Origin of the sequence: Burkholderia sp. Bp8991, from assembly GCF_003853795.1 — a bacterium.
Classification (GTDB): Bacteria; Pseudomonadota; Gammaproteobacteria; order Burkholderiales; family Burkholderiaceae; genus Burkholderia.
Genome location: NZ_QTQJ01000001.1, coordinates 1 through 57,389, shown reverse-complemented (window position 1 = coordinate 57,389; position 57,389 = coordinate 1). Strand labels below are relative to the sequence as shown.

The window sequence follows — 57,389 nt, the reverse complement described above, 5'->3', positions numbered from 1 at the left end:
ATCTCGGACACCGTCGCCGACACGCAGGCCGGTGCCGCCTACATGCGACGGTTGGAAGTCGCGCTGATCGTCGTGCTCGGCGGCGACGGCACGCATCGCGCGGTCGCCGCGCATTGCGGCGCGACGCCGCTCGTCGCGCTGTCCACCGGCACCAACAATGCGTTTCCCGAACATCGCGAAGCGACCGTCGCGGGCGTCGCGGCAGGACTTGCCGCGACCGGCGCCGTGCCGGCGGAGGTCGCGTTCATGCGCAACAAGCGGCTCGTCGTGCGCTGCGCGGCGGGCGCGAACGCGGGGCGCGAGGAGATCGCGCTCGTCGACGTATGCGCGGCCCGCCAGCGCTTCATCGGTGCGCGCGCGATCTCGGGGCCCGACGACATCGACACGCTCTACCTGACGTTTGCGGAGCCGGACGGCATCGGCCTGTCCGCGCTCGGCGGCGCGTGGGCCCCGCTCGAGCGCAGCGCGCCGCACGGGCTCGCGATGCGCTTCGCCGCCGACGGCAAGACCGCCGGCACGCCGCTCGTCGCGCCGATCGCGCCCGGCCGCGTCGATCGTGTCGTGATGCGCAGCTGCGAGCGGCTCGAGCCGAATGCGTGGCAGACGATCCCGTTCGAGCACGGCACGCTCGCGTTCGACGGCGAGCGCGAGATCGAGGTCGCGCGCGGCGAGCGCTACGAGATCGCGCTCGACTGGCGCGGGCCGTTGACGGTCGATGTCGGCCGCACGCTGCGTTACGCGTCGTCGCGGCAGCTGTTGCGCGATGCCGGCGCGTGGCGCTTCTGATCGCGGCTTCGCGACGACATCTCGATCGGATTCCGAACCTTCTACAAGGAGACTTCGCCATGACAGCCCGTTTCGACGAACCGGTCGCCATCGCGCGCATGCGGGCCGCGCGCGTCGACGGGCGCGTCACGTTTCACTGACGGCCGCAGGGCCGCCATGCAATCCGTCGCCGCAGCATTGTCGCGGCGGCATTCGCAGTCAGACCTATCCAGGAGACACACATGACCGTTTCGACACAGCTCAGCAGGGACACGCTGCTGGACGCCTACCGGCTGATGCGCACGATCCGCGAATTCGAGGAGCGCCTGCACGTCGAGTTCGCGACCGGCGAAATCCCCGGCTTCGTTCACCTGTACGCGGGCGAGGAGGCTTCCGCGGTCGGCACGATGCTGCATCTCGGACTTGCGGACTACGTCGCCACCACGCACCGCGGGCACGGCCACTGCATCGCGAAAGGCGTTGACGTGCACGGGATGATGGCCGAGATCTACGGCAAGAAAACGGGCGTCTGCCACGGCAAGGGCGGCTCGATGCACATCGCCGACCTGGCGATGGGGATGCTCGGCGCGAACGGGATCGTCGGCGCGGGCGGCCCGCTCGTGTGCGGCGCGGCGCTCGCGGCCAAGCACAAGAAGACCGGCGGCGTCGGCGTGTGCTTCTTCGGCGACGGCGCGTCGAACCAGGGCGTGATCTTCGAATCGATGAACCTCGCGTCGGTGTGGCGCCTGCCGGCGATCTTCGTGGCCGAGAACAACGGCTATGCGGAAGCGACGTCGTCGAGCTGGTCGGTCGCGACGGACAACATCGCGGACCGCGCGAACGGCTTCGGGATGCCGGGCGTGATCGTCGACGGCTTCGACTTCTTCGCGGTGCACGAGGCGCTCGGCGAGGCCGTCGCGCGCGCGCGCAACGGCGGCGGCCCGACGCTCGTCGAGGTGAAGTTCACGCGCTACTTCGGCCATTTCGAAGGCGATGCGCAGACCTACCGCGCGCCGGGCGAAGTGCAGAAGCTGCGCGACGAGAAGGACTGCCTGAAGCATTTCGAAGCGCGCGTCGTGCGTGCCGAGGTGCTGACGACCGACGATCTGCGCGCGGTCGATGCGCAGGTGAAGGCGCTGATCGACGATGCGGTCGCGCAGGCGAAGGCCGCGCCGCTGCCCGACGCGGCCGACCTGCTGACCGACGTGTACGTGTCGTACCCGTGAGCGCGCTCTGACACAGCTGCCGGCGGCCGGCGCAGCCGGCACGGCGAACCGAATATCCCAGGAGACAGACATGGCAAGGAAGATCACTTATTCGCAGGCGATCAACGAGGCGCTCGCGCAGGAAATGGCGCGCGACGACAGCGTGATCGTGATGGGCGAGGACAACGCGGGCGGCGCGGGTGCGCCGGGCGAGGACGACGCATGGGGCGGCGTGCTCGGCGTGACGAAGGGGCTGTTTCACAAGTTTCCGGGCCGCGTGCTCGATACGCCGCTGTCGGAAGGCGGCTACATCGGCGCGGCGGTCGGCGCGGCCGCATGCGGGATGCGGCCCGTCGCGGAGCTGATGTTCATCGATTTCATGGGCGTGTGCTTCGACCAGATCTTCAACCAGGCCGCGAAATTCCGCTATATGTTCGGCGGCAAGGCCGTGACGCCGGTCGTGATCCGCGCGATGTACGGCGCGGGCCTGCGCGCGGCCGCGCAGCATTCGCAGATGCTCACGTCGCTGTTTACGCACATTCCGGGGCTGAAGGTCGTGTGCCCGTCGACGCCTTACGACGCGAAGGGGCTGCTGATCCAGTCGATCCGCGACAACGATCCCGTGATCTTCCTCGAACACAAGCTGCTCTACACGCGCGAAGGCGATGTACCTGAGGAATCCTATGCGATTCCGTTCGGCGAGGCGAACGTCGTGCGCGAAGGCGACGACGCGACGATCGTCACGTACGGCCGGATGGTGCATCTCGCGACCGACGCGGCCGCGAAGCTCGCGAAGGACGGCATTCACGTCGACGTGATCGACCTGCGTACGACGTCGCCGCTCGACGAGGAAACGATCCTTGAAAGCGCGGCGCGCACCGGGCGCGTGGTGGTGGTCGATGAAGCGAACCCGCGCTGCTCGATCGCGACCGACATCGCCGCGCTCGTCGCACAGCGCGCGTTCCGGACGCTCAAGGCGCCGATCGAGCTCGTCACCGCGCCGCATACGCCCGCGCCGTTCGCCGGCGTGCTGGAAGACCTTTACATCCCGTCCGCCGACGCGATCGCGCAGGCGGTACTCAAGACCAGGAGCTGACACGATGTCGATTCACATGATCACGATGCCCAAGTGGGGGCTGTCGATGGAGCAGGGGCAGGTCAACGGCTGGCTGAAGGCGATCGGCGAGCGCGTGACGAAGGGCGACGAAGTGCTCGACGTCGAGACCGACAAGATCTCGTCGGGCGTCGAGTGCGCGTTCGACGGCACGCTGCGCCGGCAGGTCGCGCAGGAGGGCGAGACGCTGCCCGTCGGCGCGCTGCTCGGCGTGGTGGCCGCGGCCGAGGCGAGCGATGCCGACATCGACGCGGCGATCGCCGAATTCCAGCGCGATTTCGTGCCGGCCGCGGCCGCCGACGATGCGGCCGGCCCGCAGCCCGAGAAGGCGCAGATCGGCGGACGCACGGTCCGGTTCCTGAAGCTCGGCGACGGCTCGGGCACGCCCGCCGTGCTGATCCACGGCTTCGGCGGCGACCTCAACAACTGGCTGTTCAACCACGCGGAGCTCGCCGCGCACCGGCCCGTCTGGGCGCTCGATCTGCCGGGGCATGGCGAGTCGGGCAAGGCAGTCGACACCGGCAGCCTCGACGAACTGGCCGATGCGGTGCTCGCGCTGCTCGATGCGCAGCACATCGAGCGCGCGCACCTGATCGGCCATTCGATGGGCGGCGCGGTGGCGATGACGTTGGCCGACAGCGCGCCGGAGCGCGTCGCATCGCTGACGCTGATCGCGAGTGCTGGGCTCGGCGCCGACATCAACCGCGATTACATCGACGGCTTCGTCGCCGGCAACAGCCGCAACACGCTGAAGCCGCACCTCGGCGCGCTGTTCGCGGACCACGCGCTCGTCACGCGGCAACTGGTCGAGGATCTCGTCAAGTACAAGCGGCTCGAAGGCGTGCAGGCCGCGCTGGAGAAGATCGCGAGCGCCGCGTTCGACGGTGCGGCCCAGCGGCGCGTGTTCCGCGACCGCGTCGGGTCGCTCGCGCCGCGCACGCTCGTGATCTGGGGCGAGCGCGACCAGGTGATTCCGGCGCGGCACGCGCAGGGCTTGCCGGACGGCGTGCGTGCCGAGGTGATCGCCGGCAGCGGCCACATGGTGCAGATGGAGGCGGCTGCCGACGTGAACCGCCTGATCGTCGCGTTCCTCGGAGACTGACGATGACCGCCGCGCTCGAACGACCCAGCCTCACCGCGCTCGGCCAGCCGGGCGCGCGCAGCCGCGACAAGCTCGCGCGCATTCCGGTGCGCGTCGAGCCCGCGGGCGGCGCGGCGCTGCCGAAGCCGCCGTGGCTGCGGGCGCGGCCGATGATGAGCGGGGCGGTCGCCGACATGGCGGCCGTGCTGCGCGAGCATCGGCTGCATTCCGTCTGCGAGGAGGCGATGTGCCCGAACATCGGCGAATGCTTCGCGCAGCGCACCGCGACCTTCATGATCATGGGCGGGCTGTGCACGCGGCGCTGCCCGTTCTGTGACGTCGCGCACGGCCGTCCCGAGCCGCTCGATGCCGACGAGCCCGCGCGGCTCGCGGCCGCGGTCGCGGCGCTCGGGCTGCGCTACGTCGTGATCACGTCGGTCGATCGCGACGACCTGCGCGACGGCGGCGCCGCGCATTTCGCCGCCTGCATCGCGGCGGTGCGCGCGAGCGTGCCGGGCATCGGCGTCGAGGTGCTGACGCCCGATTTCCGCGGCCGCGTCGCGCGTGCGCTCGATGCGTTGTCGTCGGCGTGGCCGGACGTGTTCAATCACAACATCGAGACGGTGCCGTCGCTGTATCGGGCGGCGCGGCCGGGCGCCGACTATCGCGGCTCGCTCGAACTGCTCGCGCACGCGAAGGCCGCGCGGCCGACGCTCGTGACGAAATCGGGCTTGATGCTCGGGCTCGGCGAGTGCGACGACGAGGTGCGGGACACGCTGCGCGACCTGCGCGCGCATGAGGTCGACGTGCTGACGCTCGGCCAGTATCTCGCGCCGTCCGCGCACCATCTGCCGGTGCGACGCTACGTGAGCCCCGAGGCGTTCGCCGCGTGGCGCGACGAGGGGCTGGCGCTCGGTTTCAGGGAAGTCGTTGCCGGACCGCTCGTGCGGTCCTCGTACCACGCGGCCGACGTGCTGGAGGACGCGTAGGCCGCACGCCGTGCGTCATGCGCCGTATGCGCCGACGGCCGGTTGCGCGCGGCTGACGTGGCGCAGGTAGAGCGCGAGGCCCGCGCCCGCCAGCATCAGGCTGATCGTGTTCGCGAACCAGAAGCCGCGCGCGCCGGTCAGCCAGGCGGGGGCGAGGCCGCCGACGTCGAAGCCGAGCACGTAGCCGCCGCCAAGTCCGACGCCCCACAGCGCGACCGCATAGATCACGGTCGGCACGACCGCGACCTTGTACGCGCGCAGCACGAAGGCGGACGTGATCTGCAGCGCGTCGAAGAAGTGGTAGCAGGTGACGATCGCGACCAGCGGCAGCGCGGCGGCGGCCACGGCCGGATTCGGCGTGTAGCCGCTGACGATCAGCGGACGCAGCGTGAACACGAGCACGCCGTACGCGGCCGCGATCCCGCACGCGAGCATCACGCTGTGCCGGCCGAGCAGCCGCGCCTCGTCCGGGCGGCCGGCACCGAGCGCGCGGGCCACCAGCGTCGACGCCGCGACCCCGATCGACAGCGGCGTCATGTACAGCACCGCGCCGATGTTGCCGGCGATCTGGTGGCCGGCGAGCGTCGTCGTGCCGAACTGCGCGATGAAGAGCGCCATGCACGTGTACGACGTGACCTCGATCAGGTACGACAGGCCCATCGGCACGCCGAGCTTCAGGATCGCCTTCTGGCGCGCCCAGACGGGCCAGCAAAAGCGCGAGAAGATCGAAAGCGGCGAGAACACGTCGAGCTTCGCGAGCAGCATGAAGCCGATCAGCGCGAGCGCCCAGTTGATCAGCGTACTGGCGAGCCCGCAACCGGGGCCGCCGAGGGCCGGCACGCCGAGCCCGCCGAAGATGAACCACACGTTGAGCGGAAACTTGAGCAGCAGCGCGCCGACCTGCAGGATCATCGCGAGGCGCGGCTTGCCGGCCGCGTTGGTCAGCGCGTTGTAGATCCGGAACACGAGGCTCGCCGGCAGGCCGTACGACAGGATTCGCAGGTAATCGACCGTGCGGTCGTGCAACGCGGGCGGCGCGTGGGCGATGTGCAGCAGCGGTTCGGGAAAATGCAGCAGCAGGAAGCCGGGCACCGCGAGCATCAGCGCGAGCCACAGCGCCTGGCGGACTTCCTCGCCGATCTCGGCGTAGCGCCGCGCGCCGTACAGCTGCCCGGTGATCGGCTGCAGCGCGGACAGGATGCCCGTCAACCCGATGTAGACCGACACGTAGATCGACGAACCGAGCCCGAGCGCGGCGAGGTCGATGGCAGAGTAGCGGCCGACCATCGCCGTGTCGATCACGCCGAACGCGATGATCGCGAGCTGGCCGACGAGCACCGGCCACGCGAGGCCGACGATCCGGCGGATGTCGGCGAACATCGTCAATCGACCGCCCGGTGGCGTGGGCCACGGCGCTTGACGGGCGCCGCCGGCCGCTCGATGCGCTCGTACAGGCGGAAGCGCTCGTCGCGGTCGGCCACGCGGCGGCCTTCCCATACGAGACGCCACACGTATTGCGACATCGCGCTCGGCTCGCCGAAGTCGGCGCGGTCCTGGCGCAGGATCACGTCGCAGTCGCCCGAGAATTCGAAGTGCATGTCGCCGAAATACGCGAAGGTCGCGATCTGCGCATCGCCGAGCCGCACGGGCGAGATGCACTCATAGTCTTTCGGCAGGTGCGACGCGATCTGTTGCGCGACGTCGCTGTAGGTCCGGCCGTAGTTGACGATCGGCAGCCACAGCGTCATCAGCAGCACCCACATCAGCGTGGTGCCCGCACCCGACAGCACGACGCTGCGCCACAGCACCTTCGGCTGGCGCGAGACGCGCCAGCGCGCGAGCAGGCACCAGCACACGGTGACGATCACCGCGCAGACGAACGACAGGATCTTGAAGTGCGGTTCGTAGCCCGGCACGAGGCGCGCGAGGTTGCGCGCGAGCGGATGCGGGAAGCCGGTGAGCGACGCGAGCCACACGAGCCACACGAAGGTGCCGAGGATCGTGAAGCTCAGCACCGCGAACCAGTCGAACGCGTTGATCGCGCCGCGCTTGAGGGTCGGCAGCGCGAAGGTGGCGAGCACCGCGAGCGGCGGCAGCAACAGCATGTACATGCGGTTCGACTGCTGGCTCTGCAGGATCACGAGCGCGACGAGCGGTACCACGACCGACAGTGGAATCGCGATGTGCGCGCGGCGCCGCATGCCGGCCCAGCTCCACCAGGCCCAGATCGCGAGCGGCCACGCGGGCCACGTGAACAGCGGAAGGTTCTTCGCCGCATAGGCGAGCACCGCGGTCGGCGGGCCCGAGAAGCGCATCAGGCTGCCGTGGATCCACTGGTTGAAGAACCACGCGGCGTCGTCCGGCGCTGCCTGAAAGGCGGCGAGCGGCCACAGCGCGAAGATCGCGGCCGCGAGCGGCAGGCCGATCAGCGGCAGGCGCAGGTTGCGCATCTCCGGCGTGACGAGCCACAGCGCGGCCGTGCCGGCGAGCAGCGCGACGACCAGCACCGGGTTGCCGGACAGTGCGACCAGGCCGATCGCGGCGCCCCACCACAGCGCACCTTGCAGCGGCTTGTCGATGCCGCGCACGATGCCGTACACGAACATCGCGATCCACGCGAACTGCGCGAGTTGCGGCGTCGTTTCGTGGCCGCGCTCCGCGAGCCCGAAGCATGCGACGAGGACCAGCAGCGCGCCGTCGGCGAGCGTGCGGCCGTAGTCGCGCGGCTCCGGCTCGCCGCCGAATGCGTACTTGAACGGCTGGACCTCCGCACGCCGGCCGAGCAGATAGGCCGCGTACCAGACGAACGCGCACGCGACGCAGAACAGGACGCCCGTGTCGACGCGCGACGCGTTGCTCGCGTCGACCCACGGCGCCAGCGCGCGGATCGACAGCGCGCCGAGCCAGTAGGCGAGCGGCCCGTCGGTCGTGATGAACTTGCCGACGAGATTCGGCAGCAGCCAGTCGTGCCAGCCGCCGGTGGCCATCGTCCACATCACGCCGAAGCCCGCCGCGTCCTCGTTCTTCCACGGGTCGCGGCCGAACAGGCCGAACGCCGCGTAGACGAGGCAGAGCGTGAGCAGCAGCCAGCGCGGCAGCGCGCGCGTGGCGGAGGCGGTGAGGCGAACGACAGGCTTCATGCAGATGAGCGATTTGTTATGGGCGGGCGGCCGGTGCGGTCATGCGCCGACGGTGCGGATTCGAGCATCCGGCATTGTAGACGCGCCGGCCGTTGCGCGTCAGACGATTGCCCGGCCCCGGCCGCCGTGCGGCGTTTCCCGGCGAGCGGCGACAAAAAAGGGCAGCCTGGGCTGCCCTTTCGTGCGGTACCGGTGCATTGCAACCACCGGAACGGTGCGAAGCTTACTTCGCCTTGCCGTTGGCGCGAACGCCGAACTTGTTCTTGAACTTCTCGACACGGCCTGCCGTGTCCATGATCTTTTGTTGACCCGTGTAGAACGAGTGCGATTCCGACGACACTTCGATCTTGGCGAGCGGGTAGGTCTTGCCTTCGTGTTCGATGGTTTCACGCGTCTGGATCGTCGAGCGCGTGATGAACTTGAAGCCGTTCGACATGTCTTGGAAGACGACTTCGCGGTAGTCCGGGTGAATGCCAGGTTTCATGATGTTCCTTGGTGAGAGCGGTAGCCAACCCGCCGCTTGCCGTGCCGGACCGCACACATTTGCGCGATTTCAGCCGACGTCAAGCCCGGCGCGAGCCACTTGCCTAAGGTCGAAAAACGGCGATTATGCCAGAAAATCAGACGGTTGACGAATAATTTTCATCACGCGTCGAGGGCGCCCGTGTGGGCCGGATCCTGCCGGTAATAGCGGGCGAGCAGCCGGTAGAGCTCCGGAAATTCGGACTCGAACGCGCGCGGTCGCACGAACAGCGCCTCGCTGCACACCGCGAAGAACTCCGACGGGTGATCGGCCGCATAGGGATCGATCAGCGAGTCGCGCTCGAAGCGCGCCCACGCGCGATCCGGCACCGCATCGACGCGCGCGCAGAACTGGTCGTACGCGTGCTCGAACACGTCGGCCCACGCCTGCGCGTCGAGGTGCGGCGCGTGCCAGCGGCGAAAGAGGGGCGGATAGCCGTCGGCCTCGCCGTTGACCATGTCGATCTTGTGCGCGAACTCGTGGATCACGACGTTGTACGCGTCGCGGCCGTCCGTCATCTGCGCGTCTTCCCACGACAGGATCACCGGCCCGCCTTCCCACGCTTCGCCGCTCGCGTCCTGCTCGACTTCATGGACGACGCCGTCCTCGTCCTGCACGGTCTTGCGGATCACGAATTCGCCCGGATACACGACGACGCCGACCCAGCCGTCGTACAACGACAGATCGAGATTCAGCACGGGCAGGCACGCCTGCGCGGCGATCGCGACGATCATCTCGTCGGTCAGCTCGAGCCCGTGCGCGGTCGAAAACGATTTCTTCGCGATGAACAGGCTCGTCAGCTCGCGCAGGCGGCCCAGGTCGCCGGGCGTCAGCGCATCGAGGAACGGCAGGCGTGCGACGGTGTCCTGCCACAGCGCATCGGGAATCGGGTGGCTGCGCAGCGCGCGGTCGCGGCGGCGGTCGTCGAACCAGCGGGTCAGTTTCGAGAGCATGGAAGCAGCGCGGGGAAATCCAAAGCCTGTCTTTTAACTCAATCGATCTCTTTTTGCCATGCCGCGAACAGGCCGCCGACCAGCGCGACACCCGCGAGGAAATAGAAACCGTCGAGCGACGCGAGGAACGACGCCTGTTGCGCGACCATCCGCGCGATCGATGCGATCGCGAGCACGTGCGCCTCGTTCAGCGCATGGCCGGCGGCCGCATAACCGCGCGTGAGGGCGTCGACGGTCTGCTGGAACAGCGGATCGAACACGTTCGCGCGCTCGACGAGCCGCGTCTGGTGCAGGGCCAGCCGATGTTGCTCGACGATGATCACCGACGACGTCGCGAACGAGATCGTCAATTGCCGCACGATGTTCTTCAGCCGGTAGCCGTGCGTGTATTCGTCGATCGCGAATATGCGGAACGTCAGGTTCGCGACGGGCAGCACGATGAACAGCAGCAACAGCCCGCGCAGCAGCAGCGGGACGATCAGCGCGGCCTCGCCGACCTGGGGCGTCATCCGCGTCATCCACAGCGCGGCCGTGACCGCGATCGCGAACCCCGGCACGACGAACCACTTCTTGTGCGTGACGCGCTTCGCATGGCGCAGGTAGGCGAACAGAGCGGTGGCCGAGATCAGCGACATCGTGCCGACCAGGCGCCCGGCGTTCTCGACCGGATAGCCGAGCCCGCCTTCGAGCAGGCGGGACGTCAGGTAGCTGAAGCCCGTCGACTCGTAGTAATAGAACATGTACAGCAGCAGCCCGACTTGGAACGTGCGCTCGCGAAACGCGTGCAGCCGCACGAGCGGCGTCGGATGGTTCCACTGGTGATGGGCGAACCACGCGAGCGCGCCGAGGCCGGCGATCGTCAGCAGGATCAGCATCGGCGAGCCGCTGTAGAGCTGGTAGTGCACCTGCTGCAGCACGATCTGCAGCGCGCCTTGCGCGAGCGCGAACACGACGTATGGCCAGAAATGCCCGGAGCCGCGTTCGTCGTCGGGCGTCCTGCCGGAGTCGGGGAGCGTGAGCAGCGCGAGGATCGCGAACGCGATGCCCGCGGGCGCGGTGCAGGCGAACAGCGCGCGCCACGTCGAATGCGCGACGAGCAGCCCGCCGGCGATCGGCGCGAGCGCGCTGCCGAGCAGGATCATGATCAGGAACGCGCGCGTGGCGGGCGGCCGCTCCTGCGGCTTGAAGCTGACCTGGATCAGGATCCGGCAGGCACCCATCATCGGGCCGATGAAATAGCCCTGGAAGCCGCGCGCGAACGCGAGTTCGAGCGACGTGTCGGCGAGCGCGGCCGCGATCGCGCCGAACGAGAACATCAGCATGCAGCTGGCGACGTAGCGGCGATGCCCGAGCCGGTCGACCCACCATTGCTGCTGCAGGATGCCGAGCACGGCCGTGACCGCATACGCGCTCGACGACCACACGAGTTCGTCGGGCGATGCGTTGACGCCGCCCGCGATGTAGCTCGCGAAGAACGAGAAGGCCGCGTTGTCGAAATAGTCGATGCCGGTGACGAGCGCGAGCGCCCACGGGAACAGGTCCGCGCGCAGGTTCGCGCGGCTCCATAGCGGCGAGCGACCCGGCGCGACGTTCATTCCCGGTCCTTGCGCGTACGCCGCGCGCCGGCCTCGGCCTGCCGTTGCGCGATCAGCGCGTCGGGGTTTTCGCCGGCGAGGCGCCGTTCGACGTAGTCGATGTCGTGCTGCAGTTCCTTGCGCAGCGCGACCGCTTCCTTCAACTCGCGCTGGACGGCCGCGATCCGCTGGTCGAGCGTGTCGATCTGTTCGGCGAGCCCCGAGCGGATCTCGCGCAACGATGCGTCCGAATAGCGGCGCCGACCATCGCCCGTTTCTTCCAGCGGGCGCTTGAGCATCTCGGTGATGCCGTGCAGCGAAAAGCCGAGCGCGCGCAGCCGCAGGATGCGGGCGAAGCGTTCGAGATCGGCTTCGTCGTACAGGCGATAGCGGCCGCCGCTGCGCGACGGCGTGACGAGTCCGCGCTCTTCGTAGTACTTCAGCGTGCGCGGCGTGACGCCGAGCCGCGACGCGGCGTCGCTCACGGTCAGCAACGAGGGGGAGGCGTCGTTCGGCATCGGGATGGCAGGGGCTTCGGTCGGGACGATGGCGCGATTATAGATCAACCTGTACGTTCACGTACAGGTTGGCGCGAAAAAACGGCCGCCGGGCGAAACGCGCGGGCGGCCGTTCGGTGCGGGGCGAGGGCGATCAGCCGCCGCGGCGCATCAGGTCGAAGAACTCGGAATTGCTCTTCGTCTGGCGGATCTTGTCGAGCAGGAACTCCATCGCCTCGACTTCGTCCATGTCGTGGATGAACTTGCGCAGCACCCAGATCTTTTGCAGGATCTCGGGCTTGATCAGCATTTCTTCGCGGCGCGTGCCCGACTTGTTCAGGTTGATCGACGGATAGACGCGCTTTTCCGCGAGACGGCGCTCGAGGTGCACTTCCATGTTGCCGGTGCCCTTGAACTCTTCGTAGATCACGTCGTCCATGCGGCTGCCGGTCTCGATCAGCGCGGTGCCGATGATCGTCAGCGAGCCGCCTTCCTCGATGTTGCGCGCGGCACCGAAGAAGCGCTTCGGACGCTGCAGCGCGTTCGCGTCGACACCGCCCGTCAGCACCTTGCCCGACGCCGGGATCACGGTGTTGTAGGCGCGGGCGAGACGCGTGATCGAGTCGAGCAGGATCACGACGTCGTGCTTCATTTCGACGAGGCGCTTGGCCTTCTCGATCACCATTTCGGCGACCTGCACGTGACGCGTGGCCGGTTCGTCGAAGGTCGATGCGATCACTTCGCCGGCGACCGAGCGCTGCATTTCGGTCACTTCTTCGGGGCGCTCGTCGATCAGCAGCACGAACAGGATGACGTCCGGATGGTTCTGCTTGATCGCGTGTGCGATGTGCTGGAGCATCACGGTCTTGCCCGACTTCGGCGACGCGACGAGCAGGCCGCGCTGGCCCTTGCCGATCGGCGCGATCATGTCGATGATGCGGCCCGTGACGTTTTCTTCGCCGCGCATTTCGCGTTCGAGCGACAGCGGCTTGTTCGGGTGCAGCGGCGTGAGGTTCTCGAACATGATCTTGTGTTTCGAGGCCTCGGGCGGCTGCCCGTTGACTTTGTCGACCTTCACCAGCGCGAAGTAGCGCTCGCCGTCCTTCGGCGTGCGGACTTCACCTTCGATGGTGTCGCCGGTGTGCAGGTTGAAGCGGCGGATCTGCGACGGGCTGATGTAGATGTCGTCGGTGCTCGCGAGGTACGACATTTCCGGCGAGCGCAGGAAGCCGAAGCCGTCCGGCAGCACTTCGAGCGTACCGTCGCCGAAGATCGTCTCTCCCGTCTTGGCGCGCTTTTTGAGAATGGCGAACATCAGCTCCTGCTTGCGCAGGCGGTTCGCGTTTTCGATCTCCAGGCCATTGGCCATTTCGATCAGTTCGGACACGTGCAGAGACTTGAGCTCGGATAAATGCATACGGAGAACCCGCCAGGGAGGAGAAGCGACGAAAAGAAATAAGGGAGGAGGGGCGAGCGGAGGCGCTCTGAGACTTAATGCGTCTTGTAGACGTTTTTTGATTCTAGCATACGCCGATTCGCGCCTGAGCGGCCGATCGGCGGCTTGACGGGGGACGTGTTGTCGGTTGACAACACGTCCGCGGAACGGCCGGTATTACAGGTGGCTGTCCAGGAATGCGGTGAGTTGCGACTTCGACAGCGCACCGACCTTCTGTGCGGCCGCCGCGCCGTTCTTGAACAGGATCAGCGTCGGGATGCCGCGCACGCCGAACTTCGCAGGCGTTGCCTGGTTGTCGTCGACGTTGATCTTCGCGATCTGCAGCTTGTCGCCGTAGTCCTTCGCGACTTCGTCGAGGATCGGGGCGATCATCTTGCACGGGCCGCACCATTCGGCCCAGAAGTCGACGAGCACGGGCTTGTCGGATTTGACGACGTCCTGTTCGAACGATGCGTCGCTGATGTGTTTGATCTGTTCGCTCATTGGGTCAATACCTCTTACGGTTCGGGGACTGCCTGCTTGGCGCGTTGCGGCGCTCCGGCGGCCTGTCGGCTGCCGGCCGCTGCGGCAGGTCACTCCGCTCCCCGGAAGGAGGGGCGTAAGCGCTGCTTGGCGCGGCTCGCGGGTCGTTCGGGCGTCATATTAGCCTAAATTGCTATCTGCTGCGGGCGGCGATAGTAGCCGCTACGCGAGTAGGGGTACGACGCGCCGTTCGACCGTTGTGATCCGAACGTGGAGGCCGCCTCGCAAAATACAAGAGTCACGGTCTCCATCGCGGAATCTGTCCGGCTGTTCGCGCTGGATCGACAAGCCCGTACGCGCGCCGGTTCGCTCGATCGTGCGCATTGTTGCGAACAAACGGTCGCATTTGGCCGGAAGCGGTGATAGAATATGCCGTGACGGGCCTCCTCGCATGGTGGGGCGGTGAACCTGGTCAGGTCGGGAACGAAGCAGCCACAATCGTTTTCTGCCAGTGCCGAGGGTCGGGCTCGTCACCTTTCCTCTCGCCCCGTTCGCCGGGCGTTTTTTATTTCTGCGTCATTCTCCGTTTTACCTGCGTCTTGCTCGTTTTCGGCACCGTTTCGCGTGTCGGCGCGACGCAGCGTTACTGATACAATTTCCCGATGACCTATCAAGTTCTCGCACGCAAGTGGCGTCCGAAGGATTTCGCTTCGCTCGTCGGCCAGGAGCACGTCGTCAGGGCGCTCACGCACGCGCTCGACGGCGGGCGTCTCCATCACGCCTATCTGTTTACCGGAACCCGCGGCGTCGGCAAGACGACGCTGTCGCGGATCTTCGCGAAGGCGCTCAACTGTGAAACCGGCGTCACGTCGCAGCCGTGCGGCGTGTGCCGCGCGTGCCGCGAGATCGACGAAGGCCGCTTCGTCGACTACGTCGAAATGGATGCCGCGAGCAACCGCGGCGTCGACGAAATGGCCGCGCTGCTCGAGCGCGCGGTGTACGCGCCCGTCGATGCGCGCTTCAAGGTCTACATGATCGACGAAGTGCACATGCTGACGAACCACGCGTTCAACGCGATGCTGAAGACGCTCGAGGAGCCGCCGCCGCACGTCAAGTTCATCCTCGCGACCACCGATCCGCAAAAGATTCCCGTCACCGTGCTGTCGCGCTGCCTGCAGTTCAACCTGAAGCAGATGCCGGCCGGGCACATCGTGTCGCACCTCGAACGGATCCTCGGCGAAGAGCAGATCTCGTTCGAGCAGCAGGCGCTGCGTCTGCTCGCGCGCGCCGCGCAGGGCAGCATGCGCGATGCGCTGTCGCTGACCGACCAGGCGATCGCGTACTCGGCGAACGAAGTGACCGAATCGGCGGTCTCGGGCATGCTCGGCGCGCTCGACCAGACTTACATGGTGCGCCTGCTCGATGCGCTCGCGGCCGGCGCCGGCCCCGAGATCCTCGCGATCGCCGACGAGATGTCGCTGCGCAGCCTGTCCTTTTCCACCGCGCTGCAGGATCTCGCCAGCCTGCTGCACCGGATCGCCTGGGCGCAGTTCGCGCCGGGGTCGGTGCTCGACGAATGGCCGGAAGCGGCCGATCTGCGCCGCTTCGCGGAGACGCTGAGCCCCGAGCAGGTTCAGCTGTTCTACCAGATCGCGACGGTCGGGCGCGCGGAGCTCGGCCTTGCGCCGGACGAATACGCCGGCTTCACGATGACGTTGCTGCGGATGCTCGCGTTCGAGCCGGCCGTCGGCGCCGGCAGTGCGCCGGGAGGTCAGCCTGCCGTGCCGCGTGCCGTGCCTGCACCAGCATCCGCGCCGCGTGCGGCCGCTGCCGTTGCGTCGGCTGCGGCACCCAAGTCGTCGGCGCCGCAGCCGGCAGCCGTGGCGGCCGCACGTCCGCAAGCGGCTGCGCCCGCTGCGCGTCCGGCAGCGGTCCAGTCCGACGATGCGGCGATTGCGCCGGCAGTGAAGGCTGTTTCGACACCGGCATCTGAATCTGCATCCGCGGCAACATCGGCTGCGACCGCAGCGCCGGCCGCACCGCAGCCGCAAGCGATCCCGGCACCTCAGGCGGTACCGCCGAGCGATGCACCGCCGGCTGTCCGCAACGAACCTGAACCGCCGGTTGCCGCCGCCAAGCGCAACGACGAACCTGCGCTGCCTGCCGAACCGGCGCCGCGTGCTGCGCCGGCCGAACCCGCCGCGCGCCCGTCTGCCCGCGGCGGTGCAGCTGCCGCACTCGACGTGCTGCGCAACGCCGGCATGCGCGTGTCGTCCGACCGCGCGCGTGCGGGCGCCGCGCCCAAGCCGGCGGCGGCCCAGCCGGCCGTCGAAAAGCCGGCGGCATCGCGTCCTGCCGTGCAGGTACCGACGCCGCGCGCGGCGGCCCGCGCGCCGCAGGTTGCCGACACGCGTCAGGCCCCGCCGCCGTGGGAAGACATTCCGCCGGACGAATATGTGCCGCTCAGCGCCGACGAGATGTTCGGCGGTGCGGCGGACGACGGCTTCGTGCCCGTGTTCGACAGCGGCCCCGACGACGTGCGCATTGCGCCGAAGGCAGTGGAGTCCCGTCCGTCCGCGCCGGTCGACACGCGCCCGCTGCCGCCCGCGATCGCGCTCGACCCGGTCGGCTTCGACGGCGAATGGCCGGCGCTGGCCGCGCGGTTGCCGCTGAAGGGCGTCGCGTATCAGCTTGCATTCAACAGCGAGCTGACGGCCGTCGACGCGACGACGTTGAAACTGTCCGTGCCGGTGCCGCAGTATGCGGACGCCGCCCAGGTCGCGAAACTGAAGGCGGCCCTGGCCGATGCGCTCGGCAAGGCCGTCGAGGTCGCGGTCGAGGTCGGGCCCGCGCGGCGCACCGCGGCGGCACTCGATGCGGCTGCACGTGCGGCACGCCAGCGCGAGGCAGAGCAGGACATCCATGGCGATCCGTTCGTCCAGCAGCTCGTGCGTGACTTCGGCGCGCGTATCGTCGAAGGCTCGGTGCGGCCGCTCGCCGATCCGGCGCCGGACGGCACGCCGCCGACGCTGCATTGAACGAATCGCACTGCGACAGGCACAATCACGCCCGCACACATTGACCGGCACGCGCCGCGTGCCGGTTTTCACACGATCAAGAAGGAGTATTCCCATGTTGAAAGGCAACCTCGCCGGACTGATGAAGCAAGCGCAGCAAATGCAGGAAAACATGAAGAAGATGCAGGAGCAGCTTGCGCAGATCGAAGTCGAAGGGCAGTCGGGTGCCGGCCTCGTCAAGGTGACGATGACCTGCCGCAACGAAGTGCGTCGCGTGGCGATCGACCCGAGCCTGCTCGCGGACGACAAGGACATGCTCGAGGATCTGGTCGCGGCCGCGTTCAACGATGCGGTGCGCAAGGCCGAAGCGACGTCGCAGGAAAAGATGAGCGGCATGACGTCGGGCCTGCCGCTGCCCCCGGGTTTCAAGCTGCCGTTCTGAGCGCAGCCTCCGTTCAGCTTTCAGCCGCCGTATGAAACAGCCGTCCGCCCTGTCCGCGCTCGTCGAAGCGTTGCGCGTATTGCCCGGCGTCGGGCCGAAATCCGCGCAACGCATGGCGTACCACCTGATGCAGCACGATCGGGAGGGCGCGGAACGGCTCGGCCGGTCGTTGCTGTTCGCGACCGAGCACCTGCAGCACTGCGAGAAGTGCAATACCTTCACGGAGGCGCAGATCTGCGAGGTGTGCAGCGACGAGGAGCGTGATCCGACGCTGCTGTGCGTCGTCGAGACGCCGGCCGACCAGATCATGCTCGAGCAGACGATGACGTACCGCGGGCTGTATTTCGTGCTGATGGGGCGGCTGAGCCCGCTCGACGGGATCGGCCCGAAGGAAATCCATTTCGACCGCCTCGTGCGGCGTGCGTCCGACGGTGTCGTCAAGGAGGTCGTGCTCGCGACCAACTTCACGAACGAGGGCGAAGCCACCGCGCACTACCTCGGCCAGACGCTGAAGGCGCGCGGGCTCGCGGTCACGCGCCTCGCGCGCGGCGTGCCGGTGGGCGGCGAACTCGAATACGTCGACGCGGGCACCATCGCCCGCGCGATGCTCGACCGCCGCACGATGTAAGCCGGGCGCCGCCGGCCGGCGGCGCCGTTCCTCATGCCAGGGAGACACATGAGCACCAGCCAGGGCCCGCTCGCGGGCGTCAAAGTGCTCGAATTCGGGACGCTGATCGCGGGGCCGTTCGCGTCGCGCCTCTTTGCCGAATTCGGCGCGGAAGTGATCAAGATCGAGGATCCGAACGGCGGCGACCCGCTGCGCAAGTGGCGCAAGCTGCATCCGGAGCAGGGTGGCACGTCGCTGTGGTGGTCGGTCCAGGCACGCAACAAGAAATCGGTCACCCTCAACCTGAAATCCGATGCCGGCAAGACGATCGCGCGGCAACTCGCGCGCGAGGCCGACATCGTGATCGAAAACTTCCGCCCGGGCCTGCTCGAGAAGCTCGGGCTCGGCTACGACGTGCTGTCGGCTGACAACCCCGGGCTTGTGATGGTGCGCCTGTCCGGTTACGGGCAGACCGGCCCGTACCGCGACCGGCCCGGCTTCGGCGCGATCGCCGAATCGATGGGCGGCTTGCGCCACATCACCGGCTATCCCGAATTGCCGCCGCCGCGCATCGGCATCTCGATCGGCGACTCGATCGCCGCGCTGCACGGCGTGATCGGTGCGATGATGGCGCTCCACCACCGCAACGTGAACGGCGGTGCGGGGCAGGTGGTCGACGTTGCGCTGTACGAAGCGGTGTTCAACATGATGGAAAGCGTGGTGCCCGAGTACGGCGTGTACGGGATGGTGCGCGAGCGCACCGGCGCGTCGCTGCCGGGCATCGTGCCGTCGAACACCTACGCGTGCCGCGACGGCAGCATCGTGATCGGCGGCAACAGCGACCCGATCTTCAAGCGGCTGATGAAGGCGATCGAACGCGACGACCTCGCCGACGATCCCGCGCTCGCTCGCAACGACGGCCGCGTGCCGCGCACGCAGGAGATCGACGACGCGATCGCCGCGTGGCTCGCGCCGCGCACGATCGACGACGCGCTGGCGGTACTCAACGCGGCCGACGTGCCGGCCGGGCGCATCTACAGCGCCGCCGACATGTTCACCGATCCGCAGTTCATCGCGCGGCAGATGATCCAGCGTTTCAAGCTGGCCGACGGCACCGACATTCCGCTGCCGAACATCACGCCGAAGCTGTCCGGCACGCCGGGCGAAACACGCTGGCTCGGGCCGGAACTCGGCGAGCATACGGACGAGGTGCTGCACAGTCTCGGCTACGACGCGCAGGCGATCGCCGCGCTGCGCGAGGTCGGCGCGATCTGAGCGCCGCGCACTCGGCGCTGCGCGTCAGGTTTGCCGAACGGGCATCTCGTCACGGCGGCCCTTCGAGGGGAAAACCCGGGCGGCACCGCGTTTTCCCGAACCTGCAAACGCCGCCGCGCGATGCGACGGCGCACCGCGCGCGCGTCGTGCGTGCGGGCCTGTCCGCACCCGCCGGACTGTCGCTCTCGCGCCATCTTTCCTCGGTTACAATCGCCGGATGCGAATCCTACTCAGCAACGACGACGGCTATCTCGCCCCCGGTCTCGCCGCGCTCAGCGACGCGCTGCAGCCGCTTGCCGACCTCACGGTGATCGCGCCCGAGCAGAATTGCAGCGGCGCGTCGAATTCCCTGACGCTGTCGCGGCCGCTGTCGGTGCAGCGCGCGACGAATACGGGTTTCTTCTACGTGAACGGCACACCGACCGATTCGGTGCACGTCGCGCTGACCGGGATGGCCGACGCGCGGCCCGACCTCGTCGTGTCCGGGATCAACAACGGCCAGAACATGGGCGAAGACACGCTCTATTCAGGGACAGTTGCGGCCGCCACCGAAGGCATCATGTTCGGCGTGCCGGCCATCGCGTTTTCGCTGGCCGACAAGGGCTGGGCGCATCTGGCGGATGCGGCGCGCGTCGCCGCGGAAATCGTCGAGCACTTTCTCGCGCATCCGCTGCCCGGTCAGCCGCTGCTGAACGTCAATATTCCGAATCTGCCGTACGACGAACTGAAAGGCTGGCAAGTCACGCGCCTCGGCAAGCGTCACCCGTCCCAGCCGGTGATTCGCCAGACCGACCCGCGCGGCGAGCCGGTCTACTGGATCGGCGCCGCGGGTGCGGCGCTGGACGCGAGCGAAGGCACCGATTTCCACGCCGTCGCAAACGGTTTCGTCTCGATCACGCCGCTGCAGCTCGATCTCACGCATACGCAAATGCTGCCTGCAACGCGCGAATGGGCGCGCGCAGGAGGGCGGGCTTCATGAGCGGCGAGCGCGCGAAGCGGTTCCCGCTCGCGCTCGAAGATCTCAAGCGAGCGCCACGCAAATCGGAGGGCCGGGCCGGTGAACGCCATGCGGCGAGCGCGGTGCCGAAGGCCGTCGACAAGCCCGCTGCCGTGCTGAAGCCGGTGGCGGTGAAGGCGGGCGTCGCCCGCACGGTGCCCGGTGCGGCCGCCGCGAAGCCGGCGAGCGCACCGAAGCCGACCGCGCTGAAGCCCGCGATGCCGAAGCCGGCGGCGCCGAGCGTCGCGCCGGCCGGTGCATTCGCGCTGACGTCGGAACGTGTGCGCGAGCGCATGGTCGAACGCCTGCGCGCGAACGGCGTGACCGACGCGCGCGTGCTGGATGCGATGGCCGCGGTGCCGCGCCACCTGTTCGTGGATCCCGGGCTCGCGACGCAGGCGTACGAGGATGCCGCGTTGCCGATCGGCCACCAGCAAACGATTTCAAAGCCGTCGGTCGTCGCGCGCATGATCGAGCTCGCGATGGCCGGCCGCACGCTCGAGCGCGTCCTCGAGATCGGCACCGGTTGCGGCTACCAGGCCGCGGTGCTGAGTCACGTGGCACGCGACGTGTATTCGATTGAACGCATCAAGCCGCTCTACGAGCGCGCGAAGCTGAACCTGCGGCCGCTGCGCGTGCCGAACATCCGTCTGCATTACGGCGACGGGCGTGTCGGCCTGCCGTCCGCGGGCCCGTTCGACGCGATCGTGATCGCGGCGGCGGGGCTCGACGTGCCGCAGGCGCTGCTCGAGCAGCTCGCGATCGGCGGGCGGCTCGTCGCGCCGGTCGGCGCGCAGAGCGGGCAGCCCCAGGTGCTCACGCTCGTCGAGCGCGTCGCGCACGCGCAATGGCGGGAGTCCCGGCTTGATCGCGTTTTCTTTGTCCCTTTAAAATCCGGAGTGATTTGAAACCGATGAGTATGTTGCGCGCGATGCAAAACAACCGAACCAGGGAACCGCTCACGTTCGCCCAGCGCGCGATCTGTGTGGCTGCGTTCTCCACGCTGCTGGCCGCCTGTGCGACGCGGCTCGACAACGCGCCCGTCGTCGACCGCTCCGGATCGCTCGGCACGACCGCCGCCGCGCAGCCGGCAGTGCCGCTCGGCCCGCCGCCGCCCGGCTTCTACCGTGTGAAACCGGGCGATACGCTGTACCGGATCGCGCTCGAGAACGGGCAGAACTATCGCGACATCGCCACCTGGAACAACCTGGCGAACCCGAATCAGATCGAAGTCGACCAGTTGCTGCGTGTCGCGCCGCCGGGCGGTGCCGCGCTTGCCGGCTCGCCGGCTGCCGCACCGATCACCGGCGCCGCCGTCGCGACCGCGCCGCTCAGCAGCGGTCCCGCGACGCCGGCCGCGGGCTCGTCGTCCGCGAGCACGCCGCCGGCTGCCGCCGCATCGAGCGACACGGCAGCCGCGCCGAGCGGCCCCGTGACGTTCGCATGGCCCGTGCGCGGTCCGGTGCTGAACGGTTTCGACGACGCGAAGAACAAGGGCGTCAATATCGGCGGCACGTCCGGCGAGGCCGTGAAGGCGGCGGCCGACGGCCGCGTCGTCTACTCGGGCAACGGCCTGCGTGGCTATGGCAACCTCATTATCATCAAACACGATGCAACTTACCTCACGGCGTATGCACACAATCGCGCTTTGATGGTAAAAGAGGGGGACGCGGTAACGAAGGGGCAGAAGATCGCCGAGATGGGTAATAGCGATGCCGACCGCGTGATGCTGCATTTCGAGGTTCGCCGGCAGGGTAAACCTGTCGATCCGCTGAAGTATTTGCCGCCTCAATAACCGAGACGACCATGCCGAAATCGAAGCGCCACGAGCCGCAAGCCGAATCTGAGAAGATCAGTCGTGCCACGCAAGCATCGGTGGAGCGAGCTGGCGCTTCGACGGACGACGAAGACGACGTCGCGGAAAACGAACGTGATCTCGAGGCACGCGACGCCGAAGCGGACGGCGACGACGAGCACGAAGGCCGGGCGGAAGCCGCGCCCGACGTCGACGATTTCCGCGCATTGCTGCAGGCCGAACTCACGGCCGACACGATCCAGCATTACCTGAACCGTATCAGCGTGAAGCCGCTCCTGACCGTCGAGGAGGAGCAGCGCTATTCGCGTCTTGCGAAGGCCGGCGAATTCGAGGCGCGGCAGGTGATGATCGAGCGCAACCTGCGTCTCGTCGTCAGTATCGCGAAGGGTTACCTGAACCGCGGCGTGCCGCTGCTCGACCTGATCGAGGAGGGCAACCTCGGCCTGATGCACGCGATCGAGAAATTCGATCCGACGCGTGGCTTTCGGTTCTCGACCTACGCGACGTGGTGGATCCGGCAGAGCATCGAACGGGCGATCATGAACCAGGCTCGCACCGTGCGTCTGCCCGTGCACGTGATCCGCGAACTGAACCAGGTGCTGCGCGCGAAGCGCCACCTCGAAAAGAATTCGATGTCGACGGGCGAGGCGGCCGAGCGCCGTGAAGCCAGCATCGACGACATCGCCTATCTCACCGGCAAGACCGCCGAGGAAGTCACCGACATCCTCGCGCTCAACGAGCACACCGCGTCGCTCGACGCGCCGCTCGATCTCGATCCCGCGAGCAGCCTGCTCGATCTGCTGCCCGACGACCAGAGCCAGTCGCCCGACGCGGAGGTGCAGCACCGCGAACTCGAGACGCTCACGCGCGCATGGCTGTCGCGGCTGTCCGACAAGCATCGGCACGTGATCGAGCGCCGCTTCGGCCTGAACCACATCGAACCGGCCACGCTCGAGGAGCTGGCCGACGAGATGGGGCTCACGCGCGAGCGCGTGCGGCAGATCCAGCAGGAAGCGCTGGTGCGCCTCAAGCGGTTCTTTGCCTCCAATGGCGTGCGCAAGGACGCCGTTCTGTAACTGATGACACCGATTCTCGTTTTTGACATCGAGACCATTCCCGATGTCGACGGCATTCGCCGTCTTGAAGACCTGCCCGCGACGCTGGACGATGCCGCGGTGGCCGAACATGCGTTCGCCGCGCGCCGCGAGAAGACCGGCAGCGATTTCCTGCCGCATCACCTGCAGCGCATCGCGGCGATTTCCTGCGTGTTCCGCGACAACAACGGTTTCCGCGTTCGGTCGTTGGGCACGCCGCAGGACAATGAGGCGACGCTGGTCCAGTCGTTCTATCGCGTGATCGAGAAATACACGCCGCAGCTCGTGTCGTGGAACGGCGGCGGCTTCGATCTGCCGGTGCTCCATTACCGAGCGCTCGTACACGGGATCCCCGCGACGCGCTACTGGGATCTGGGCGAGGACGACCGCGAGTTCAAGTGGAACAACTACATCTCGCGTTATCACTCGCGGCACACCGACCTGATGGACGTGCTCGCGATGTATCAGGCGCGCGCGAATGCGCCGCTCGACGCGCTCGCGAAGCTGTGCGGCTTCCCGGGCAAGCTCGGAATGGACGGTAGCCAGGTGTGGCCGGCGTTCCAGGATGGCCGGATCGAGGAAATCCGCAACTATTGCGAAACCGACGTCGTCAATACCTACCTGCTGTATTGCCGGTTCCAGCTGATGCGCGGCGGCCTGACGCCGAGCGAATATGCGGACGAGATCCTGCTCGTGAAGAATTCGCTCGCGCAGGAGCCCGCGTCGCACTGGGCCGAATACCTGGCCGGTTTCGACGCGTGACGCGGGCGGCCCGCATGGCGGCCGCGATCAATTTCGATCGAGTTCGAGCACGACCGGCTGGTGATCCGATTCGCGCGCGTCGCCGTCGATTTCGCAGCGCGTGACGTGCGGCAGCAGCGTATCGGTCACGAACACGAAGTCGCATGCGAGCGGCCCGTCGGACCATTGCGCAGTGTCGTAGACGCCGGCGGTCGGCGGCGGCGTGCGGCCCGGGTGCCGGGCGATCCACGCATCGACGAACGACGGTGCGTCGGCGATCGGCTCGAGCATGCGCCGGTACGCGTCGCTGCCGAACGCGCTGTTGAAGTCGCCGCAGAGGATGGCATCACGCGGTTGGCCGGTCTCGCTGAACGGCCCCGTGGCATTTTCGGCCGGCGCGGGCTGGTCGGCATGCGCACACGCTTCGCGGTGCCGGGCGCGCAATGCGTCGACCTGCGCGAGTCGCTGGCGCGCCGAATAAAATTCCAGATGCGTCGTGACGACCCGCAGCCGACCCGACGGTAACACCAGTTCGACGTCGAGCGCGACGCGCGGCATGGAAGGCGCGTCGGCGTCTGCCGGCCACGGCAGCAATTGGCGCAGCACGCGCCCGATCGGCAGCCGGGTCGCGACCGCATTGCCGAACTGGCGGCGCGGTGCGCCGGGTTCGAGCGGCGGCAGGTCGGCGCCGACCGCTTCGACGATCGTATAACCGGGCAGCAACGCCGCCAGTTCGGCGAACTGGTCGGGGCCGGGCTGGCCGGGCAGTGCGCCGAAACCGCGCGTGACTTCCTGCAGGCACAGCACGTCGAAGTCGCCAAGCCGGCGAGCGGCGGCGATCGTGCGCGGCAGGTCGACGACGCCGTCCGCGTCCCGACCCCATTGGATGTTCCAGTCGATCAGTCGCATGGTCGATTCTCCCGAGTCTCCTGAGTCTGTTGTGAGCAGAACGTGTGCCGCCGGCTGAGCTCGCGAGAGGCCGCGCATGCGGGCCGGCGGCGGGCTGCCTGCAGGTCGTTCCCGCATGACGCGGCGCGGCAGAGGCGTCAGTATTGACGCTTGCGCCACGAAAGCGGGCGACGCGGGCTTTCGTCGTCTACAATCTCGCCTTCTTCAACGTTTTGTCAGGAAAAGCTGGTGTCCGAAGCCGTCCCCACTTCTGCGCGCAAATCGAAAAATGCGCCCGTCGCGCCCGGGCCTGCCCCGGTTCTCGAGATCGAATCGCTCGACATGGAAGCGCGCGGTGTCGGCCGCACGGCGACCGAGGACGGCACGCCGGGCAAGGTCATCTTCGTCGAGGGTGCGCTGCCCGGCGAGCGCGTGACCTATTCGAGCTACCGTCGCAAGCCGAGCTACGAGCAGGCGACCGTTGTCGACATTCTGCGCCCGAGCGTGCTGCGCACGGAGCCGAAATGCAAATTCTTCGGCACCTGCGGCGGCTGCTCGATGCAGCACCTCGACATGCGCGCGCAGGTCGCGATCAAGCAGCGCGTGCTCGAGGACAACCTGTGGCACCTGTCGAAGCTGCGCGCCGAGACGATGTTCGCGCCGATCCACGGCCCGTCGTGGGGCTACCGGTACCGTGCGCGCCTGACCGTGCGCAACGTCGCGAAGAAGGGCGGCGTGCTGGTCGGGTTCCATGAAAAGAAGAGCAGCTATGTCGCCGACATGACGAGCTGCGAAGTGCTGCCGCCGCACGTGTCGGCGATGCTCGTGCCGCTGCGCCGGCTGGTCGAGGGGCTGTCGATCCGTGACCGGATGCCGCAGATCGAGCTCGCGGTCGGTTCGCAAGTCACGGCACTGGTGCTGCGCGTGCTGGAGCCGATCAATGCGGACGACGAAGCGCTGCTGCGCGCGTTCGCCGACGAGCACAAGGTGCAGTTCTGGCTGCAGCCGAAGGGCCCGGACACGGTGACGCCGTTCTATCCGCTCGACGTGCCGCTCGACTATACGCTGCCGGAGTTCGGCATCCGCATGCCGTTCAAGCCGACCGACTTCACGCAGGTCAACCATCAGATCAACCGCGTGCTGGTGGGTCGCGCGCTGCGCCTGCTCGCGCCGTCGCGCGACGATCGCGTGCTCGACCTGTTCTGCGGGATCGGCAACTTCACGCTGCCGCTCGCGCGGCTGTCGCGCGAGGTGATGGGCATCGAAGGCAGCGAGACGTTGACGACTCGCGCGCTCGCGAATGCGCGCGAGAACGGCGTCGACGGCCATACGACGTTCGCGTGCCGGAACCTGTTCGAGGTGACGGGCGACGACCTGCGTGCGCTCGGCGCCTTCGACAAGTTCCTGATCGACCCGCCGCGCGAAGGCGCGCTCGCGGTGTCGAAGGCGCTGGCCGAAATCGCGCAGAGCGGCGAAGGCCCGCTGCCGAAGCGCATCGTCTACGTGTCGTGCAACCCGTCGACGCTCGCGCGCGACGCAGGCCTGCTCGTGCACGAGGCCGGCTACCGGCTGAAGGGCGCCGGCGTCGTGAACATGTTCCCGAATACGTCGCACGTCGAATCGATCGCGCTATTCGAGCGCGACTGAGCGGCGGCGGACGTAAAAAAACCGGCCCGAGGGCCGGTTTTTTCATCGGGTACGGCGAACGTCAGTTGCGGTTGCCGCCGAAGATGCCGAGCAGCGCGAGCAGGTTCGTGAACACGTTGTACAGGTCGAGGTAGATCGCGAGCGTGGCCGAGATGTAGTTCGTCTCGCCGCCGTTCACGACACGCTGGACGTCGAACAGCATGTAGGCCGAGAAGATCGCGATCGCGAGCACCGACACGGTGAGCATCAGCGCCGGCAGTTGCAGGAAGATGTTCGCGACCGACGCCAGCAGGATCACGATCACGCCCATGAACAGCCATTTGCCGAGCCCGGAGAAGTCGCGCTTGCTGACCGTGGCGATCGTCGCCATCGCGGCGAAGATGATGCCGGTGCCGCCGAACGCGAGCATGATCAGCGACGGGCCGTTCGAGAAGCCGAGGATGAAGCTCAGCAGGCGCGACAGCATCAGGCCCATGAAGAACGTGAAGCCGAGCAGCACGAACACGCCGGCCGCGCTGTTTTTCGTCCGCTCGATCGCGAACATGAAGCCGAACGCGATTGCGAAGAACGCGAGCAGGCTCATCATCGGGCTCGTGGCCGCGAACAGCGAGAATCCCGTCGCGACGCCGACCCATGCCCCCACCACCGTCGGCACCATCGACAGCGCGAGCAGCCAGTACGTGTTCCGCAGCACGCGATTGCGAACCTCCGCGGTGCTGACGGAGCCGCCGCGGCCGAAATTGTACGGATAGTCGTTCATGGTTTCTCCTAACATTGAACGCATGGGCGTCCGGGGCCGGTTCGGCGCGCGCGGTGTGCGGCGCAGCAAACCGGAGCAGCTATGGCTAAGATACGTTCCGTGCCGCGAGGTTTCAATGCCGGGCGGCGCAAAAAACATATGGATTTGGAACCTTTCACTCGTGTAAGGGTTCAATCGCAATGATACACGGGATCGTGCTACAATAGCGGATTCATTTGAACCTGTAACTTCTTAATTTCTTGGAGTTTTTATGGCAATCGAGCGCACCCTGTCGATCATCAAGCCGGATGCGGTGGCAAAGAACGTGATCGGCCAGATCTACAGCCGTTTCGAAGGCGCCGGCCTGAAGATCGTCGCATCGCGCATGGCACACCTGTCGCGTGCGGACGCAGAGAAGTTCTACGCAGTTCACGCAGCACGTCCGTTCTTCAAGGACCTCGTCGATTTCATGATCTCGGGCCCGGTGATGATCCAGGTTCTGGAAGGTGAAGGCGCGATCCTGAAGAACCGCGACCTGATGGGCGCGACGGATCCGAAGAAGGCGGAAAAGGGCACGATCCGCGCCGACTTCGCCGACAGCATCGACGCGAACGCCGTGCACGGCTCGGACGCTGCCGAAACGGCCGCGGTCGAAATCGCGTTCTTCTTCCCGGAAATGAACGTCTACTCGCGCTAAGCCCAGGCTGGCAACAGGTAGGCAGGATTCAGCGCACGCGGCAAGGCAGCACATCATGACGAGCGAAACTTCCGTCAATCTTCTCGACTTCGATGCCGAAGGTCTTGTCGCGTACTGCGGCAGCCTCGGCGAGAAGCCGTTCCGCGCCAAGCAGTTGCAGCGCTGGATCCATCAGTACAACGCCGGCGATTTCGACGGCATGACCGATCTCGCGAAGTCCCTGAGAGAAAAGCTCAAGGGCCGCGCGTCGATCGTGATGCCCGATATCGTCAGCGATCACGTTTCCACCGACGGCACGCGCAAGTGGCTGATCGACGTCGGAAACGGCAATGCGGTCGAAACCGTTTTCATCCCGGAAGAGACGCGCGGCACGCTGTGCGTGTCGTCGCAGGCCGGGTGCGCGGTCAACTGCCGCTTCTGCTCGACGGGCAAGCAGGGCTTCTCCCGCAACCTGTCGACAGCCGAAATCATCGGTCAGCTCCGGATGGCCGAGTTTGCGCTGCGTGCGTCGCTGGGTCGCGCACCCGGTCCGAACGGCAAGGCCGAACGGGTCGTCACCAACGTGGTGATGATGGGCATGGGCGAGCCGCTGCTGAATTACAGCGCGGTCGTGCCCGCGATGCGGCTGATGCTCGACGACAACGCGTACGGCCTGTCGCGCCGCCGCGTCACGTTGTCGACGTCCGGCGTGGTGCCGATGATGGACCGCCTCGGCGCCGAATTGCCGGTCGCGCTCGCCGTTTCGCTGCACGCGCCGAACGATGCGCTGCGCGACGAACTGGTGCCGCTCAACAAGAAGCATCCGCTTCGCGAGCTGATGGCCGCGTGCCAGCGCTATCTGAAAGTCGCACCGCGCGACTTCATTACTTTCGAATACTGCATGCTCGACGGCGTCAACGACACCGAAGCGCATGCGCGCGAACTGCTGGCCGTCACGCGTGACGTGCCCTGCAAGTTCAACCTGATCCCGTTCAATCCGTTTCCGGAATCGGGCCTCATCCGCTCGAAGCCGGAGCAGATCAAGCGCTTTGCACAGGTCCTCATCGACGCGGGTGTCGTCACGACCGTGCGCAAGACGCGCGGCGACGACATCGACGCCGCGTGCGGCCAGCTGGCCGGCGCCGTGAAGGACCGCACGCGCCTGGCGGAGCGAACGGGCGCAGCAGCAAAAATCATCGAAGTTCGGGCGATCTGACGGGGACGCCTGGTCGGGGCCGCATGGGTGCGGATGCCTGGACTTCTTGCGGTACAACACGCGAATAGCGATCGGTCGCGGCGCCTCGGCGCCGCGCATGATATGGACAGTTGCGGGAGCCGGCGGCGCCCGCCAGTGAAGAAGAATCGACGCGAGGACAAGGATGAGTGAGCCGCAGCCGACCAACGGCGCAGAGACGAATGCCGCGAAGCCGGCACCGGCGGGGCTTGAAACGCTGGCGGCCGTCGGCAGCCGGCTGGCGCAGCTCCGGGAGGCGAAGGGCTGGACGGTCGACGACGTGTCGGCGCGGCTCAAGGTCGCTCCGCAGAAGCTGCGTGCGCTCGAGGCTGGCGACATCAGCCATTTGCCCGGCGTGACGTTCGCGCTCGGCGTCGTGCGCAGCTACGCGAAGATGCTCGGCGTCGATCCGGAGCCGTTCGCCCATGCATTGCGCCGCGAGCGTGGCGTGCAGGAAGTCGATCTGTCGATGCCCGCGTCGTCGGGGACGGATCTGCCGCGCGGCCGCGTGTCGATTCCGCTTGGCGGGTCGTCGCACCATCATCCGTGGCTGTGGGGGACGGCGATCGTCGTCGTCGCGGTGATCGCGGTACTCATGTGGCACACTGGCGGCGATTCGTCGAGCTGGCTCGCGCGCTTCAAGGGCGGCGGTACCGAACACGCGTCGGCGGCCAGCGCGCCGGCGGCGTCTTCCGTCGAAGCGGCAGCCGCGGGCGGCGCGTCGGCGGCAGCCGTCAACGAAGCCCCGGCGCAGGTTGCGGCATCCGCCGTGGCGCCGCAGGCCGTTGCGTCGGCTGCTCCGGCTCCGGCCTCGGCCCCGACGGCCGCCGTGCCCGCGTCGCAACCGGTCGTCGCGCCGGCCGCGGCGAGCAGCGCGGCCGTGCCGGCCCAGCCCGCGAGCGTCGTGGTCGCGGCAGGCCAGTCGATGGTCGAACTGAAGGTCAAGCAGGATTGCTGGTTCAGCGTGCGCGACAAGAGCGGCAAGGAACTGTTCTCGGCGCTGGTGCGGGCCGGCGAGACGAAGCAGGTCGCCGGCGACGGTCCGTTCAAGGTCACGATCGGCAACAAGGCAGGCCTTGATACGGTCGCGTTCGACGGAAAGCCGGTCGATCCGGCAAAATATTCGGCAGCGCGGGGTAACGTGGCGCGGTTCACGCTGCCCTGACGTCAAGCGCCGTGGCGCAGGCCTGTCCCGGACAGGCCGCGAGGGCACGGCGCTTTTTCAATTCATGCGCCGCCTCGCGGCGCATTCCGCGTAAATGGATCTATCGATGCAATCCGAAGCTCAATCCCCACGCAGCAGTCAGATTTGTTCAACCGAGCCGGTGTTCGGCGGGCATCAGCCGCGTCGCGTGTCGCATGCGGTGGATGTTCGTTGGGGCGGGCAGCTCGTGACAATCGGCGGTGATGCGCCGGTGCGCGTGCAGTCGATGACGAATACCGACACGGCCGACGCGATCGGCACGGCGATCCAGATCAAGGAACTCGCGAACGCGGGCTCCGAACTGGTGCGCATCACGGTCAATACGCCGGAGGCCGCGGCCGCCGTGCCGGCGATCCGCGAGCAGCTCGACCGGATGGGCGTGACCGTCCCGCTCGTCGGCGATTTCCACTACAACGGCCACCTGCTGCTGCGCGACTACCCGGGCTGCGCGGAGTCGCTGTCGAAGTACCGGATCAACCCGGGCAACGTCGGCCAGGGCGCGAAGCGCGACACGCAGTTCGCGCAGATGATCGAAGCCGCGGCGAAGTACGACAAGCCGGTGCGGATCGGCGTGAACTGGGGCAGCCTCGACCAGGACCTGCTCGCGCGCATGATGGACGAGAACGGCGCGCGCTCGCAGCCGTGGGATGCGCAGAGCGTGATGTACGAAGCGCTGATCCAGTCGGCGATCGGCTCGGCCGAGCGCGCGGTCGAGCTGGGCCTCGGCCGCGATCGCATCGTGCTGTCGTGCAAGGTCAGCGGCGTGCAGGACCTGATCGCGGTGTACCGCGAACTCGGCCGCCGCTGCGGCTTCGCGCTGCATCTCGGGCTGACCGAGGCCGGCATGGGCTCGAAGGGCATCGTCGCGTCGACGGCCGCGCTCGGCGTGCTGCTGCAGGAAGGGATCGGTGACACGATCCGCATTTCGCTGACGCCGGAACCGGGCGCGTCGCGCACCGGCGAAGTGATCGTCGGCCAGGAAATCCTGCAGACGATGGGCCTGCGCTCGTTCGCGCCGATGGTGATCGCATGCCCGGGCTGCGGCCGCACGACGAGTACGCTGTTCCAGGAACTCGCGATGCAGATCCAGACCTACCTGCGCGAGCAGATGCCGGTCTGGCGCAAGGAATATCCGGGTGTCGAGAAGATGAACGTCGCGGTGATGGGCTGCATCGTCAACGGCCCGGGCGAATCGAAGCACGCGAACATCGGCATCAGCCTGCCGGGTTCGGGCGAGAACCCGGCCGCGCCCGTCTTCATCGACGGCGAGAAGGTCAAGACGCTGCGCGGCGAGCGGATCGCCGAGGAATTCCAGCAGATCGTCAGCGACTACGTCGCACGCAATTACGGCCGTACCGAGGCCCTGAACTAAATTCGTCCACACACACGAACGATGACTGAACAGAAACGCAAGATCGAGAAGCTCACCGGCGTCAAGGGCATGAACGACATCCTCCCGCAGGATGCCGGCCTCTGGGAGTTCTTCGAAGCTACCGTGAAATCGCTGCTGCGCGCGTACGGCTACCAGAACATCCGCACGCCGATCGTCGAACACACGCAGCTCTTCACGCGCGGCATCGGCGAAGTCACGGACATCGTCGAGAAGGAGATGTACAGCTTCACCGATGCGCTGAACGGCGAGAACCTGACGATGCGCCCGGAGAACACCGCGGCGGTCGTGCGCGCGTCGATCGAGCACAACATGCTGTACGACGGCCCGAAGCGCCTGTGGTACATCGGCCCGATGTTTCGTCACGAGCGTCCGCAGCGCGGTCGCTACCGCCAGTTCCACCAGGTCGGCGTCGAGGCGCTCGGCTTCGCGGGCCCGGATGCGGATGCCGAGATCATCATGATGTGCCAGCGCCTGTGGGACGACCTTGGCCTGACCGGCATCAAGCTCGAGATCAACTCGCTCGGCCTCGCCGAAGAGCGTGCCGCGCACCGCGTCGAACTGATCAAGTATCTCGAGCAGTTCGCCGACGTGCTGGATGAGGACGCGAAGCGTCGCCTGTATACTAACCCGCTGCGCGTGCTCGACACGAAGAACCCGGCGCTGCAGGAAATCGCGCAGAACGCGCCGAAGCTGATCGACTTCCTCGGCGACGAGTCGCGTGCCCACTTCGAAGGGCTGCAGCGCCTGCTGCTCGCGAACAACATCCCGTTCAAGATCAACCCGCGTCTCGTGCGCGGCCTCGACTACTACAACCTGACCGTGTTCGAGTGGGTGACCGACAAGCTCGGCGCGCAGGGCACGGTCGCGGCGGGCGGCCGCTACGATCCGCTGATCGAGCAGCTCGGCGGCAAGCCGACCGCCGCGTGCGGCTGGGCGATGGGCATCGAGCGCATTCTCGAACTGCTGAAGGAAGAGGATCTCGCGCCCGAGCAGGAAGGTGTCGACGTGTACGTGGTGCACCAGGGCGAGACGGCGCGCGAACAGGCGTTCATCGCGGCCGAGCGCCTGCGCGATACGGGCCTCGACGTGATTTTCCACTGCAGCGCCGACGGCGGCCCGGCAAGCTTCAAGTCGCAGATGAAGCGGGCCGATGCGAGCGGTGCCGCGTTCGCGGTGATCTTCGGCGAAGAAGAGGTCGCGAACGGCACGGTGGGCGTGAAAGCGCTGCGCGGCGCGGGCGAGGACGGGGAAAAGAACGTTCAGCAGACCGTACCGGTCGAAAGCTTGACCGAATTCCTAATCAATGCGATGGTTGCATCCGCCGAAGACGGCGACGACTGATCGCGCTGGCATTCGCTCGACAAGAAAAGCCTGAAATGGAAGGAATCGCTCGCCGATGAGTTATCACGACGAACAAGAATCGATTGAAAGTCTGAAGGCGTGGTGGGCCCGCTGGGGTAACCTCACGACGTGGATCGTGCTCGCGGCGCTGGTCGTCGCGGCCGGTTTCAACGGCTGGAATTACTGGCAGCGCCGTCAGGCCGCCGAGGCTTCCGGGTTGTACGAGCAGGTGCAGAAGGCCGCTGCCGCGAACGACAAGGCGACGATGGCCCGTGCGGCCGCCGACATGGAAGACAAGTTCGGCAGCACGCCGTATGCGCAGATGACCGCGCTCACGGCGGCGAAGACGTTGTACGCGGCCGGCGATGCCGCCGGCGCGAAGGCGCAGCTGCAATGGGCCGCCGATCACGCCAAGGACGACGAGTACAAGCAGATCGCGAAGCTGCGTCTCGCGTCGCTGCTGCTCGACGAGAAGGCGTACGACGCGGGCCTCGCGCTGCTGTCCGGCACGCCGGTGGATGCATTCAAGGGCCTCGTGGCCGATCGCCGCGGCGATCTGCTCGCGGCGCAAGGCAAGACCGACGATGCGCGCGCCGCGTACAAGCTCGCGCTCGCCGGCCTGTCGCAGGACGACCAGTCCGCGCGCCAGCTCGTGCAGTTCAAGCTCGATGCGCTCGGCGGCTGATCGCGGCCCCCTCAACCTCTTAACTCTGCTTCGCTAACCGATGAATTTGCTGAAACGTTACGCTGTGCCCGTAGCCTGCGCGGCGGCTGTCCTGGCATTGGCGGCCTGCTCGTCGTCGAAGGACGTGCGCCGCGTGCCGACGCCGCTCACCGAGTTCAAGCCCGTCTTGGACGTGCAACAGGTCTGGAAGGCGAGCGTCGGCAAGGGCGGGCGCTACCTGTTCTCGCCGGTGGCCGTGGGCGACGCCGTCTACGCGGCGGGCGAGAACGGTTCGGTCGAGAAGATCGACGCGAAGACGGGCCAGACGCTGTGGCGCTCGAAGGTCGGTTCGGACCTGTCGGCCGGGGTCGGCAGCGACGGCAACCTGACTGCCGTCGGCGCGCTCAAGGGCGGTGTGTTCGTCCTCGGCCCGGACGGCAAGCAGCTGTGGAAGACGAGCGTGCAGGGCGAGATCTTCTCGCCGCCGCTGGTCGGCAACGGCCTCGTGATCGTGCGCACGATCGACGGTCAGGTGATCGCGTTCAACGGGCAGACGGGCGAGCAGAAGTGGAACTACCGCAACCGCGCGGTGCCGCTGAACCTGCGCGTGTCGGCCGGCATGACGTTCGCGGGCGATGCGGCCGTGCTGGCGGGCTTCCCCGGCGGCGGTCTGGTCGCGATCAACCTGCAGACGGGCGAGCCGTTCTGGCAGACGCCCGTGTCGTTCCCGAAGGGCGTGACCGAAGTCGAGCGCATCAACGACGTCAGCGGTCCGCCGACGCTCGTGGGTGCCCAGGCGTGCGCGGTCACGTTCCAGGGCCAGCTCGGCTGCTTCGACGCGAACTCGGGCCGTCCGCTGTGGGAAAAGGCGTTCTCGAGCCGCAGCGGTCTCGCGCAGGACGATTCGGTCGTCGCCGGCGGCGACGACTGGTCGGTCGTCACGGCCTACGACGCGGCGAGCGGCAACCCGCTCTGGCGCAACGACAAGCTGAAGAGCCGCGACGTCGGCGTGCCGTACCTGCTCGGCCATGCGGTCGTGATGGGCGACTACAAGGGCTTCGTGCACTTCCTGTCGCGCGAGGACGGCAGCTTCATCGCCCGGATGAAGACGGACGGCAGCGCGATTACCGCGGCGCCGGTCCTGGCGGGCAATACGCTCGTCGTGCAGACCAAGGACGGTGGCCTGTACGGATTCCGTCCGCGCTGACGCGCACGCAACAAGCGCAATCGTGGCGCGGCGGGCTTGTCCCGCGCGCTGCGGTCGCGCGACATGAAGGCGGCCGGTGTCCCCGGCCGCTCGGTATTTGAAAGGCAGTTCGCAACGAAAGACGACGGCGCGCACCGCGCGCCCGGCGCGCGCATCCGGCGCGGCGCGAATTCGTGATATTTTCATTCAGCGCAGCCGCCCGCAGCAGCGGGCCTCCCGCTGCTGCGCATCACCGTAGAAAACACAGATGAAACCGGTCATTGCCCTCGTTGGGCGCCCCAATGTGGGGAAATCCACGCTGTTCAACCGGCTCACGCGCTCGCGCGATGCGCTGGTCGCCGACTTGCCGGGCCTGACGCGCGATCGCCATTACGGCGAAGGGCGCGTCGGCGCACGGCCGTACCTGGTCGTCGATACCGGCGGCTTCGAGCCCGTCGCGAAGGACGGCATCCTGCACGAGATGGCGCGCCAGACGCGGCAGGCCGTCGAGGAAGCCGACGTCGTCGTGTTCATCGTCGACGGTCGTAACGGGCTCGCGCCGCAGGACAAGTCGATCGCCGACTACCTGCGCAAGACCGGCCGGCCGATCTTCCTGGTCGTCAACAAGGCCGAGGGGATGAAGTACACGGCGGTCGCGACCGACTTCTACGAGCTCGGCCTCGGCGATCCGCGCGCGATCTCGGCCGCGCACGGCGACGGCGTGACCGACATGATCAACGAGGCGCTGGAAGTCGCGTACGCGGGCCAGCCCGAGGAAGCGGACGAGGACGACCCGTCGCGCGGCATCAAGATCGCGATCGTCGGCCGCCCGAACGTCGGCAAGTCGACGCTCGTGAACGCGCTGATCGGCGAGGACCGTGTGATCGCGTTCGACATGCCGGGCACGACGCGCGATTCGATCTACGTCGACTTCGAGCGTAACGGCAAGAAATACACGCTGATCGATACCGCGGGCCTGCGACGCCGCGGCAAGGTGTTCGAGGCGATCGAGAAGTTCTCGGTCGTGAAGACGCTGCAGTCGATCTCCGACGCGAACGTCGTCATTCTTCTGCTGGATGCGCAGCAGGACATTTCCGACCAGGACGCGCACATCGCCGGCTTCGTCGTCGAGCAGGGCCGCGCGCTCGTGATCGGCGTCAACAAGTGGGACGGTCTCGACGACCACGCGCGCGACCGCGCGAAAGCGGATTTGACCCGCAAGCTGAAATTCCTCGACTTCGCGAAGTCGCACTACATTTCGGCCGCGAAGAAGACCGGCATCGGCGCGCTGATGCGTTCGGTCGACGACGCGTACGCGGCGGCGATGGCGAAGCTGCCGACGCCGAAGCTCACGCGCGCGCTGATCGAGGCCGTCGAGTTCCAGCAGCCGCGTCGTCGCGGCCCGGTGCGTCCGAAGCTGCGCTACGCGCACCAGGGCGGCCAGAATCCGCCGCTGATCGTCATCCACGGCAACGCGCTCGACGCGGTGACGGAAACCTACAAGCGTTACCTCGAAAACCGATTCCGCGAAACTTTCTCACTGACCGGGACTCCATTGCGCATAGAGTTCCGTTCGTCGAACAACCCGTACGCGGACAAGGGCTGAAGCAGGTCCTGCAAGGGATAGGCCGCATGGCCTACGCCCGGGCGGGGCAGGCAAAATCAGCTATAGTGTAGCGATTGGCGCCGGATCTCTTTTTCTTCGTCGCCAATCCAGATCAACCTGCAAAAAAAGATGGAGTACGCCATGAGCAACAAAGGGCAATTGTTACAAGACCCGTTTTTGAACGCACTGCGCAAAGAGCACGTTCCCGTTTCGATCTATCTCGTCAACGGCATCAAGCTGCAAGGGAACATTGAATCGTTCGACCAGTACGTCGTGTTGCTCCGTAATACGGTGACCCAGATGGTCTACAAGCACGCCATCTCGACGGTCGTGCCGGCGCGCCCGGTGAATTTCCACCCGGACGCGGAAGCCTCGTCCTAACCCATCGCAGCGGCCGGCATCCGGTCGCCGCGAGCGACCGATGCCAGCCGCCTTATCTTGACACCCGATAATTTGATCAACGCAGCGCTCGTCGGCATCGACTTCGGCAAGACCGATTTCGAAGCCAGTCTCGAAGAACTCAGTCTTCTCGCCTCCAGTGCGGGGGCCCGTCCCGCCGTCACCCTCACAGGTCGTCGCGCCAGCCCCGATGCCAAGATGTTCATCGGCAGCGGCAAAGCCGAAGAATTGCGGCTTGCCTGCGACGCGCACAACGTCGAAATCGTCATCTTCAACCACGCACTGGCACCGGCCCAGCAACGCAATCTGGAGCAGGCGCTTAACAGGCGGGTGGTCGATCGCACGAGCCTCATCCTCGACATCTTCGCGCAGCGCGCCCGCAGTCACGAAGGCAAGCTGCAGGTCGAGCTCGCGCAGCTGCAATACCTGTCGACCCGGCTGATTCGCGCGTGGACCCACCTGGAGCGACAAAAGGGCGGTATCGGCCTGCGCGGCCCCGGCGAAACCCAGCTCGAAACCGACCGCCGGCTGATCGGCGAGCGCATCAAGATGCTGAAGTCGCGGCTCGACCGGCTGCGCCGGCAGCACAGCACGCAGCGTCGCCAGCGCGCACGCAGCGGCACGATGTCGGTGTCGCTCGTCGGCTATACGAACGCGGGCAAGTCGACGCTGTTCAATGCGCTGACGAAAGCGCAGGCTTATGCGGCCGACCAGCTGTTCGCCACGCTCGATACGACGTCGCGACGCGTGTACCTCGGCGACGAGGCTGGTCAGATCGTCGTGTCCGATACGGTCGGATTCATTCGCGAACTGCCTCACCAGCTGGTTGCAGCGTTCCGCGCGACCCTCGAGGAAACGATTCATGCGGATCTGCTGCTGCACGTGGTCGACGCATCGAGCGCGGTGCGGCTCGAACAGATCGAGCAGGTGAACGGCGTGCTGCACGAGATCGGCGCGGACACGATCCGGCAGGTGCTGGTGTTCAACAAGATCGATGCGGTGCCTGAGCTGGCGGCCCGCGGCGACGCGGTCGAGCGGGACGAGTATGGTAATATTTCGCGCGTCTTTTTGAGCGCACGCACCGGTCAGGGTCTTGACGCGTTGCGTGCCGCCATCGCCGAGATCGCCTCCGCGGAACACCTTACCGGCGCGACGTTACCCAACGTCGCGCTCGACGGCGCACCCGCTGAACCACACGAAGACCACACGATTTCCGAACACGGGCGCTAACCGGTCCCGGCCGGTTCGCCGGCGTCTAATCTGGTGAACAAACTCTGGTGAACGAATACAACGAGCGGAGTACCTGGCGGCGGATGCGCGCCTTGCTGTCGATCAACGATCCCCGCTGGGGACGCGGCGAAGGCAAGGGCAACGACGGATCCCGTCCGCGTGTGAACGAATCGAAGCGTCCGCCCGGTGGCGACGGTGACGGTCCGCCCGATCTCGACGAGATGTGGCGCAACTTCAACCGGCGTCTGAGCGGCCTGTTCGGCGGCAAGGGCGGCAACGGCTTCCGGCCCGACAACGGCCGGGCCGCGCGTGTCGGCGTCGGCATCGTGATCGGCGTGCTGGTCGCGGTCTACGCGGGCAGCGGGCTGTTCGTCGTGCAGGAAGGCCAGACGGGCGTCGTGCTGCAGTTCGGCAAGCTGTCCGGCACGGTCGGACAGGGCGTGCACTGGCGCGCGCCGTATCCGTTCGCGTCGCATGAGATCGTCGACACGTCGCAGGTCCGTTCGATCGAGATCGGCCGCAACAACGTCGTGCGTCTCGCGAACGTGAAGGAAGCGGCGATGCTGACGCGCGATGCCGACATCGTCGACGTGCGTTTCGTCGTCCAGTACCGGATCCGTTCGGCAACCGATTACCTGTTCCGCAGCGTCGATCCCGAGCGCAGCGTGTCGCAGGCCGCCCAGGCCGCGGTGCGCGCGATCGTCGGCACGCGCAGCGCGGCCGACATGCTGAACCAGGACCGCGACGCGCTGCGCGCGCAGCTGTCCGCCGCGATCCAGCGCGATCTCGATCGCTACCAGTCGGGGCTCGAGGTGACGGCCGTCACGATGCAGAGCGTCGCGGCGCCCGAGCAGACGCAGGCTGCGTACGCCGAAGTCGCGAAGGCGCGCGATGATCGCGAAGCCGCGAAGCGTGCCGCGCAGGCCTACGCGAACGATCTGCTGCCGAAGGCGCAGGGCGACGCCGCGAAACTTGCCGATGAAGCGAAGGCGTATGCCGATCGCGTGGTCACGCAGGCCGAAGGCGACGCCGACCGGTTCAAGCAGGTCTATGCACAGTATTCGAAGGCGCCTGCGGTGATCCGCGAGCGGATGTATCTCGAGACGATGCAGGAAATCTATTCGAACGCGACGAAGGTGTTCGTCGGCAACAAGGGCGGCAACAGCGTCGTGTACCTGCCGCTCGACAAGCTCGTCGAGCAGGGGCGACAAAACGCCGCGAATGCGACGAATGCCGCGACGCCCACCGGCGCATCCGCGCCCGACGCGACGTCGGCGCCGGCCGCCGCCGCGGCGAGCGCACCCGCGAGCGCGGCTTCGGCCGCGGCGGCGCCCGCACCGGGCAGCGACGTGCTGCGGTCGCGCGAAGCGTTCCGCAGCCGCTCGCGTGAAGACGATACGAAGTAACGGGGAGCGCAGAACATGAACCGAATCATTGCGCTCGTCGTCGCAATCGTGATCGCCGCTTTCGCGGCGTCGTCGACCGTCCTGACCGTCGATCCGCGCCATGCGGCCGTGCTGTCGGGCCGCGACGGCGCGCAACCCGAACTCGCGGGCCCCGGCATCCATTTCAAGCTGCCGCCGCCGCTGCAGACGGCGACGCTGATCGACACGCGCCTGCAATCGCTCGAGTCGTCGGATCCGCTGCAACTGGCGACCGAAGACAAGCACGACCTGCTCGTCGCGTATGCGGTCAAGTATCGGATCAGCGATCCGATGAAGTATTTCGCGGCGACGGGCGGTGACCCGGCGGCGGCCGCCGACCGCCTGGCCGGCGCGCTGAAGAGCGCACTCGGCGACGCGTTCGGCAAGCGCGCGCTCGACGACGCGCTCGGCGGGCAGCGCGAGATCGCCAATGCGGCGCGCGACGCGGTGCGGGCGACGGCATCGGGCTTCGGCGTCGACGTGGTCGACGTGCAGTTGACGCGTGTCGACTTGCCGGCTGCGCAGACGGATGCCGTCTATCAGCGGATGATTGCCGCGCTGCGCGACCAGGCCGCACAGGTGCGCGCGGATGGCGCCGCCGATGTCGAGCAGATCAAGGCCGACGCGGAACGCGAACAGCAGGCGGTGCTCGCGAATGCGTACAAGTCCGCGCAGACGATCAAGGGCGAGGGCGACGCGAAGGCTGCGTCGATCGCCGCCGATGCGTTCGGCCGCGATCCGCAGTTCTACCAGTTCTACGCGAGCCTGCAGGCTTACCGGAATACCTTCAAGCGCAACGACATCATCGTCGTCGACCCCGACAGCGAGTTTTTCCGTTTCATGCGCAGCCCGACGGGCGGTGCCGCACCGGCGGCACCCGCTCCCCGCAAACACTGACCTTGGGGCGCCGCGTCGAGCGGCGCCGTCGCTCGCATGGACCTGGCTGGCTCGTTGTTGCTCGCGGTAGCACTGATGCTGATCATCGAGGGGGCGTTCCCCTTCGTGTTTCCCGTCGCCTGGCGCGACACGTTTCGTAGAATAGCGGAGCGGCCGCCGCATCATATCCGGATCGGCGGGCTCATCGTGATGGCGCTCGGGCTCGTCCTGCTGCTGCTCGCCACCTGATCCGGACGGCGCACCCGCCGTTCGTTCCGCCCGATTGCCGATTTCCGATTCATTTCGCGGCGCGCATGTCGCGCCCTGTTTCCCGTCGTAGGACCGTACCGATGTCGACCTGGTTACTTCCCGAGAATATCGCCGACGTGCTGCCGTCGGAAGCGCGCAAGATCGAGGAGCTGCGCCGCAGGCTGCTCGACCGCTTCCGTTCGTACGGCTACGAAATGGTGATGCCGCCGTTGCTCGAATACCTCGAATCGCTGCTGACGAGCGGCGGCAACGACCTGCGCCTGCGCACCTTCAAGCTGGTCGACCAGCTGTCGGGCCGCACGCTCGGCCTGCGCGCGGACATCACGCCGCAAGTCGCGCGCATCGACGCGCACCTGCTGAACCGCCAGGGCGTGACGCGCCTCTGCTATGCCGGCCACGTGATGCATACGCGTCCTCGCGGGCTGCACGCGACGCGCGAACAGATCCAGATCGGCGCCGAAATCTACGGGCACGCCGGGCTGGAAGCCGATCTCGAGATCCAGCAGCTGATGCTCGACGCGCTACACCTCGCGGGGTTGTCGCGGATCCGCCTGGACCTGTGCCACGCGGGCGTGCTCGCGGCGCTGCTCGCGCGCGATGCGCAGGCTGCCGAGCGCGGCGAGGCGCTGTACGACGCGCTGTCGGGCAAGGACGTGCCGCTGCTGAACGAACTCACCGACGATCTCGGCGCCGACACGCGCGCGGCGCTGCGTGCGCTGCCGCATCTGTACGGCGACGCGAGCGTGCTCGACGAGGCGCGTGTGCGTCTGCCGGTGCTGCCCGAGATCACGCGTGCGCTCGACGATCTTGCGCAGCTTGCGGCGCAGGCGAAGGGCGTCGAGGTGGCGATCGATCTCGCCGACCTGCGCGGCTACGCGTACCACAGCGGCGCGATGTTTACGGCGTACATCGACGGCGTGCCGAACGCGATCGCGCGCGGCGGCCGGTACGACCACGTGGGCCAGGCCTACGGCCGCGCCCGCCCGGCGACGGGCTTCTCGCTCGACCTGCGCGAGCTTGCGCGGATTTCGCCGGTCGAGGCGCGCGGCACCGCGATTTTGGCGCCTTGGGCGCAGGACGACGCGCTGAGCGCGGCGGTGGCGGCGCTGCGCGACGCGGGCGAGGTCGTGATCCAGGCCTTGCCGGGACACGACCACGTGCTCGACGAGTTCGCCTGCGACCGTTCGCTCGTCGAGCGTGACGGCGCGTGGGTGGTCGAACCCCGTTAAACAGGCGTTCGCGGGCCGTCGTTCGGCGTGCATATCGTTGAAGCGAAACGGAAAAATTCGGAATCGCCCGCGAACATAGGTAGAATACGTTTTTAACCAGCTAACGAATCAACATGTCTGCCAGCGCAGTGAACGTGACTCCCGGGCGCAATGTCGTCGTCGTGGGAACGCAATGGGGTGATGAAGGCAAGGGCAAGATCGTCGACTGGCTGACGGACCACGCTCAGGGCGTCGTGCGTTTCCAGGGCGGTCACAACGCCGGCCACACCCTCATCATCGGCGGCAAGAAAACCATCTTGCGCCTGATTCCGTCGGGCATCATGCGTGAAGGCGTCGCCTGCTACATCGGCAACGGCGTCGTCCTGTCCCCCGAGGCACTGTTCAAGGAAATCGGCGAGCTGGAAGAGGCCGGCGTGAACGTGCGCGATCGCCTGTTCATCTCTGAAGCCACGACGCTGATCCTGCCGTACCACATCGCGATCGACCAGGCGCGCGAAGCGCGCAAGGGCGCGGGCAAGATCGGTACGACCGGCCGCGGCATCGGCCCGGCGTACGAGGACAAGGTCGGCCGCCGCGCGCTGCGCGTGCAGGACCTGTTCGACGCGAAGACCTTCGCCGACCGCCTGCGCGAAAACCTCGATTTCCACAACTTCGTGCTGACCCAGTACCTGGGTGGCGCGGCCGTCGATTTCCAGGCCACGCTCGACACGATGCTCGGCTATGCCGATCGCCTGAAGCCGATGGTGGCCGACGTGTCGCGCCGCCTGTACGACGCGAACAACGCCGGTCAGAACCTGCTGTTCGAAGGCGCGCAAGGCACGCTGCTCGACATCGACCACGGCACCTATCCGTTCGTCACGTCGAGCAACTGCGTCGCGGGTGCCGCATCGGCCGGCGCCGGCGTCGGTCCGCAGAAGCTGAACTACATCGTCGGCATCACGAAGGCGTACTGCACGCGCGTCGGCTCGGGCCCGTTCCCGAGCGAACTGTACGACGCGGACAACCCGCAGCGCCAGGACCAGGTCGGCGTCACGCTCGCGAACGTCGGCAAGGAATTCGGCTCGGTCACCGGCCGTCCGCGCCGCACCGGCTGGCTCGACGCAGCGGCACTGCGCCGCTCGATCCAGATCAACGGCGTGTCGGGCCTGTGCATGACGAAGCTCGACGTGCTCGACGGCCTCGATGAAGTCAAGCTGTGCGTCGGCTACAAGATCGACGGCAAGGACGTGGACATCCTGCCGCGCGGTGCGGCCGACGTCGCGCGTTGCGAGCCCGTGTACGAAACGTTCGCCGGCTGGAAGGAAAGCACCGTCGGAATCAAGACGTGGGACGCGCTGCCGGCGAATGCGCAGGCCTACCTGACCCGTGTCCAGGAAGTGGCCGGCGTGCCGGTCGACATGGTTTCGACGGGGCCGGATCGCGACGAGACGATCCTGCTTCGCCATCCGTTCAAGGTGTAATTCTCAGCATGACGCAGCAAATCACGATGACGGCGGCAGACTTGATGACCGATCCGCGCAACGACGACAAGAACCTGTGGGTAGGCTGGGACGAATACCATCGTCTGATCGAGCTGCTCGCGCTGCAGGTGCATGAATCGGGCTGGAAGTTCGACCAGATCCTGTGCCTTGCGCGCGGCGGCCTGCGCGTCGGCGACCAGCTGTCGCGCATCTACGACGTCCCGCTCGCGATCCTCGCGACGAGTTCGTACCGCGAAGCGGCCGGCACCGAGCAGGGCGAGCTCGACATCGCGCAGTACATCACGATGACGCGCGGCAGTCTCGCGGGCAACGTGCTGCTGGTCGACGATCTCGTCGATTCGGGCGTCACGCTCGCGCGCGTGCAGGAGCACCTGAAGGAGCGCTATCCGTCGGTCACGGCCGTGCGTTCGGCCGTGCTCTGGTACAAGGGCTGCTCGAAGGTCAAGCCGGACTATCACGCACAGTATCTGCCGACGAATCCGTGGATTCATCAGCCGTTCGAAGAGTGGGACACGGTTCGTCCGCACAACCTCGAGGCATGGATCAAGCGCGGTCGCGCGCAGCGCGACGGCTCGGGCGCGTAAGCGGCGGCCGATCGAAGGAAAGCCTTGTACGGCGCCGCTTGCGGCGCCGTTTTTTATTGGCGCGCCGTGCCGGCGGGCACGGCGATCCGCGCGCGTGGTAGGCAGACGGCGCGGCCCCGGCTATGATGGCAGCCCTGCCACAGCTTGCGCAGGATTGCATGCGCAGCGTGGATCACGTGGTTTAAGGGCAACAAGGCAGGACGGTTTTTCAGGGGGGCGCGAGTAGAATAGCGCTCGTTTTGTCCGACCGGACCCGATTATTACGCTTCATATGAACGACACGATCCAGGCGACCGACGCAGCCCATGCGCATTCGACGCACCAACACTCGATGCGGGCGCTTGCGATAGCGGCCATCGGCGTCGTGTTCGGCGACATCGGCACGAGCCCGCTGTATTCGCTGAAGGAGGCGTTCAGCCCCGCACACGGCATTCCGCTCACGGAAGGCTCGATTCTCGGTGTGATCTCGCTGCTGTTCTGGGCGATCATCCTGGTGGTCGGCATCAAGTATCTGCTGTTCGTGATGCGGGCCGACAACAACGGCGAGGGTGGCGTGCTCGCGCTGATGGCGCTGTCGCTGCGGCCGCTCGACTCGAAAACCCGCGTCGCGGGCGCGCTGATGGCGCTCGGGATCTTCGGCGCCTGCATGTTCTACGGCGACGCCGTGATCACGCCGGCGATCTCCGTGATGTCGGCGGTCGAAGGCCTCGAGATCGCGACGCCGCACCTGTCCCACCTGGTCCTGCCGATCACGATCGTGATCCTGATCGCGCTGTTCTGGATCCAGCGTCACGGCACCGCGCTGGTCGGCAAGCTGTTCGGGCCGATCATGGTGCTGTGGTTCGTCGTGATCGCGGCACTCGGCGTATATCACATCGTGCGCGTGCCGGGCATCATCGCGGCGATCAACCCGTATTACGCGGCGTCGTTCATGGCGGACCACCTGCTGCAGGCCTACGTCGTGCTGGGTTCGGTCGTGCTGGTGCTGACCGGTGCGGAAGCGCTCTACGCGGACATGGGCCATTTCGGCGCGAAGCCGATCCGCCTCGCCGCGTACGGGCTCGTGATGCCGTCGCTCGTGCTGAACTACTTCGGCCAGGGCGCGCTGCTGATCGAGAATCCGAAGGCGATCGAGAACCCGTTCTTCCTGCTGGCACCGGAGTGGGCGCTGCTGCCGCTCGTCGTGCTGTCGACGGTCGCGACCGTGATCGCTTCGCAGGCCGTGATTTCCGGCGCGTATTCGCTGACGTCGCAGGCGATCCAGCTCGGCTACGTGCCGCGCATGAAGGTGCTGCATACGTCCGAGCTGGCGATCGGCCAGATCTACGTGCCGGTCGTGAACTGGCTGCTGCTGTTCGTGATCCTCTGCATCGTGATCGGCTTCAAGAGTTCCGACAACCTCGCCGCCGCGTACGGCATCGCGGTGACGGCGACGATGGTGATCACGACCGTGCTCGCTGCCGTCGTGATGGTGAAGGTGTGGAACTGGAACCGGCTGCTCGTCGGCGCGATCATCGCCGTGTTCCTCGCGGTCGACCTGGGCTTTTTCGGCGCGAACCTGCTGAAGGTCGCGCAGGGCGGCTGGCTGCCGCTCGGCATCGGCGCGCTGCTGTTCTTCCTGCTGATGACCTGGTACAAGGGCCGCCATATCGTCAAGGAGCGCACGGCCGCCGACGGGATCCCGCTCGAGCCGTTCCTGCAGGGGCTGCTCGCGCATCCGCCGCACCGCGTGTCGGGTACCGCGATCTACCTGACCGGCAACGACAAGCTCGTGCCCGTCAGCCTGCTGCACAACCTGAAGCACAACAAGGTGCTGCACGAGCGGACCATTTTCCTGACGTTCGTCACACGCGACATTCCGTACGTGCGCGACGACAAGCGCCTGAGTTCGCGCGACGCGGGTGGCGGCCTGTACATCGTCAAGGCCCAGTACGGCTTCAACGAGACGCCGGACGTGAAGGCCGTGCTCGAGGAGTTCGGCCGCACGCACGACATGACGTTCGAACTGATGGACACGTCGTTCTTCCTCGCGCGCGAAACGGTCGTGCCGACGCATCTGCCCGGCATGTCGATCTGGCGCGAACGCGTGTTCGCGTGGATGCACCAGAACGCGGCGAAGCCGACCGACTTCTTCTCGATCCCGGCGAACCGCGTCGTCGAGCTCGGGACCAAGATCGAGATCTGACCGGTGCACGCAGTGGCCGCGCATGCGGCCCATGCCGATCTGGCTGCGCGCTCGCTGAAGCAATAAAAAACCCGCCTTTCGGCGGGTTTTTTTTATACGTCAACAGCCTTCGCGTGCTCAGCGCTTCAGCTTCGCGAACGCCGCGGCCATCGCGCCGGCCGGTTCCGGTTCGCGCGAACGCTGCGGACGGGCGCTGCCGCCGCGGCCGGCACTGCCGCGATCCTGGCCGCCGCGCGGCGCCATGCCGGGCGCGGCCGCTTCGTCGTCGAGGCGCATCGTCAGCGCAATGCGCTGACGCTTCACGTCGACGTCGAGCACCTTGACCTTGACGACCTGGCCGGCCTTCACGACTTCGTGCGGATCCTTGATGAACTTCGTCGACATCGCGGATACATGGACGAGGCCGTCCTGATGCACGCCGACATCCACGAACGCGCCGAATGCCGCGACGTTCGTCACGACCCCTTCGAGCAGCATGCCGGGCATCAGGTCGGAGACCTTCTCGACGCCGTCGCGGAACGTTGCCGTCTTGAATTCGGGGCGCGGGTCACGACCCGGTTTTTCGAGTTCGGACAGGATGTCGCGCACGGTCGGCAGGCCGAAACGTTCGTCAACAAATTCGGCCGGCGACAGGCCGGCCAGCGCGTCACGGCTGCCGAGCACGTCGTCGATCCGCTTGCTGATCTTCGCGAGGATGCGTTCGACGACCGGGTAGGCCTCCGGGTGGACCGACGAGCGATCGAGCGGATTCTCGCCGCCGTTGATGCGCAGGAAGCCGGCTGCCTGTTCGAAGGTCTTGTCGCCGAGGCGCGGCACCTTGCGCAGGTGGTCGCGCGACGGGAACGGCCCGTTCGCGTCGCGATAGTCGACGATGTTGCGCGCGAGCGTGGCGTTCAGGCCCGAGACGCGCGCGAGCAGCGCGACCGACGCGGTGTTCGCGTCGACGCCGACCGCGTTCACGCAATCCTCGACCACCGCGTCGAGCGAGCGGGCGAGTTCGCGCTGGTTCACGTCGTGCTGGTACTGGCCGACGCCGATCGCTTTCGGCTCGATCTTCACGAGCTCGGCGAGCGGGTCCTGCAGGCGGCGGGCGATCGACACGGCGCCGCGCAGCGACACGTCGAGTTCCGGGAATTCCTTCGCGGCCAGCTCGGACGCCGAGTAGACCGACGCGCCGGCCTCCGACACGACGATCTTCTGCAGCCGCAGTTCGGGATGCTTCGAGATCAGCTCGCTCGCGAGCTTGTCGGTTTCGCGCGATGCGGTGCCGTTGCCGATGCTGATCAGCTCGGCCTGCGTCTGCGCGGCGATGCGCGCGAGCTTCGCGAGCGAGCCGTCCCAGTCGCGGCGCGGCTCGTGCGGGTAGATCGTATCGGTCGCGAGCAGCTTGCCGGTGCGGTCGACCACGGCGACCTTCACGCCCGTGCGCAGGCCGGGGTCGAGACCGATCACGGCCTTCGGGCCGGCCGGCGCGGCCAGCAGCAGGTCCTTCAGGTTGCGGGCGAACACGCGGATCGCTTCGGCTTCCGCCGTTTCGCGCAGTTGCGTGAGTAGTTCGTTCTCGATGTGCGGCTGCACCTTCACGCGCCAGCACCAGCGGCACACGTCGGACAGCCACTTGTCGGCCGGGCGGCCCTGGTTCGCGATCCCGAAATGGCGCGCGATCATCGCTTCGCCGGGATGCGGGACCTGCGCGTCGAGTTCCTCGCCGAGGCCGAGCTTGACGGTCAGCACGCCGGCATTGCGGCCGCGGAACAGCGCGAGCGCGCGGTGCGACGGCACGGTCCGGATCGTTTCCGCGTAGTCGTAGTAGTCGCGGAACTTCTCGCCTTCCTCGTTTTCCTTGCCTTCGACGACCGCCGACGACACGACGCCCTGGCTGTGCAGGTAGTCGCGCAGCTTGCCGAGCAGTTCGGCCGTTTCGCCGAACTGTTCCGACAGGATGTCGCGCGCGCCGTCGAGCGCGGCCTTCACGTCGGCGACGCCCTTGTCGGCATCGACGTAGGAGGCGGCTTCCGTCTGCGGGTCGAGCAGCGGATTCGCGAGCAGTGCCTGCGCGAGCGGCTCGAGGCCGGCTTCGCGGGCGATCTGCGCGCGCGTGCGGCGCTTCGGCTTGTACGGCAGATAAAGGTCTTCGAGCACCTGCTTGCTGTCGGCCGCGTCGATCGCGGCGCGCAGTTCGTCGGTCAGCTTGCCCTGTTCGTCGATGCTCGACAGGATCGCCGCGCGGCGATCCTCGAGCTCGCGCAGATACAGGAGGCGTTCCTCGAGCTGGCGCAGCTGCGTGTCGTCCAGGTTGCCGGTCACTTCCTTGCGGTACCGGGCAATGAACGGAACGGTCGAGCCTTCGTCGAGGAGTTGCACTGCCGCCGCGACCTGGCGCGGCTGGACGGACAGTTCGGTGGCGATGCGCTGTACGATCTTGAGTGCTACGGTTTCCGTCATGTCGTGGATGATCTGCCTGCTGAAATCGCGGCGCGGGCCGGCAGACCGCGCGGCGGGCTGCGAGACGGGCCCGCCGGACCAGATGCCGCGGGTGAGTGAAGCGGGGCATTTTGCCATAAATGGCGGAGCGTCCAGCCGGGGGTGATAGAATTTGACACATGTCCCGCAGCTTTCCTACGACGTTGCCAACTTCCCGCATTTCTCTCGTCGCGCTCGGCGCAGCGCTTGCCGCGGCTTTGTCCGCCGGGTCCACCGTCGCGTACGCACAGGCATCGGGCGCAACCGCGCCGGACGCCGCTGTCGCCGCGCCCGTTGCTGCCTCCGCCACGCAGGATTTCGACGCCCGTCAAAAAGTGCTCAATCAACGTTCCGCGGAAAACGATTATCGTTATGCCGTGGCGGAGCACGATTGCTACAGCAAGTTCTTCGTCAATCACTGTCTCGGCGTGGCGCGCGACCGGATGCGCGAGGAGCGGGCGAGCATCCGTCAGGAGCAGCTCGCGCTCGACGACGAGCAGCGCGCGGTGCGGGCGCAGCAGCGCGACCAGCAGCAGGCGTTGAAGCAGGCGCAGAATGCGGCGGAAGCGCCGCAGCGCGCGGCGAACGATGCGGCGAACGCGGCTGCGTTCCGCGACAAGCAGGAGCAGAATGCACTGAAGCGGGCGCAGCGTGGCGCGGAAGGGCCGCAGCGCGCCGCGAACAAGCAGGCATACGACCAGAAGCAGGCGGATTTCCAGCACAAGCTCGACCAGGCGCGCCAGCAGGGCGCGCAGAAGGCGCAGGAGCGGGCGGACAACGCCGCGCGCTACGAGCAGAAGCAGAAGGAAGCCGCCCAGCACAAGGCCGATGTCGAACGGCGTCAGCAGGAAGCGGCCGACAAGGCCAAGCAGCAGCAACAGCAGGGGCAGTAACGTGTTGGATTGATCCGGAGTCAGTCTCGTGCGTGCCGGCACGCCAGTCGGCGCGCTGCTTCGATGAGGAGGCGCATATGCAAAACCGTCCCACGGAACAGCAGCAGGAATTGCACAACCGTTTGGCAGCATTGCAGGAGCAGCACCAGCAGCTCGCTCGGGAGATCGAGCTGAAGGAAGGACACTCCGACATCGACGACATCACGCTGCACCGGCTGAAGAAGGAAAAGCTGGCGGCCAAGGACAAAATCATTTTGCTGCAATCGCAGCTGGAACCGGATAAGCGCGCCTGAGCGCGGCCTGGCAAGCGCCGGCGCCGCCCGGGCGCTGGACACAGGAACGCTTGCCTTGAATTCACCGCTTGAAGCCAACCCCGATGCCCGGCGTGACGCGTCGTCCGCCGGGCGCGTTCGTGCGCCCGAAGGCACCTTCGAGCTGAGCCGCAAGCGCGTCGACGAACTCGACACGATTTTCGGCGAAGGCGGACTGCTCGCGCGCGCGCTGGACGGCTATCACCCGCGCCAGTCGCAGATCGAAATGGCGCGCGCGGTCGCGTCCGCGATGGAGGCCTCCGCGCGCCGGATGCCCGAGCCGGAAATCTTCGAGACCCGCAAGCGGCCGGCGCGCCGCCTCGGCGAAGGCGACCAGGCGGCCGAGTCCGCCGCGGACGGCGCAGCCGCCGACACCGACGCCGGCGACAACACGCTGATCGTCGAGGCCGGCACCGGTACCGGCAAGACCTATGCATACCTGGTGCCCGCGATGCTGTGGGGCGGCAAGGTGATCGTGTCGACCGGCACGAAGCACCTGCAGGACCAGCTGTTCCAGCGCGACATCCCGACGGTGCGCAACGCGCTCGCGGTGCCGGTGACGGTCGCGATGCTCAAGGGCCGCTCGAACTATCTGTGCCATTACTACCTGCAGCGCACGGCCGACAACGGCCGCCTGCCGTCGCGGCAGGACACCGCGTACCTGCAGGAAATCGTCCGCTTCGCGAAGATCACGAAGAGCGGCGACAAGGCCGAGCTCGCGAGCGTGCCGGAGACGGCGCCCGTGTGGTCGATGGTCACGTCGACGCGCGACAACTGCCTCGGCCAGGAGTGCCCGCACTACAAGGAATGCTTCGTGATGCAGGCGCGGCGCGAGGCGCAGCAGGCCGACGTCGTCGTCGTCAACCATCACCTGTTCTTCGCGGACATCATGCTGCGCGACACCGGGATGGCCGAACTGCTGCCGAACGCGAACACGGTGATCTTCGACGAAGCGCACCAGCTGCCGGAAACGGCCACGCTGTTCTTCGGCGAGACGCTGTCGACCACGCAAATCCTCGAACTCGCGCGCGACACGGTCGCCGAAGGCCTGAGCCATGCGCGCGATGCGGTCGAGTGGGTGAAGCTCGGAGGCGATCTCGAACGTGCGGCGCGCGACCTGCGCCTCGCGTTTGCGAACGACCAGATCGTGCGCATGTCGCTCGCGCAACTGGGCGACGATCATCCGATGTTCGGCGCGCTCGATGCACTCGAAGTGGCGCTCGATGCGCTTGCCTCGGCACTCGCGAGCCAGGCCGAGCGGGCGGAATCGCTCGGCGCGTGCCTGCGGCGCGCCCGCGAGCTGCAGGACCTGCTCGCGGGTTGGGTCGCGCCCGGTGCGGCGGAAGCGGCCGCGAAGGCCGACGCCGCCGCAGCAGGCGACAAGGCTGCCGCCGACGACCCGAACGAGAAGGTGCGCTGGGTCGAGGTGTTCGCACATACCGTCCAGCTGCACGAAACGCCGCTGTCGGTCGCGCCGATTTTCGCGAAGCAGCGCGCCGGCGTGCCGCGCGCGTGGGTCTTTACGTCGGCGACGTTGTCGGTGCGCGGCGACTTCACGCACTACGCGGCCCAGATGGGGCTCAGCTCGCGGCGCTCGATGACGCTCGCGAGCCCGTTCGATTATCAGACGCAGGGCCTGCTGTACGTGCCGCGCAACCTGCCGCAGCCGTCGTCGCCGGCGTTTACCGACGCCGTATTCGACGCCGCGCTGCCGGCGATCGAGGCGTCGGGCGGTGGCGTCTTCATGCTGTGCACGACGCTCCGTGCGGTCGACCGGATCGCGTCGAAGCTGCGCGACGTGATCGAGTCGCGTGGCTGGAACATGCCGCTGCTGGTGCAGGGCGACGCCAGCCGCACCGAGCTGCTCGATCGCTTCCGTTCGTACGGCAATGCGATCCTCGTCGGCAGCCAGAGCTTCTGGGAAGGCGTGGACGTGCGCGGCGACGCGCTGTCGCTCGTCGTGATCGACAAGCTGCCGTTCGCGCCGCCCGACGATCCGGTGCTGGCCGCGCGGCTCGACGCGCTGACCAAGAAGGGCTTGAGCCCGTTCGCGGTTCACCAGCTGCCGCAGGCCGTGATCACGCTGAAGCAGGGTGCGGGCCGCCTGATTCGCGCGGAGACCGATCGCGGCGTGCTGATGATCTGCGACACGCGGCTCGTCGACAAGCCTTACGGCCGCCGGATCTGGCAGAGCCTGCCGCCGTTCAAGCGCACCCGCGAGATCGCGGTCGTGCAGGACTTTTTCGACGAGCATCGCGCGGAAAAGCGCGCATGACCGCGCCGCCGCCTGCTACGGGCGGCATCAACAAAAAACCCGGCTCGATGGCCGGGTTTTTTGTTGATGCACGGGCGTCGCTCAGAACTGCCACCACGACTTCTTCGTGCCGGGGCGCGAGTGGCCGGTGATGTACGGGCTGTCCGGGAAAGTCCCCGCGAGCACGCGCTTCGTGTCTTCCGCGAGCTCCGGCTGGTTCAGCTTGCCGTACGACAGGATCATGATGTGCAGCGCGTCCTCGATCGCCGGCGCGCCCTTGTAGTCCTTGATCGCGAGCTGCGCGCGGTTGATCGCCGCGACATAGGCGCCGCGCCGATAGTAGTAGTCGGCCGCGTGCACTTCGTGCGACGCGAGCGCGTTGACGATGTAGCGCATCCGGGCGGCGGCGTCCGGCGCGTACTTGCTCTTCGGGTAGCGGTCGACGACGACCTTGAACGCGTCGTACGATTCGCGCAGTGCCTGCGGATCGCGCTCGCTCATGTCCTGGCCGGAGAAGCGGCCGAACAGGCCGAGATCGTCGTTGAAGTGGATCATCCCCTTCAGGTAGTACGCGTACGGGATATCCGGGTGATCCGGGTGCAGCTGGATGAAGCGGTCGACCGCCTGGTCGGCGGCTGCCGCTTCGTTGTCCTTCCAGTTGCAGTACGCGACGTTGATCTGCGCCTGTTGCGCGAAATGGCCGAACGGATCGCGGCCTTGCAGCGATTCGAAATATTTCGCGCACTTGCCCCAGTCGCCGCCGGACAGTGCGTCCTGGGCCTCTGAGTATAATTTGTTGTTCGACCAGGTAGCCGTCTCGTCCTGCTTCTGCGGCAAGCCGTGGCAGCCGGCGATGAGGGCCGCGGCCGCTACCACCGCAGCTCGGGCGGCGACGGTTTTGGCCGTACGTTTGGTCGAATTCATCATGCTCGCATGTCCTAGCTTCAAGTCTCGGTGACCCAGTCTAAATGACCCGTTCAAGTTCGCAGAATGCCCCGCGGGGCAAGTCAAATCGCGAAGATTATAGCCCAAGCGATCGGCCCGCCGACGCTGCCTCGGGGGATTCCCCCGATGACGATCTGGCTGCAGGCGCGATGCAGCCGCCTGTGGTGCCGTCCGCGGCGGCCGACGAGGCGCCGCGCGTCGTCGAAGTGCCGCTGTCGCTGGCGGGTGAACGCCTCGACAAGGCGCTCGCCCAACTGTTCCCCGAATTCTCCCGCAGCCGCCTGCAGAGCTGGATCGAGGCGCAACGCGTGCTGGTCGACGGCGCGCCGGCGAAGATCCGCCAGCCGGTGCCGCTCGGCGCCAGGATCGAGCTCGTGCCCGACCTGCTGCCGGAGCAGCTGGCGTTCACGCCGGAGCCGGTGCCGCTCGACGTGATCTACGAGGACGACGCGCTCGTCGTCATCAACAAGCCGGCGGGCCTCGTCGTCCACCCGGCCGCCGGCAACTGGAGCGGCACGATCCTCAACGGCCTGCTGCACCGCTATGGCGACGCGGCGGCCGGCCTGCCGCGCGCGGGCATCGTGCACCGGCTCGACAAGGAGACGTCCGGCCTGATGGTGGTTGCGCGCACACTCGCCGCGCAGACCGACCTCGTGCGCCAGCTGCAGGCGCGTACGGTGAAGCGCCGCTATTTCGCGCTCGTGTGGGGCACGATGCCCGAGGACGGCACGATCGACGCGCCGATCGGCCGCGATCCGCGCGAGCGCACGCGCATGGCCGTCGTCACCGGCGCGTCGGGCAAGCCCGCGCGCACGCATTTCCGCACGGTTGACACATGCATGTGGCAACGTCAGCCGGTGTCCGCGATCCAGTGCGACCTCGAAACCGGCCGGACGCACCAGATCCGCGTGCACTGCTCGCATGTCGGGCATCCGCTGCTCGGCGATCCGGTGTACGGGCGCGCGCGCGGCAAGCGCTCGGTCGCGCCGCTGCCGGACGGGTTCGCGCGGCAGGCGCTGCACGCATGGCGGCTCGGCCTCGTGCATCCGGTCACGGGCAAGACGATGCAGTGGCGCTGTCCGTTGCCGGACGACATGAACGCGCTCGTCGCGGCGCTGGGCTTCGGGCAGGGCGACGAGGAATTCGACGACGAAGACGGTGTCTACGACGATGACGATTTCGCCGGCGATTATCGGGATCACGACGAGGATCACGACGACGATTACGACGATGAGGAGGAGTGAGTGCCGATGACGAACCTGGCGCCGTTGACGTGGCAGGACTGCGTGCAGCCCGACTGGCAGGTGGCGCCGCGCGTGCGTGCGCTGATCACGACGCGCGACGGCGGCGTGAGCGAAGGCCCGTACGGGCGCTGGCAGGACGGCGCCGCGTTGCCGGGCGGGATGAATCTCGGCCTGCATACCGGTGACGATCCGGCCCATGTCGCGGCGAATCGCGCGCGCCTGCTCGCGCTGGCGGGGCAGGCGCGCGCGGCATGGCTCGAGCAGGTTCACGGCGCGCAGGTCTTGCGTGCGGACGAGGTGATCGAGGCCGCGCCGGCTGGCTCGGCGCCCGTGCAGGCCGACGCGAGCGTGACCGACCGCACGGGGGCGGTCTGCGTCGTGATGGTCGCGGATTGCCTGCCGGTGCTGCTTTGCGATGCGCAGGGCCGGGCGGTGGGCGCCGCGCACGCAGGCTGGCGCGGGCTCGCGGCCGGCATCGTCGAGCAGACCGCGGCGCGCGTCGCGGCGCTCGCCGGCGGCGCGACGGATGCGCTGCATGCGTACCTCGGGCCCGCGATCGGCCCGCAGGCGTTCGAAGTCGGCGCCGACGTGCGCGAGGCGTTTCTCGACACCGCTCCGCAGTCGGAGCATGATGAGACGCGGCAAGCGTTCGTCGCGATCGACGGTGCGCCCGGCAAGTACCTCGCCGATCTCCATGCGCTCGCGCGCCTGCGCCTCGCGCGCGCAGGCGTGGCGCACGTGAGCGGCCGGCGCGCGTGCACGGTCAACGAACCCGCACGCTTCTATTCGTACCGGCGCGACCGCGTGACCGGCCGCATGGCGGCGGCGATCTGGCTGGCCGATTGAAAGCTGACTGAGGGCTGACCGCGTGCGTCTGCGCGCGCGGTTTGTTGCGTTGCGAAATCGGCTTATCTCGATATTGGCGAGGCAATGCGGCGTTGCATGGACAACCGAATGAATAATCGCGAAGTCAAGTCAATCAAAATGTTTTATGTTTCGCCGGAAGCCTTGTCCCGCCTGTTGCGCGCGGATTATCTTCGAGCAGAAATGTTCAGCGGTTTGATGCAACGCTTCACATGGGGAAAACGATAATGATAAAAATACCGCACTGCGGCAGAATCTGGAGACGCCTCTCCAGAGCATGACGGCCCGGCTCGCAACCGGCATGCCGCGCGCGAGCAGGATTTCACGATTGACGCTCACGAATCACCGGTAAGGCAGGTAATGACAGCATCGAAAAATTCGTCGACGTCCGCTCAGGCGGGCACTTCCGCAGGCAACGCCGGGTTCGGCCAGGCTGCCCAGCCGATGCAGCAGATGTTCGAGGCATGGCTGAACGCGTGGCGCGGTTTCGCCGATCCGGCGCGCGCCGCAACGGCGTCGACCACTGCGAATCCATTCGCCGCATTCCAGTTCCCGACAGCGGTGCCGTTCCAGATGCCGTCGATGCCCGATCTGGGCGCCTTCGGCGGCCTGGCATCGCCGTTCGCGGGGCTGAAGCTGCCGGTAGCCGCGATCCCGCCCGAACGGCTCCAGAAGCTGCAGGCCGACTATGCGCGCGACTGCATGACGCTGATGCAGCAGGCCGCCGCCGCGAAGCTCGAGTCGCCTGAACTGAAGGACCGCCGCTTCAGCGGGGATGCCTGGAAGGCGTCGCCCGCGCATGCATTCGCGGCCGCGTGGTACCTGCTCAACGCGCGCTACCTGCAGGAACTGGCCGACGCGCTCGAGACCGACCCGAAGACGCGCGAACGCATCCGTTTCTCCGTTCAGCAATGGACGGCCGCCGCGGCGCCGAGCAACTTCCTCGCGCTCAATCCCGACGCACAGAAATCGATCCTCGAGACGCAGGGCGAAAGCCTGCGGCAGGGGATGATGAACCTGCTCGGCGACCTGCAGCGCGGCAAAATTTCGCAGACCGACGAATCGCAGTTCGTGGTCGGCAAGAACCTCGGGTGTACCGAAGGTGCGGTCGTCTACGAGAACGACCTGATCCAGCTGATCCAGTACGCGCCGAAGACGGACAAGGTGTTCGAACGGCCGCTCCTGATCGTGCCGCCGTGCATCAACAAGTTCTACATCCTCGACCTGCAGCCCGAGAATTCGCTCGTCGCGCATGCGCTGTCGAGCGGCCATCAGGTGTTCCTCGTGTCGTGGCGCAACGCCGATGCGTCGGTCGCGCACAAGACGTGGGACGACTACATGAACGAAGGGCTGCTCGCGGCGATCGACGCCGTGCAGCAGGTCAGCGGCCGCGAGCAGATCAACACGCTCGGCTTCTGCGTCGGCGGCACGATGCTCGCGACCGCGCTGTCGGTGCTCGCCGCGCGCGGCGAACATCCGGCCGCGTCGATGACGCTGCTGACCGCGATGCTCGACTTCACCGACACCGGCATCCTCGACGTGTTCGTCGACGAGGCGCACGTGCAGATGCGCGAGCAGACCATCGGCGGCAAGAACGGCGCCGCGCCGGGGCTGATGCGCGGCGTCGAGTTCGCGAACACGTTCTCGTTCCTGCGGCCGAACGACCTCGTGTGGAACTACGTCGTCGACAACTACCTGAAGGGCCGCACGCCCGCCGCGTTCGACCTGCTGTACTGGAACAGCGACTCGACGAGCCTGCCGGGGCCGATGTACGCGTGGTACCTGCGCAATACCTATCTCGAGAACAAGCTCCGCGTGCCGGGTGCGCTGACGGTGTGCGGCGAATCCGTCGACCTGTCGCGCATCGACGTGCCGACCTTCATCTACGGGTCGCGCGAGGATCACATCGTGCCGTGGCAGACGGCCTACGCATCGACGTCGATCCTGACGGGCCCGCTGAAGTTCGTGCTCGGCGCGTCGGGTCACATCGCGGGCGTGATCAATCCGCCGGCGAAGAAGAAGCGCAGCTACTGGGTCAACGACAGCGACCTGCCCGCATCGGCGGACGACTGGTTTGCCGGTGCGACCGAGCAGCCCGGCAGCTGGTGGACGACCTGGGTCGAGTGGCTCGACCAGTACGGCGGCCGCAAGGTCGCGCCGCCCGCCAAGCCCGGGAGCGAGCAGTTCCCGGTGATCGAGCCGGCGCCGGGTCGCTACGTATTGCAGCGCGATTGACGAAAACCGGACAGCGGCGCACGCTGTCCGATGCACCGCAGTTTTTTTAACAGGGCCGGTAGCGATGCGCCGTGTCGTGCGGGCCCGGAGGAAACGGAAATGACGGACGTAGTGATCGTATCGGCCGCGCGGACCGCGGTCGGCAAATTCGGCGGCTCGCTCGCGAAGATCGCGGC

General features: G+C 67.2%; 52 protein-coding genes and 1 other RNA gene (1 of these 53 running past the window's edge). 41 read left to right on the top strand and 12 right to left on the bottom strand.

The window, feature by feature from the left end:
- The 6 genes from DIE02_RS00270 to lipA form a co-directional block, all read left to right on the top strand.
- Positions 1–786, top strand: the 3' portion of a protein-coding gene (locus tag DIE02_RS00270; RefSeq protein WP_124486287.1) for an ATP-NAD kinase family protein. The gene continues 273 nt to the left of window position 1, outside the view; 786 of the gene's 1,059 nt are visible here — the last part of the coding sequence; its start codon lies off the left edge, out of view; the stop codon is at positions 784–786.
- Positions 774–926, top strand: coding sequence for a hypothetical protein (locus DIE02_RS35385; protein ID WP_185500396.1), 153 nt, complete (start codon positions 774–776; stop codon positions 924–926). Before DIE02_RS00270 ends, DIE02_RS35385 begins: the two co-directional genes overlap by 13 nt.
- Positions 927–1,007: 81 nt before the next feature.
- On the top strand, positions 1,008–1,991 hold the full coding sequence (locus DIE02_RS00265; RefSeq protein WP_044847260.1) for a thiamine pyrophosphate-dependent dehydrogenase E1 component subunit alpha: 984 nt from the start codon (positions 1,008–1,010) through the stop codon (positions 1,989–1,991).
- Positions 1,992–2,061: 70 nt separating this feature from the next.
- Positions 2,062–3,066, top strand: a complete 1,005-nt coding sequence (locus tag DIE02_RS00260; protein ID WP_044847261.1) for an alpha-ketoacid dehydrogenase subunit beta — start codon at positions 2,062–2,064, stop codon at positions 3,064–3,066.
- A gap of 4 nt (positions 3,067–3,070) precedes the next feature.
- Positions 3,071–4,186: an acetoin dehydrogenase dihydrolipoyllysine-residue acetyltransferase subunit gene (locus tag DIE02_RS00255; protein ID WP_124486288.1), complete on the top strand. Its 1,116-nt coding sequence runs from the start codon at positions 3,071–3,073 to the stop codon at positions 4,184–4,186.
- Positions 4,187–4,188: 2 nt separating this feature from the next.
- Positions 4,189–5,154 (top strand): lipoyl synthase, encoded by a 966-nt coding sequence (gene lipA / locus DIE02_RS00250; protein ID WP_124486289.1) that lies wholly within the window; start codon positions 4,189–4,191, stop codon positions 5,152–5,154.
- Between the two features lie 15 nt (positions 5,155–5,169).
- Here the strand turns inward: lipA and DIE02_RS00245 are convergent, their stop codons facing one another.
- The 8 genes from DIE02_RS00245 to trxA form a co-directional block, all read right to left on the bottom strand.
- Positions 5,170–6,534 carry an MATE family efflux transporter gene (locus DIE02_RS00245; RefSeq protein ID WP_124486290.1) on the bottom strand — a complete coding sequence of 455 codons (1,365 nt, stop codon included), beginning with the start codon at positions 6,532–6,534 and terminating at the stop codon, positions 5,170–5,172.
- Between the two features lie 2 nt (positions 6,535–6,536).
- Positions 6,537–8,294, bottom strand: coding sequence for a glycosyltransferase family 39 protein (locus DIE02_RS00240; RefSeq protein WP_124486291.1), 1,758 nt, complete (start codon positions 8,292–8,294; stop codon positions 6,537–6,539).
- 223 nt (positions 8,295–8,517) lie between these two features.
- Positions 8,518–8,778: a type B 50S ribosomal protein L31 gene (locus tag DIE02_RS00230; RefSeq protein ID WP_044847266.1), complete on the bottom strand. Its 261-nt coding sequence runs from the start codon at positions 8,776–8,778 to the stop codon at positions 8,518–8,520.
- Between the two features lie 161 nt (positions 8,779–8,939).
- A complete protein-coding gene (locus tag DIE02_RS00225) occupies positions 8,940–9,770 on the bottom strand; it encodes a zinc-dependent peptidase (protein ID WP_124486293.1) in 831 nt (276 codons plus the stop codon).
- A gap of 38 nt (positions 9,771–9,808) precedes the next feature.
- Entirely contained in the window at positions 9,809–11,365 is a 1,557-nt protein-coding gene (locus DIE02_RS00220; RefSeq protein WP_124486294.1) for an MFS transporter, read from the bottom strand.
- A complete protein-coding gene (locus DIE02_RS00215; protein ID WP_124486295.1) occupies positions 11,362–11,862 on the bottom strand; it encodes a MerR family transcriptional regulator in 501 nt (166 codons plus the stop codon). The genes DIE02_RS00220 and DIE02_RS00215 overlap by 4 nt, the downstream gene beginning before the upstream one ends.
- A 133-nt stretch (positions 11,863–11,995) precedes the next feature.
- Positions 11,996–13,258: a transcription termination factor Rho gene (rho, locus tag DIE02_RS00210; protein WP_006478662.1), complete on the bottom strand. Its 1,263-nt coding sequence runs from the start codon at positions 13,256–13,258 to the stop codon at positions 11,996–11,998.
- A 195-nt stretch (positions 13,259–13,453) separates the two neighbouring features.
- A complete protein-coding gene (gene trxA, locus DIE02_RS00205) occupies positions 13,454–13,780 on the bottom strand; it encodes a thioredoxin TrxA (protein WP_006402348.1) in 327 nt (108 codons plus the stop codon).
- Positions 13,781–14,195: 415 nt separating this feature from the next.
- Here trxA and ffs point away from each other — a divergent pair.
- The 10 genes from ffs (at position 14,196) to DIE02_RS00155 (ending at position 23,769) form a co-directional block, all read left to right on the top strand.
- An RNA gene (gene ffs / locus DIE02_RS00200) (signal recognition particle sRNA small type) lies at positions 14,196–14,294 on the top strand.
- Between the two features lie 127 nt (positions 14,295–14,421).
- The gene (locus tag DIE02_RS00195; RefSeq protein ID WP_124486296.1) at positions 14,422–16,797 is read left to right on the top strand and encodes a DNA polymerase III subunit gamma/tau; all 2,376 of its coding nucleotides are present in this window, start codon (positions 14,422–14,424) and stop codon (positions 16,795–16,797) included.
- 94 nt (positions 16,798–16,891) lie between these two features.
- On the top strand, positions 16,892–17,218 hold the full coding sequence (locus DIE02_RS00190; protein ID WP_006755698.1) for a YbaB/EbfC family nucleoid-associated protein: 327 nt from the start codon (positions 16,892–16,894) through the stop codon (positions 17,216–17,218).
- 31 nt (positions 17,219–17,249) lie between these two features.
- Positions 17,250–17,846, top strand: coding sequence for a recombination mediator RecR (gene recR / locus DIE02_RS00185; RefSeq protein ID WP_044847271.1), 597 nt, complete (start codon positions 17,250–17,252; stop codon positions 17,844–17,846).
- Positions 17,847–17,894: 48 nt separating this feature from the next.
- Positions 17,895–19,100: a CaiB/BaiF CoA-transferase family protein gene (locus DIE02_RS00180; RefSeq protein WP_124486297.1), complete on the top strand. Its 1,206-nt coding sequence runs from the start codon at positions 17,895–17,897 to the stop codon at positions 19,098–19,100.
- A gap of 217 nt (positions 19,101–19,317) precedes the next feature.
- The gene (surE, locus tag DIE02_RS00175) at positions 19,318–20,079 is read left to right on the top strand and encodes a 5'/3'-nucleotidase SurE (RefSeq protein ID WP_124486298.1); all 762 of its coding nucleotides are present in this window, start codon (positions 19,318–19,320) and stop codon (positions 20,077–20,079) included.
- Positions 20,076–21,005, top strand: a complete 930-nt coding sequence (locus DIE02_RS00170; RefSeq protein ID WP_044848975.1) for a protein-L-isoaspartate(D-aspartate) O-methyltransferase — start codon at positions 20,076–20,078, stop codon at positions 21,003–21,005. The genes surE and DIE02_RS00170 overlap by 4 nt, the downstream gene beginning before the upstream one ends.
- A gap of 5 nt (positions 21,006–21,010) precedes the next feature.
- Entirely contained in the window at positions 21,011–21,892 is an 882-nt protein-coding gene (locus DIE02_RS00165; protein ID WP_044848976.1) for a peptidoglycan DD-metalloendopeptidase family protein, read from the top strand.
- 11 nt (positions 21,893–21,903) lie between these two features.
- The gene (rpoS, locus tag DIE02_RS00160; RefSeq protein ID WP_040144287.1) at positions 21,904–22,989 is read left to right on the top strand and encodes an RNA polymerase sigma factor RpoS; all 1,086 of its coding nucleotides are present in this window, start codon (positions 21,904–21,906) and stop codon (positions 22,987–22,989) included.
- Between the two features lie 3 nt (positions 22,990–22,992).
- Positions 22,993–23,769 (top strand): 3'-5' exonuclease, encoded by a 777-nt coding sequence (locus DIE02_RS00155; protein ID WP_044848977.1) that lies wholly within the window; start codon positions 22,993–22,995, stop codon positions 23,767–23,769.
- Positions 23,770–23,796: 27 nt separating this feature from the next.
- Here DIE02_RS00155 and DIE02_RS00150 read toward each other — a convergent pair whose 3' ends face one another.
- Positions 23,797–24,657: an endonuclease/exonuclease/phosphatase family protein gene (locus tag DIE02_RS00150; protein ID WP_124486299.1), complete on the bottom strand. Its 861-nt coding sequence runs from the start codon at positions 24,655–24,657 to the stop codon at positions 23,797–23,799.
- Positions 24,658–24,885: 228 nt separating this feature from the next.
- Here DIE02_RS00150 and rlmD point away from each other — a divergent pair, with 228 nt between their 5' ends.
- Complete coding sequence (gene rlmD, locus DIE02_RS00145) at positions 24,886–26,283, top strand: 23S rRNA (uracil(1939)-C(5))-methyltransferase RlmD (protein WP_082088767.1); 1,398 nt, start codon at positions 24,886–24,888, stop codon at positions 26,281–26,283.
- A gap of 61 nt (positions 26,284–26,344) precedes the next feature.
- Here rlmD and DIE02_RS00140 read toward each other — a convergent pair whose 3' ends face one another.
- Positions 26,345–27,043 carry a Bax inhibitor-1/YccA family protein gene (locus DIE02_RS00140; protein WP_124486300.1) on the bottom strand — a complete coding sequence of 233 codons (699 nt, stop codon included), beginning with the start codon at positions 27,041–27,043 and terminating at the stop codon, positions 26,345–26,347.
- A 250-nt stretch (positions 27,044–27,293) separates the two neighbouring features.
- Between DIE02_RS00140 and ndk the strand changes: the two genes are divergently transcribed.
- The 17 genes from ndk to DIE02_RS00045 all read left to right on the top strand — a co-directional run bounded on the left by ndk (position 27,294) and on the right by DIE02_RS00045 (position 46,004).
- Positions 27,294–27,719, top strand: a complete 426-nt coding sequence (gene ndk, locus DIE02_RS00135) for a nucleoside-diphosphate kinase (RefSeq protein ID WP_006478674.1) — start codon at positions 27,294–27,296, stop codon at positions 27,717–27,719.
- A 55-nt stretch (positions 27,720–27,774) separates the two neighbouring features.
- Positions 27,775–28,914: a 23S rRNA (adenine(2503)-C(2))-methyltransferase RlmN gene (gene rlmN / locus DIE02_RS00130; RefSeq protein WP_044848980.1), complete on the top strand. Its 1,140-nt coding sequence runs from the start codon at positions 27,775–27,777 to the stop codon at positions 28,912–28,914.
- A gap of 163 nt (positions 28,915–29,077) precedes the next feature.
- On the top strand, positions 29,078–30,097 hold the full coding sequence (locus tag DIE02_RS00125; protein ID WP_124486301.1) for a helix-turn-helix domain-containing protein: 1,020 nt from the start codon (positions 29,078–29,080) through the stop codon (positions 30,095–30,097).
- A 106-nt stretch (positions 30,098–30,203) separates the two neighbouring features.
- The gene (ispG, locus tag DIE02_RS00120) at positions 30,204–31,508 is read left to right on the top strand and encodes a flavodoxin-dependent (E)-4-hydroxy-3-methylbut-2-enyl-diphosphate synthase (RefSeq protein ID WP_027787235.1); all 1,305 of its coding nucleotides are present in this window, start codon (positions 30,204–30,206) and stop codon (positions 31,506–31,508) included.
- 21 nt (positions 31,509–31,529) lie between these two features.
- The gene (gene hisS, locus DIE02_RS00115; protein WP_044848982.1) at positions 31,530–32,870 is read left to right on the top strand and encodes a histidine--tRNA ligase; all 1,341 of its coding nucleotides are present in this window, start codon (positions 31,530–31,532) and stop codon (positions 32,868–32,870) included.
- Between the two features lie 55 nt (positions 32,871–32,925).
- Positions 32,926–33,555, top strand: a complete 630-nt coding sequence (locus DIE02_RS00110; RefSeq protein ID WP_044848983.1) for a tetratricopeptide repeat protein — start codon at positions 32,926–32,928, stop codon at positions 33,553–33,555.
- A gap of 40 nt (positions 33,556–33,595) precedes the next feature.
- The gene (gene bamB / locus DIE02_RS00105) at positions 33,596–34,741 is read left to right on the top strand and encodes an outer membrane protein assembly factor BamB (protein ID WP_124486302.1); all 1,146 of its coding nucleotides are present in this window, start codon (positions 33,596–33,598) and stop codon (positions 34,739–34,741) included.
- A 247-nt stretch (positions 34,742–34,988) separates the two neighbouring features.
- Positions 34,989–36,326, top strand: a complete 1,338-nt coding sequence (der, locus tag DIE02_RS00095) for a ribosome biogenesis GTPase Der (RefSeq protein ID WP_044848985.1) — start codon at positions 34,989–34,991, stop codon at positions 36,324–36,326.
- Positions 36,327–36,467: 141 nt separating this feature from the next.
- Entirely contained in the window at positions 36,468–36,707 is a 240-nt protein-coding gene (hfq, locus tag DIE02_RS00090) for an RNA chaperone Hfq (RefSeq protein WP_006399927.1), read from the top strand.
- A gap of 72 nt (positions 36,708–36,779) precedes the next feature.
- Positions 36,780–37,955 (top strand): GTPase HflX, encoded by a 1,176-nt coding sequence (gene hflX, locus DIE02_RS00085; RefSeq protein ID WP_185500398.1) that lies wholly within the window; start codon positions 36,780–36,782, stop codon positions 37,953–37,955.
- A 47-nt stretch (positions 37,956–38,002) separates the two neighbouring features.
- Positions 38,003–39,361: an FtsH protease activity modulator HflK gene (gene hflK, locus DIE02_RS00080; protein WP_124486304.1), complete on the top strand. Its 1,359-nt coding sequence runs from the start codon at positions 38,003–38,005 to the stop codon at positions 39,359–39,361.
- Between the two features lie 15 nt (positions 39,362–39,376).
- Positions 39,377–40,276 (top strand): protease modulator HflC, encoded by a 900-nt coding sequence (hflC, locus tag DIE02_RS00075; RefSeq protein ID WP_044848881.1) that lies wholly within the window; start codon positions 39,377–39,379, stop codon positions 40,274–40,276.
- Positions 40,277–40,312: 36 nt separating this feature from the next.
- Positions 40,313–40,504, top strand: coding sequence for a DUF2065 domain-containing protein (locus DIE02_RS00070; protein WP_009687995.1), 192 nt, complete (start codon positions 40,313–40,315; stop codon positions 40,502–40,504).
- Positions 40,505–40,605: 101 nt separating this feature from the next.
- On the top strand, positions 40,606–41,754 hold the full coding sequence (locus DIE02_RS00065; RefSeq protein ID WP_124486305.1) for an ATP phosphoribosyltransferase regulatory subunit: 1,149 nt from the start codon (positions 40,606–40,608) through the stop codon (positions 41,752–41,754).
- Positions 41,755–41,867: 113 nt separating this feature from the next.
- On the top strand, positions 41,868–43,214 hold the full coding sequence (locus DIE02_RS00060; RefSeq protein ID WP_124486306.1) for an adenylosuccinate synthase: 1,347 nt from the start codon (positions 41,868–41,870) through the stop codon (positions 43,212–43,214).
- Positions 43,215–43,222: 8 nt separating this feature from the next.
- Positions 43,223–43,819: a phosphoribosyltransferase gene (locus tag DIE02_RS00055; RefSeq protein WP_044848884.1), complete on the top strand. Its 597-nt coding sequence runs from the start codon at positions 43,223–43,225 to the stop codon at positions 43,817–43,819.
- A gap of 271 nt (positions 43,820–44,090) precedes the next feature.
- Positions 44,091–46,004, top strand: coding sequence for a potassium transporter Kup (locus tag DIE02_RS00045; RefSeq protein ID WP_124486307.1), 1,914 nt, complete (start codon positions 44,091–44,093; stop codon positions 46,002–46,004).
- A gap of 117 nt (positions 46,005–46,121) precedes the next feature.
- On the opposite strand, the gene DIE02_RS00040 is transcribed toward DIE02_RS00045, so the two are convergent.
- A complete protein-coding gene (locus DIE02_RS00040) occupies positions 46,122–48,449 on the bottom strand; it encodes a Tex family protein (protein WP_124486308.1) in 2,328 nt (775 codons plus the stop codon).
- Positions 48,450–48,607: 158 nt separating this feature from the next.
- On the opposite strand from DIE02_RS00040, the gene DIE02_RS00035 reads away from it, so the two are divergent.
- From DIE02_RS00035 to DIE02_RS00025, 3 genes are all read left to right on the top strand, one after another.
- Positions 48,608–49,360, top strand: a complete 753-nt coding sequence (locus DIE02_RS00035; protein WP_044848887.1) for a hypothetical protein — start codon at positions 48,608–48,610, stop codon at positions 49,358–49,360.
- 77 nt (positions 49,361–49,437) lie between these two features.
- Positions 49,438–49,653: a YdcH family protein gene (locus tag DIE02_RS00030; RefSeq protein WP_006755091.1), complete on the top strand. Its 216-nt coding sequence runs from the start codon at positions 49,438–49,440 to the stop codon at positions 49,651–49,653.
- Between the two features lie 55 nt (positions 49,654–49,708).
- The gene (locus DIE02_RS00025; RefSeq protein WP_124486309.1) at positions 49,709–51,946 is read left to right on the top strand and encodes an ATP-dependent DNA helicase; all 2,238 of its coding nucleotides are present in this window, start codon (positions 49,709–49,711) and stop codon (positions 51,944–51,946) included.
- Positions 51,947–52,027: 81 nt separating this feature from the next.
- Here the strand turns inward: DIE02_RS00025 and DIE02_RS00020 are convergent, their stop codons facing one another.
- Positions 52,028–52,852: an outer membrane protein assembly factor BamD gene (locus DIE02_RS00020; protein WP_044848889.1), complete on the bottom strand. Its 825-nt coding sequence runs from the start codon at positions 52,850–52,852 to the stop codon at positions 52,028–52,030.
- A gap of 41 nt (positions 52,853–52,893) precedes the next feature.
- Between DIE02_RS00020 and DIE02_RS00015 the strand changes: the two genes are divergently transcribed.
- From DIE02_RS00015 to phaC, 4 genes are all read left to right on the top strand, one after another.
- Positions 52,894–54,114 (top strand): RluA family pseudouridine synthase, encoded by a 1,221-nt coding sequence (locus DIE02_RS00015; RefSeq protein ID WP_124486310.1) that lies wholly within the window; start codon positions 52,894–52,896, stop codon positions 54,112–54,114.
- 6 nt (positions 54,115–54,120) lie between these two features.
- Positions 54,121–54,960 carry a peptidoglycan editing factor PgeF gene (gene pgeF, locus DIE02_RS00010; RefSeq protein WP_124486311.1) on the top strand — a complete coding sequence of 280 codons (840 nt, stop codon included), beginning with the start codon at positions 54,121–54,123 and terminating at the stop codon, positions 54,958–54,960.
- Positions 54,961–55,068: 108 nt separating this feature from the next.
- Positions 55,069–55,206: a hypothetical protein gene (locus DIE02_RS35380; protein WP_185500397.1), complete on the top strand. Its 138-nt coding sequence runs from the start codon at positions 55,069–55,071 to the stop codon at positions 55,204–55,206.
- Positions 55,207–55,338: 132 nt separating this feature from the next.
- Positions 55,339–57,213, top strand: coding sequence for a class I poly(R)-hydroxyalkanoic acid synthase (gene phaC / locus DIE02_RS00005; RefSeq protein ID WP_124486312.1), 1,875 nt, complete (start codon positions 55,339–55,341; stop codon positions 57,211–57,213).
- The last annotated feature ends 176 nt before the right edge of the window (positions 57,214–57,389 follow it).

Bases quoted from the DNA above. Each gene is read 5' to 3' on its own strand.
- DIE02_RS00190 (WP_006755698.1), top strand. From the start codon at position 16,892: ATGTTGAAAGGCAACCTCGCCGGACTGATGAAGCAAGCGCAGCAAATG.
- bamB (WP_124486302.1), top strand. From the start codon at position 33,596: ATGAATTTGCTGAAACGTTACGCTGTGCCCGTAGCCTGCGCGGCGGCT.
- DIE02_RS00110 (WP_044848983.1), top strand. From the start codon at position 32,926: ATGAGTTATCACGACGAACAAGAATCGATTGAAAGTCTGAAGGCGTGG.
- DIE02_RS00165 (WP_044848976.1), top strand. From the start codon at position 21,011: ATGAGTATGTTGCGCGCGATGCAAAACAACCGAACCAGGGAACCGCTC.
- rpoS (WP_040144287.1), top strand. From the start codon at position 21,904: ATGCCGAAATCGAAGCGCCACGAGCCGCAAGCCGAATCTGAGAAGATC.
- DIE02_RS00170 (WP_044848975.1), top strand. From the start codon at position 20,076: ATGAGCGGCGAGCGCGCGAAGCGGTTCCCGCTCGCGCTCGAAGATCTC.
- phaC (WP_124486312.1), top strand. From the start codon at position 55,339: ATGACAGCATCGAAAAATTCGTCGACGTCCGCTCAGGCGGGCACTTCC.
- hflC (WP_044848881.1), top strand. From the start codon at position 39,377: ATGAACCGAATCATTGCGCTCGTCGTCGCAATCGTGATCGCCGCTTTC.
- DIE02_RS00240 (WP_124486291.1), bottom strand. From the start codon at position 8,294: ATGAAGCCTGTCGTTCGCCTCACCGCCTCCGCCACGCGCGCGCTGCCG.
- DIE02_RS00020 (WP_044848889.1), bottom strand. From the start codon at position 52,852: ATGATGAATTCGACCAAACGTACGGCCAAAACCGTCGCCGCCCGAGCT.
- recR (WP_044847271.1), top strand. From the start codon at position 17,250: ATGAAACAGCCGTCCGCCCTGTCCGCGCTCGTCGAAGCGTTGCGCGTA.
- DIE02_RS00220 (WP_124486294.1), bottom strand. From the start codon at position 11,365: ATGAACGTCGCGCCGGGTCGCTCGCCGCTATGGAGCCGCGCGAACCTG.
- DIE02_RS00260 (WP_044847261.1), top strand. From the start codon at position 2,062: ATGGCAAGGAAGATCACTTATTCGCAGGCGATCAACGAGGCGCTCGCG.
- DIE02_RS00125 (WP_124486301.1), top strand. From the start codon at position 29,078: ATGAGTGAGCCGCAGCCGACCAACGGCGCAGAGACGAATGCCGCGAAG.
- DIE02_RS00155 (WP_044848977.1), top strand. From the start codon at position 22,993: ATGACACCGATTCTCGTTTTTGACATCGAGACCATTCCCGATGTCGAC.
- DIE02_RS00195 (WP_124486296.1), top strand. From the start codon at position 14,422: ATGACCTATCAAGTTCTCGCACGCAAGTGGCGTCCGAAGGATTTCGCT.
- DIE02_RS00255 (WP_124486288.1), top strand. From the start codon at position 3,071: ATGTCGATTCACATGATCACGATGCCCAAGTGGGGGCTGTCGATGGAG.
- trxA (WP_006402348.1), bottom strand. From the start codon at position 13,780: ATGAGCGAACAGATCAAACACATCAGCGACGCATCGTTCGAACAGGAC.
- DIE02_RS00065 (WP_124486305.1), top strand. From the start codon at position 40,606: ATGTCGACCTGGTTACTTCCCGAGAATATCGCCGACGTGCTGCCGTCG.
- pgeF (WP_124486311.1), top strand. From the start codon at position 54,121: ATGACGAACCTGGCGCCGTTGACGTGGCAGGACTGCGTGCAGCCCGAC.
- DIE02_RS00045 (WP_124486307.1), top strand. From the start codon at position 44,091: ATGAACGACACGATCCAGGCGACCGACGCAGCCCATGCGCATTCGACG.
- hfq (WP_006399927.1), top strand. From the start codon at position 36,468: ATGAGCAACAAAGGGCAATTGTTACAAGACCCGTTTTTGAACGCACTG.
- DIE02_RS00265 (WP_044847260.1), top strand. From the start codon at position 1,008: ATGACCGTTTCGACACAGCTCAGCAGGGACACGCTGCTGGACGCCTAC.
- DIE02_RS00040 (WP_124486308.1), bottom strand. From the start codon at position 48,449: ATGACGGAAACCGTAGCACTCAAGATCGTACAGCGCATCGCCACCGAA.
- DIE02_RS00215 (WP_124486295.1), bottom strand. From the start codon at position 11,862: ATGCCGAACGACGCCTCCCCCTCGTTGCTGACCGTGAGCGACGCCGCG.
- surE (WP_124486298.1), top strand. From the start codon at position 19,318: ATGCGAATCCTACTCAGCAACGACGACGGCTATCTCGCCCCCGGTCTC.
- rho (WP_006478662.1), bottom strand. From the start codon at position 13,258: ATGCATTTATCCGAGCTCAAGTCTCTGCACGTGTCCGAACTGATCGAA.
- lipA (WP_124486289.1), top strand. From the start codon at position 4,189: ATGACCGCCGCGCTCGAACGACCCAGCCTCACCGCGCTCGGCCAGCCG.
- DIE02_RS00055 (WP_044848884.1), top strand. From the start codon at position 43,223: ATGACGCAGCAAATCACGATGACGGCGGCAGACTTGATGACCGATCCG.
- DIE02_RS35380 (WP_185500397.1), top strand. From the start codon at position 55,069: ATGAATAATCGCGAAGTCAAGTCAATCAAAATGTTTTATGTTTCGCCG.
- rlmN (WP_044848980.1), top strand. From the start codon at position 27,775: ATGACGAGCGAAACTTCCGTCAATCTTCTCGACTTCGATGCCGAAGGT.
- ndk (WP_006478674.1), top strand. From the start codon at position 27,294: ATGGCAATCGAGCGCACCCTGTCGATCATCAAGCCGGATGCGGTGGCA.
- DIE02_RS00015 (WP_124486310.1), top strand. From the start codon at position 52,894: ATGACCCGTTCAAGTTCGCAGAATGCCCCGCGGGGCAAGTCAAATCGC.
- DIE02_RS00060 (WP_124486306.1), top strand. From the start codon at position 41,868: ATGTCTGCCAGCGCAGTGAACGTGACTCCCGGGCGCAATGTCGTCGTC.
- hisS (WP_044848982.1), top strand. From the start codon at position 31,530: ATGACTGAACAGAAACGCAAGATCGAGAAGCTCACCGGCGTCAAGGGC.
- DIE02_RS00150 (WP_124486299.1), bottom strand. From the start codon at position 24,657: ATGCGACTGATCGACTGGAACATCCAATGGGGTCGGGACGCGGACGGC.
- DIE02_RS00225 (WP_124486293.1), bottom strand. From the start codon at position 9,770: ATGCTCTCGAAACTGACCCGCTGGTTCGACGACCGCCGCCGCGACCGC.
- der (WP_044848985.1), top strand. From the start codon at position 34,989: ATGAAACCGGTCATTGCCCTCGTTGGGCGCCCCAATGTGGGGAAATCC.
- DIE02_RS00245 (WP_124486290.1), bottom strand. From the start codon at position 6,534: ATGTTCGCCGACATCCGCCGGATCGTCGGCCTCGCGTGGCCGGTGCTC.
- DIE02_RS00230 (WP_044847266.1), bottom strand. From the start codon at position 8,778: ATGAAACCTGGCATTCACCCGGACTACCGCGAAGTCGTCTTCCAAGAC.
- DIE02_RS00070 (WP_009687995.1), top strand. From the start codon at position 40,313: ATGGACCTGGCTGGCTCGTTGTTGCTCGCGGTAGCACTGATGCTGATC.
- DIE02_RS00180 (WP_124486297.1), top strand. From the start codon at position 17,895: ATGAGCACCAGCCAGGGCCCGCTCGCGGGCGTCAAAGTGCTCGAATTC.
- ispG (WP_027787235.1), top strand. From the start codon at position 30,204: ATGCAATCCGAAGCTCAATCCCCACGCAGCAGTCAGATTTGTTCAACC.
- DIE02_RS00140 (WP_124486300.1), bottom strand. From the start codon at position 27,043: ATGAACGACTATCCGTACAATTTCGGCCGCGGCGGCTCCGTCAGCACC.
- DIE02_RS00030 (WP_006755091.1), top strand. From the start codon at position 49,438: ATGCAAAACCGTCCCACGGAACAGCAGCAGGAATTGCACAACCGTTTG.
- DIE02_RS00035 (WP_044848887.1), top strand. From the start codon at position 48,608: ATGTCCCGCAGCTTTCCTACGACGTTGCCAACTTCCCGCATTTCTCTC.